The organism is Arthrobacter sp. 01N444, assembly GCF_056399305.1.
In genome coordinates this window covers 55914-111577 of sequence record NZ_JBFTRB010000004.1, presented here as the reverse complement: position 1 = coordinate 111577, position 55664 = coordinate 55914, and the positions used below count along the sequence as shown (strand labels likewise).

The 55664-nt window shown below is 66.7% G+C and carries 53 protein-coding genes (2 of these 53 cut by a window edge); 26 read left to right on the top strand and 27 right to left on the bottom strand.

Annotated elements, in window-relative coordinates; translation table 11 throughout:
* From AC1DKN_RS06810 to AC1DKN_RS06790, 5 genes are all read right to left on the bottom strand, one after another.
* Window positions 1-1181 carry the 5' portion of a Y-family DNA polymerase gene (locus AC1DKN_RS06810; RefSeq protein ID WP_476870831.1) on the bottom strand. 118 nt of this gene lie to the left of the window's left edge, so 1181 of the gene's 1299 nt are visible here — the first part of the coding sequence; it begins with the start codon at window positions 1179-1181; the stop codon falls past the left edge of the window.
* Between the two features lie 8 nt (window positions 1182-1189).
* Window positions 1190-1621, bottom strand: coding sequence for a LexA family protein (locus tag AC1DKN_RS06805; RefSeq protein ID WP_230010920.1), 432 nt, complete (start codon window positions 1619-1621; stop codon window positions 1190-1192).
* Between the two features lie 259 nt (window positions 1622-1880).
* Window positions 1881-2648, bottom strand: a complete 768-nt coding sequence (locus tag AC1DKN_RS06800) for an SCO1664 family protein (protein WP_476870830.1) — start codon at window positions 2646-2648, stop codon at window positions 1881-1883.
* Window positions 2648-3202 (bottom strand): DUF3090 domain-containing protein, encoded by a 555-nt coding sequence (locus tag AC1DKN_RS06795; protein WP_476870829.1) that lies wholly within the window; start codon window positions 3200-3202, stop codon window positions 2648-2650. The genes AC1DKN_RS06800 and AC1DKN_RS06795 overlap by 1 nt, the downstream gene beginning before the upstream one ends.
* A gap of 24 nt (window positions 3203-3226) precedes the next feature.
* Window positions 3227-3919, bottom strand: a complete 693-nt coding sequence (locus tag AC1DKN_RS06790; RefSeq protein ID WP_243177522.1) for a histidine phosphatase family protein — start codon at window positions 3917-3919, stop codon at window positions 3227-3229.
* Between the two features lie 204 nt (window positions 3920-4123).
* Here AC1DKN_RS06790 and AC1DKN_RS06785 point away from each other — a divergent pair, with 204 nt between their 5' ends.
* A complete protein-coding gene (locus tag AC1DKN_RS06785) occupies window positions 4124-4228 on the top strand; it encodes a dihydrofolate reductase family protein (protein ID WP_476870931.1) in 105 nt (34 codons plus the stop codon).
* Between the two features lie 86 nt (window positions 4229-4314).
* Here the strand turns inward: AC1DKN_RS06785 and AC1DKN_RS06780 are convergent, their stop codons facing one another.
* The 3 genes from AC1DKN_RS06780 to AC1DKN_RS06770 all read right to left on the bottom strand — a co-directional run bounded on the left by AC1DKN_RS06780 (window position 4315) and on the right by AC1DKN_RS06770 (window position 7395).
* Window positions 4315-4905: a dihydrofolate reductase family protein gene (locus tag AC1DKN_RS06780; protein ID WP_476870828.1), complete on the bottom strand. Its 591-nt coding sequence runs from the start codon at window positions 4903-4905 to the stop codon at window positions 4315-4317.
* A 442-nt stretch (window positions 4906-5347) separates the two neighbouring features.
* On the bottom strand, window positions 5348-6313 hold the full coding sequence (locus AC1DKN_RS06775; protein ID WP_476870827.1) for an amidohydrolase family protein: 966 nt from the start codon (window positions 6311-6313) through the stop codon (window positions 5348-5350).
* A gap of 638 nt (window positions 6314-6951) precedes the next feature.
* A complete protein-coding gene (locus AC1DKN_RS06770; RefSeq protein WP_476858528.1) occupies window positions 6952-7395 on the bottom strand; it encodes a VOC family protein in 444 nt (147 codons plus the stop codon).
* Window positions 7396-7734: 339 nt separating this feature from the next.
* On the opposite strand from AC1DKN_RS06770, the gene AC1DKN_RS06765 reads away from it, so the two are divergent.
* Both AC1DKN_RS06765 and AC1DKN_RS06760 read left to right on the top strand, forming a co-directional pair.
* Window positions 7735-9669 carry a glycoside hydrolase family 15 protein gene (locus tag AC1DKN_RS06765; RefSeq protein ID WP_476870826.1) on the top strand — a complete coding sequence of 645 codons (1935 nt, stop codon included), beginning with the start codon at window positions 7735-7737 and terminating at the stop codon, window positions 9667-9669.
* Between the two features lie 146 nt (window positions 9670-9815).
* The gene (locus AC1DKN_RS06760) at window positions 9816-10253 is read left to right on the top strand and encodes a DUF5956 family protein (protein ID WP_476870825.1); all 438 of its coding nucleotides are present in this window, start codon (window positions 9816-9818) and stop codon (window positions 10251-10253) included.
* A 198-nt stretch (window positions 10254-10451) separates the two neighbouring features.
* Here AC1DKN_RS06760 and AC1DKN_RS06755 read toward each other — a convergent pair whose 3' ends face one another.
* Window positions 10452-11021: a hypothetical protein gene (locus AC1DKN_RS06755; protein WP_476870824.1), complete on the bottom strand. Its 570-nt coding sequence runs from the start codon at window positions 11019-11021 to the stop codon at window positions 10452-10454.
* Between the two features lie 329 nt (window positions 11022-11350).
* On the opposite strand from AC1DKN_RS06755, the gene AC1DKN_RS06750 reads away from it, so the two are divergent.
* From AC1DKN_RS06750 to AC1DKN_RS06735, 4 genes are all read left to right on the top strand, one after another.
* Window positions 11351-11809 (top strand): T6SS immunity protein Tdi1 domain-containing protein, encoded by a 459-nt coding sequence (locus AC1DKN_RS06750; RefSeq protein ID WP_476870823.1) that lies wholly within the window; start codon window positions 11351-11353, stop codon window positions 11807-11809.
* 261 nt (window positions 11810-12070) lie between these two features.
* The gene (locus tag AC1DKN_RS06745; protein WP_476870822.1) at window positions 12071-12403 is read left to right on the top strand and encodes a hypothetical protein; all 333 of its coding nucleotides are present in this window, start codon (window positions 12071-12073) and stop codon (window positions 12401-12403) included.
* A 164-nt stretch (window positions 12404-12567) separates the two neighbouring features.
* Window positions 12568-12693 carry a hypothetical protein gene (locus AC1DKN_RS06740; RefSeq protein WP_476870821.1) on the top strand — a complete coding sequence of 42 codons (126 nt, stop codon included), beginning with the start codon at window positions 12568-12570 and terminating at the stop codon, window positions 12691-12693.
* A 479-nt stretch (window positions 12694-13172) separates the two neighbouring features.
* Window positions 13173-14270 (top strand): ATP-binding protein, encoded by a 1098-nt coding sequence (locus tag AC1DKN_RS06735; RefSeq protein WP_459384726.1) that lies wholly within the window; start codon window positions 13173-13175, stop codon window positions 14268-14270.
* Window positions 14271-14523: 253 nt separating this feature from the next.
* On the opposite strand, the gene AC1DKN_RS06730 is transcribed toward AC1DKN_RS06735, so the two are convergent.
* Window positions 14524-15810 (bottom strand): FAD-dependent oxidoreductase, encoded by a 1287-nt coding sequence (locus AC1DKN_RS06730; protein WP_476855847.1) that lies wholly within the window; start codon window positions 15808-15810, stop codon window positions 14524-14526.
* Window positions 15803-17128, bottom strand: a complete 1326-nt coding sequence (locus tag AC1DKN_RS06725) for an MFS transporter (protein WP_476870820.1) — start codon at window positions 17126-17128, stop codon at window positions 15803-15805. Before AC1DKN_RS06725 ends, AC1DKN_RS06730 begins: the two co-directional genes overlap by 8 nt.
* A gap of 49 nt (window positions 17129-17177) precedes the next feature.
* Here AC1DKN_RS06725 and AC1DKN_RS06720 point away from each other — a divergent pair, with 49 nt between their 5' ends.
* From AC1DKN_RS06720 to AC1DKN_RS06705, 4 genes are all read left to right on the top strand, one after another.
* Window positions 17178-17999 carry an IclR family transcriptional regulator gene (locus AC1DKN_RS06720; protein ID WP_476870819.1) on the top strand — a complete coding sequence of 274 codons (822 nt, stop codon included), beginning with the start codon at window positions 17178-17180 and terminating at the stop codon, window positions 17997-17999.
* A 119-nt stretch (window positions 18000-18118) separates the two neighbouring features.
* Window positions 18119-19249 (top strand): cupin domain-containing protein, encoded by a 1131-nt coding sequence (locus AC1DKN_RS06715; protein ID WP_476870818.1) that lies wholly within the window; start codon window positions 18119-18121, stop codon window positions 19247-19249.
* Window positions 19249-20085 (top strand): fumarylacetoacetate hydrolase family protein, encoded by an 837-nt coding sequence (locus AC1DKN_RS06710; protein WP_476858537.1) that lies wholly within the window; start codon window positions 19249-19251, stop codon window positions 20083-20085. The genes AC1DKN_RS06715 and AC1DKN_RS06710 overlap by 1 nt, the downstream gene beginning before the upstream one ends.
* Window positions 20085-20843, top strand: coding sequence for a maleylpyruvate isomerase family mycothiol-dependent enzyme (locus AC1DKN_RS06705; protein WP_476870817.1), 759 nt, complete (start codon window positions 20085-20087; stop codon window positions 20841-20843). Before AC1DKN_RS06710 ends, AC1DKN_RS06705 begins: the two co-directional genes overlap by 1 nt.
* 74 nt (window positions 20844-20917) lie before the next feature.
* On the opposite strand, the gene AC1DKN_RS06700 is transcribed toward AC1DKN_RS06705, so the two are convergent.
* The 7 genes from AC1DKN_RS06700 to AC1DKN_RS06670 all read right to left on the bottom strand — a co-directional run bounded on the left by AC1DKN_RS06700 (window position 20918) and on the right by AC1DKN_RS06670 (window position 27997).
* On the bottom strand, window positions 20918-22381 hold the full coding sequence (locus AC1DKN_RS06700; RefSeq protein WP_476870816.1) for an MFS transporter: 1464 nt from the start codon (window positions 22379-22381) through the stop codon (window positions 20918-20920).
* Between the two features lie 84 nt (window positions 22382-22465).
* Window positions 22466-22939, bottom strand: a complete 474-nt coding sequence (locus AC1DKN_RS06695; protein ID WP_476870815.1) for a MarR family winged helix-turn-helix transcriptional regulator — start codon at window positions 22937-22939, stop codon at window positions 22466-22468.
* Between the two features lie 35 nt (window positions 22940-22974).
* On the bottom strand, window positions 22975-23589 hold the full coding sequence (locus tag AC1DKN_RS06690; RefSeq protein ID WP_223916318.1) for a TetR/AcrR family transcriptional regulator: 615 nt from the start codon (window positions 23587-23589) through the stop codon (window positions 22975-22977).
* A 9-nt stretch (window positions 23590-23598) separates the two neighbouring features.
* On the bottom strand, window positions 23599-24861 hold the full coding sequence (locus AC1DKN_RS06685; RefSeq protein WP_476870814.1) for an NAD(P)/FAD-dependent oxidoreductase: 1263 nt from the start codon (window positions 24859-24861) through the stop codon (window positions 23599-23601).
* Window positions 24858-25052 carry a ferredoxin gene (locus tag AC1DKN_RS06680; protein WP_476870813.1) on the bottom strand — a complete coding sequence of 65 codons (195 nt, stop codon included), beginning with the start codon at window positions 25050-25052 and terminating at the stop codon, window positions 24858-24860. The genes AC1DKN_RS06685 and AC1DKN_RS06680 overlap by 4 nt, the downstream gene beginning before the upstream one ends.
* A complete protein-coding gene (locus AC1DKN_RS06675) occupies window positions 25049-26221 on the bottom strand; it encodes a cytochrome P450 (RefSeq protein WP_476870812.1) in 1173 nt (390 codons plus the stop codon). The genes AC1DKN_RS06680 and AC1DKN_RS06675 overlap by 4 nt, the downstream gene beginning before the upstream one ends.
* A 54-nt stretch (window positions 26222-26275) precedes the next feature.
* Complete coding sequence (locus AC1DKN_RS06670) at window positions 26276-27997, bottom strand: MFS transporter (RefSeq protein ID WP_476870811.1); 1722 nt, start codon at window positions 27995-27997, stop codon at window positions 26276-26278.
* A 317-nt stretch (window positions 27998-28314) separates the two neighbouring features.
* On the opposite strand from AC1DKN_RS06670, the gene AC1DKN_RS06665 reads away from it, so the two are divergent.
* The 6 genes from AC1DKN_RS06665 to AC1DKN_RS06640 all read left to right on the top strand — a co-directional run bounded on the left by AC1DKN_RS06665 (window position 28315) and on the right by AC1DKN_RS06640 (window position 35199).
* Window positions 28315-29325: a phosphotriesterase family protein gene (locus AC1DKN_RS06665; RefSeq protein WP_476870810.1), complete on the top strand. Its 1011-nt coding sequence runs from the start codon at window positions 28315-28317 to the stop codon at window positions 29323-29325.
* Window positions 29326-29375: 50 nt separating this feature from the next.
* Window positions 29376-30329, top strand: coding sequence for a phosphotriesterase family protein (locus AC1DKN_RS06660; protein WP_476850895.1), 954 nt, complete (start codon window positions 29376-29378; stop codon window positions 30327-30329).
* Window positions 30330-30408: 79 nt separating this feature from the next.
* Window positions 30409-31551 carry an FAD-dependent monooxygenase gene (locus tag AC1DKN_RS06655; RefSeq protein ID WP_476870809.1) on the top strand — a complete coding sequence of 381 codons (1143 nt, stop codon included), beginning with the start codon at window positions 30409-30411 and terminating at the stop codon, window positions 31549-31551.
* Between the two features lie 3 nt (window positions 31552-31554).
* Window positions 31555-32487, top strand: coding sequence for an alpha/beta hydrolase (locus tag AC1DKN_RS06650; protein ID WP_476870808.1), 933 nt, complete (start codon window positions 31555-31557; stop codon window positions 32485-32487).
* Window positions 32484-33452, top strand: coding sequence for an MBL fold metallo-hydrolase (locus AC1DKN_RS06645; protein WP_476870807.1), 969 nt, complete (start codon window positions 32484-32486; stop codon window positions 33450-33452). Before AC1DKN_RS06650 ends, AC1DKN_RS06645 begins: the two co-directional genes overlap by 4 nt.
* Window positions 33445-35199, top strand: a complete 1755-nt coding sequence (locus AC1DKN_RS06640) for a CocE/NonD family hydrolase (protein WP_476870806.1) — start codon at window positions 33445-33447, stop codon at window positions 35197-35199. Before AC1DKN_RS06645 ends, AC1DKN_RS06640 begins: the two co-directional genes overlap by 8 nt.
* A gap of 62 nt (window positions 35200-35261) precedes the next feature.
* On the opposite strand, the gene AC1DKN_RS06635 is transcribed toward AC1DKN_RS06640, so the two are convergent.
* From AC1DKN_RS06635 to AC1DKN_RS06620, 4 genes are all read right to left on the bottom strand, one after another.
* Window positions 35262-35849: a TetR/AcrR family transcriptional regulator gene (locus AC1DKN_RS06635; RefSeq protein ID WP_476858548.1), complete on the bottom strand. Its 588-nt coding sequence runs from the start codon at window positions 35847-35849 to the stop codon at window positions 35262-35264.
* A gap of 35 nt (window positions 35850-35884) precedes the next feature.
* A complete protein-coding gene (locus tag AC1DKN_RS06630; protein WP_476858549.1) occupies window positions 35885-38299 on the bottom strand; it encodes an ATP-binding cassette domain-containing protein in 2415 nt (804 codons plus the stop codon).
* Between the two features lie 104 nt (window positions 38300-38403).
* The gene (locus tag AC1DKN_RS06625; RefSeq protein ID WP_223916337.1) at window positions 38404-38823 is read right to left on the bottom strand and encodes a VOC family protein; all 420 of its coding nucleotides are present in this window, start codon (window positions 38821-38823) and stop codon (window positions 38404-38406) included.
* Entirely contained in the window at window positions 38820-39269 is a 450-nt protein-coding gene (locus AC1DKN_RS06620) for a helix-turn-helix transcriptional regulator (RefSeq protein ID WP_223916339.1), read from the bottom strand. Before AC1DKN_RS06620 ends, AC1DKN_RS06625 begins: the two co-directional genes overlap by 4 nt.
* A 104-nt stretch (window positions 39270-39373) precedes the next feature.
* On the opposite strand from AC1DKN_RS06620, the gene AC1DKN_RS06615 reads away from it, so the two are divergent.
* The 5 genes from AC1DKN_RS06615 (at window position 39374) to AC1DKN_RS06595 (ending at window position 44224) form a co-directional block, all read left to right on the top strand.
* Entirely contained in the window at window positions 39374-40603 is a 1230-nt protein-coding gene (locus AC1DKN_RS06615) for a type III polyketide synthase (protein ID WP_476858551.1), read from the top strand.
* A gap of 62 nt (window positions 40604-40665) precedes the next feature.
* The gene (locus AC1DKN_RS06610) at window positions 40666-41376 is read left to right on the top strand and encodes a class I SAM-dependent methyltransferase (RefSeq protein WP_476870930.1); all 711 of its coding nucleotides are present in this window, start codon (window positions 40666-40668) and stop codon (window positions 41374-41376) included.
* On the top strand, window positions 41369-42547 hold the full coding sequence (locus AC1DKN_RS06605; protein ID WP_476870805.1) for an FAD-dependent oxidoreductase: 1179 nt from the start codon (window positions 41369-41371) through the stop codon (window positions 42545-42547). The genes AC1DKN_RS06610 and AC1DKN_RS06605 overlap by 8 nt, the downstream gene beginning before the upstream one ends.
* Window positions 42548-42589: 42 nt before the next feature.
* Entirely contained in the window at window positions 42590-43543 is a 954-nt protein-coding gene (locus AC1DKN_RS06600; protein WP_476870804.1) for a hypothetical protein, read from the top strand.
* Between the two features lie 9 nt (window positions 43544-43552).
* Entirely contained in the window at window positions 43553-44224 is a 672-nt protein-coding gene (locus tag AC1DKN_RS06595) for a peptide deformylase (protein WP_476850906.1), read from the top strand.
* Window positions 44225-44239: 15 nt separating this feature from the next.
* Here the strand turns inward: AC1DKN_RS06595 and AC1DKN_RS06590 are convergent, their stop codons facing one another.
* Window positions 44240-46309, bottom strand: coding sequence for a S9 family peptidase (locus tag AC1DKN_RS06590; RefSeq protein ID WP_476870803.1), 2070 nt, complete (start codon window positions 46307-46309; stop codon window positions 44240-44242).
* A gap of 153 nt (window positions 46310-46462) precedes the next feature.
* Between AC1DKN_RS06590 and AC1DKN_RS06585 the strand changes: the two genes are divergently transcribed.
* The 4 genes from AC1DKN_RS06585 (at window position 46463) to AC1DKN_RS06570 (ending at window position 49809) form a co-directional block, all read left to right on the top strand.
* Complete coding sequence (locus AC1DKN_RS06585) at window positions 46463-47326, top strand: methyltransferase domain-containing protein (RefSeq protein ID WP_476870802.1); 864 nt, start codon at window positions 46463-46465, stop codon at window positions 47324-47326.
* A gap of 231 nt (window positions 47327-47557) precedes the next feature.
* On the top strand, window positions 47558-48019 hold the full coding sequence (locus AC1DKN_RS06580) for an NfeD family protein (protein ID WP_028276336.1): 462 nt from the start codon (window positions 47558-47560) through the stop codon (window positions 48017-48019).
* 88 nt (window positions 48020-48107) lie between these two features.
* A complete protein-coding gene (locus AC1DKN_RS06575; protein WP_028276337.1) occupies window positions 48108-49064 on the top strand; it encodes an SPFH domain-containing protein in 957 nt (318 codons plus the stop codon).
* Between the two features lie 397 nt (window positions 49065-49461).
* On the top strand, window positions 49462-49809 hold the full coding sequence (locus tag AC1DKN_RS06570; protein WP_026266329.1) for an RNA polymerase-binding protein RbpA: 348 nt from the start codon (window positions 49462-49464) through the stop codon (window positions 49807-49809).
* 151 nt (window positions 49810-49960) lie between these two features.
* Here the strand turns inward: AC1DKN_RS06570 and AC1DKN_RS06565 are convergent, their stop codons facing one another.
* From AC1DKN_RS06565 to AC1DKN_RS06550, 4 genes are all read right to left on the bottom strand, one after another.
* A complete protein-coding gene (locus AC1DKN_RS06565) occupies window positions 49961-50698 on the bottom strand; it encodes a VOC family protein (protein ID WP_476870801.1) in 738 nt (245 codons plus the stop codon).
* A gap of 47 nt (window positions 50699-50745) precedes the next feature.
* Entirely contained in the window at window positions 50746-51492 is a 747-nt protein-coding gene (locus AC1DKN_RS06560; protein WP_476870800.1) for a polyprenol monophosphomannose synthase, read from the bottom strand.
* A 465-nt stretch (window positions 51493-51957) separates the two neighbouring features.
* Window positions 51958-53637, bottom strand: coding sequence for an amidohydrolase (locus AC1DKN_RS06555; RefSeq protein WP_476870799.1), 1680 nt, complete (start codon window positions 53635-53637; stop codon window positions 51958-51960).
* A gap of 116 nt (window positions 53638-53753) precedes the next feature.
* A protein-coding gene (locus AC1DKN_RS06550; RefSeq protein WP_476870798.1) for a DEAD/DEAH box helicase crosses the window boundary here: on the bottom strand, window positions 53754-55664 show its 3' portion. Its footprint extends 1065 nt past the window's final position; 1911 of the gene's 2976 nt are visible here — the last part of the coding sequence; the start codon falls outside the window, past its right edge; it ends in the stop codon at window positions 53754-53756.

Genomic DNA, 55664 nt, shown 5'->3' with positions numbered 1-55664 from the left:
GAGCCGCGCCCGTATCGGCGGGTCACATCTTCCAGGAGGGTTCCGATGTGGCGTTCCTCGTGCGGATTCTGGAACAGGGCCAGCGGTGCCTGGTTGCCGGTGGGCCGCAGGTCGGTGACCATGATGCCGGCCCGGGCGTATTTGATGCCTTCCTGGATGTGGGGCAGGAGGGCGTGGGCGGCCCGGGTGAGCAGGACGGGATCGGCGGTGGGCATCGGCAGCGGCACGCACACCGAGGGGTAGGAGGTGTCGTTCGGGTTGAAGTGCGAGGTGCCGGCGAAGGCGGTGAGGACCTTGGCCTGGAGGCTGTATTTGGCCAGCCGTGCCGATGCCTGCTGGCCGTAGACGGACAGGACCTGCCGCATGCCGGCGGCGGTGGTGATGGGGGTGGCGAAGGAGCGCGAGAAGATGAGCTGGTCCCGGCCGATCCGTTCTTCCTCCATCGGGATGCACGGCGTGCCCTGCAGCTCCAGGACGGTGCGCATCATGACCACGGAGAAGCGGTCCCGGATCATCACCGGGTCGGCCCGGGACAGGTCAAGGATGCACTGAAGCCCTAAGGCGTTGAGGCGTTTGGTCAGGCGCGTCGCGACGCCCCAGATTTCGATCACAGACAGCCGGCCCATCAGCGCTTCCCTGGTGGCGGCGGGCACGGAGTCCCAGTGGCAGACCCCGTCGAAGGCCGGGTTGTGCTTTGCCCATTTGTTGGCCAGTTTCGCGAGGGTCTTGGTCCCGGCGATCCCGACGCAGACCGGAACCCCCACGTTGCGCCGCACGGCTGCCTTCATGGTCTGGCCCAGGACCAGCAGGTCCTCCGGCGCGCCTTTGACGCCCAGGAAGGCCTCGTCGATGCTGTAAACCTCCAACCAAGCGCTGTAGCGGCCCAGCAGTTCCATCACCCGGGCGCTGATGTCCCCGTAAAGCTCGTAGTTGCTCGAGAGGGCAACAAGTCCCCACTCCTTCGCCCGCGGGGCGAGTTTGAACCATGGTTCACCGAGGCCGATGCCGAGAGCCTTGGCTTCCGGGGACCGGGTGACGGCGCACCCGTCGTTGTTGGACAGTACGACGACGGGCCGGCCTTCGAGGGACGGGTCGAATGCCCGCTCGGCCGAGGCGTAGAAGCAGTTCACATCCACGTGCGCGATCTGCGGCATCCGCCGCATCGGGGAGGGCTTAGACATGGTGTGCCTCAAACATGGTGCAGGCAGCGGGTCGCGACGCCCCAGATGACCAGATCCGACACGGACGGAACGCGGATGTCCGGGTAGGACGGATTCTCCGCCTGCAGCACGACGCCGGCGGCCGTGATCCGCAGCCGCTTGATGGTCAATTCTCCGTCCAGGACGGCTATGACTACGGACCCGTCCTTGGGTTCCAGGGCCCGGTTGACGATCAGTTCATCCCCGTCGCTGATGCCGGCGCGTTCCATCGAGTCTCCGGAGACCCGCACGACGTACGTGCTGGTGATGTCCTTGATCAGATGCTCGTTCAGGTCAATCCGCCCATCAAAGTAGTCCTGCGCCGGCGATGGATACCCGGCCGCGACGGGGACCGGAGAGATCAGCACCGACAGCAACGACATGCCCGCGTCTATCACGCGGGGACCGACAACAACGCCCACAACACACCCTTATTCGAATATATGTTCGATACATTCAGTGTAGCCGGATGGGCCGACAAAAGTTGGACTCTGCCCATATCCCTCGGCTGCGTGGGCAGCGCGGTTTCTCCTCAACATCGCAACACCTGACTGAAGGGGTGCTGTATATGGGACGCTCGGCGCGTCGTCTGCGGAAGGTGGGGCCCGCGGGCTTGGTTGAGCGTAGGCGCTGTTATCGGCGTTTGGGCAGCCAAATTCTGACAGTTGAGCCGTGATTCCCTTAGAACAACGGCCAGGGCACCGCCGACATCTCACCGCTCGGAGCCGGAAACCGCCCGGCCAAGCGCAACCGTGCGCAGCGCGCGGCGAGCGATGCGATTTCTTCGGCGCTGAGCAAGTCCGCCAGGTTTCGGCCCAGCCCACCGCGCAGTCCTTCGCTGACACGATCGATGCCGTCGCGTTCCTCGGCGGTCAGAGCGTCTCCCAGCCATCCCCACAGCACCGTGCGCAGCTTGTGGTCACGGTGAAAGGTGAGCCCATGGTCCACGCCGTGCCGGTGTCCGTCCGTCATGGCAAGAATGTGGTCGCCTTTGCGGTCGGCGTTGTTGACGACCATGTCGAACACCGCCATGCGTCTGAGCGCCGGCGAGTCTTCGTGCACGAGGGCGACCATCCTTCCGTTCTCATCCCGTCCCTCGAGAACGTGTTTCCAGCCCGTCTCCGGAACCTGGTCCGTCGCGACCAGGTTCACGGCGCTTTGGGCGGGGTCTTGCTCCTGCCAGAGCTGCACCATTCCTTCGCCCATCGGACCATCGCGCAGCCAGGTGTGCGGCACGACGTCCCAGCCTAAGACCTGCGAGACCAGGTAGGCCGCCACCTCCCGGTGAGCCAGGGTGCCGTGGGGAAAATCCCACAGCGGACTTTCGCCTGCTATCGGCTTATAGACGACCACCATGTCGCCGATGCTGCCCAGAAATGTAGCGTTTGAAGCCGTCGTGATGCGGCCGGTGAGCGTCAGCTCGGCGGTCGCTAGGTCCGGCGCTGGCATCAGACCTCGGGAAGGGTGCAGATGTGCCCGTCGGCGTCTATGGGGTAACCGCAGAGCGAGCACGTCGGACGCCCGGCGCCCACGATCTCACGGGTGCGCTTGGCGAATGCGCGGGCGGTGCCAACCGGCATTCGCACCAGCAGCATCTCGGGCTCGTTAGCGCCGTCCTCATCAAGCGGTTCCTCGTTGTCATCAGCATCGACATCGGCGATGGGGTAGGCCTCTATTACGACCTGGGCCGTGGTTGGGTCCCAACCTAAGCTCATGGCGCCGGTGCGAAACTGCTCCTGAACGGCCTCGAGCTGGTCATTGTCGACAAGTTCAATGGGAGTGCTCGCGGGAACGCTGAAGGGGTTGCCCTCGACGGTGATGAGCTGGTCGAGAATTTCGTCGATCTTCTCCGCGAGCAGAGCCGACTGCTGCTTCTCCAGGGCAATACTCACGATCTGCGACCCTGCGCGCACCTGCAGGTAGAACGTGCGCGCCCCTGGAAGGCCAATGGTGCCGACGACGATTCGATCAGGCCAGGCAAACTCGTGAACACGTGTAGGCATGTCAGTATTTTAGGCACATGAGGTTCATGGCGCTTTCTGCCCTGCACCGCCGCCCACCGGCGCATCGCCAGAGTGGATGCCGTTCGACAGCCACGACAGGTCACCCGCGTCGGTGTTGGTCGCGTAGACGCTCGGCCGACTAGCGCCGTAGCGCACGATCGATACGGAGGCGGGGCCCACGTTAATACGCTGGAACAGGTCAAGGTGCATGCCGAGCGCGTCGGCGAGGATTGACTTGATGATGTCACCGTGACTCACCGCCACCCACACGGCCCCTGGCCCGTACTCGGCTTCGAAGGCTGCATCGTGGCGTCGAATCGCTGCCACCGACCGAGCCTGCATCGCGGCCATGGATTCACCGCCGGGAAAGACGACGGCGGACGGTTGCGACTGCACAACCGGCCACAAATCCTCGGTCGCGAGATCACTGAGCGTGCGGCCCTGCCACTGGCCGTAATCGCACTCGGTGAGATCGAGATCGACCGGCGCGTACGGCGTGCCAGCCTGGCGATCGAGGATGAGCTGGGCGGTCTGCTGACAACGCTCAAGAGGGCTCGACACCACCCCGACTACGGGCACGGCCGCGAGCCGGTCTCCGGTCAGAGCCGCCTGGTCGCGCCCGATCTGGTCCAGGCTGACGCCGACGGCCCGACCGGCCAGCAGTCCAGTGGCATTGGCTGTGGTGCGGCCGTGCCGCACGAGAATAACTGTCGCCATCCACCCAGCCTAACCACCCGATCGACGGCGGTGTGCACCGTACCGGGTCGCGCCTTATCAGTTCGTCTTTTCGCGGACCCTCACGCAGGCGGGCTGGAATACCACGGTGATTCACGACGTCGTTCCTGAACAGATCGCGAAACTGAAGGTGCGGCCCGGGGGGGCGAGATCGCCCGTGGCGGCGCCGATTTGGCCTCCACACTCATGCGGCATGGGGTGGTCGACGAGTTTCGAATTCTCGTCCATCCCGTGGTCCTGGGGCAGGGGAGGCCGCTGTTTGAGGCCCCCGGATGTCCGGATGAACCTTAGGCCCGAGGGCACGCGGACGTCGGGCAACGGCGTGGTCTTGCTCCGCTCCTCGGGGGACGGCTTCTAAGGGCATACCCTTTGGCCTGTCAGCGGATTACCCGATAGCGCACGTGGGTAACGAGGCGGGAACCGCTGACGTCCGTCGGCTCAAGCTTGAGGTCCGTCACGCCGTCCAGCAGCCGCTCACCCGCTCCCAGGACTATGGGCGCAATGTGGAGCCGCAGCTCGTCGATCAGCCCCGCCGAAAGGAATTGTCGGGCGGTCTGTGCTCCTCCGGCTATGGCCACGTCCTTGCCGCCAGCGGCCTTCCGCGCCTGGGCCAACGCCGATTCGATCCCATCGGCCACGAAGTTGAACGTTGTGCCGCCCTCCATCTCCAAGGGCTCACGGGGGTGATGGGTGAGAACGAACACAGGTGCGTGATAGGGCGGTTCCTCACCCCACCATCCCCGCCACTGCTCATCCCATGCCCCGGGACCGGCGTACATGTTCCGGCCCATGATGTAGGCGCCGGCGGCGAGGATGCCGTCGAGCTCGGCTGCGTTGGACTCGGCTTCTTCGAACATCCACCTGTGGAGGAGTTCTCCGCCCCGCCCCAGGGGTTCCGTCATGCTTTGGTTTGGGCCCGCAACGAATCCGTCGAGGGAAATAGTCAGATCGCATGTGACACTGCTCATGCGCCCATCATGCCAGCACTCGGCGGTTCGGGTCAGGCGGTGTGCCCAGTGGCTGTCATTGTCCTGCCGCCCATACGTGAGGAACACTGACGCCGGCGACTCGGCGAGCTCCAGCAGCGCTCGCCGTTGCGTATCAGCGACGGGCGTCTCTTACGCCGGAGGTGCGCGAAACCTTGTGAATGTCGCATGCTGGGGCGCTGGCTCCGACATCGTCAATTCATGCGGCCTCTCCGTCGATTCACTCCCGCTCGCTACGCCGATGGCCTTGAGTCCTGGACGTTCCTCGATCTCGCCGGCAACGGACAGCGGCATGCTGCGCCAGGCCGCTGGGGAGAGCGCCAGACGAGCACGGTCCCGCTGCGAAAAACGGCGTCGAGCCATAGAGACAGGAAGGTCTCCACCGAACCCCGCCTGCCAGGGAGCGCAACGCGCACAATATGAACTAAGTCTGCTCAGGCCTCAGCCGGGGAAAAAGCGCCTCGGCATTGCCGCGGTCTATCGCCGCGCGCACCGATGGGTCCAGCGGATAATTCTCATACTCCATATTCAGGAAATCGATCGCCGCAGAGGGTGCGAACGGGAAGTCAGTTCCGTATGTGATGGTGCCCGGGTCAGCTACCTCAAGCAGGCTGGGCAGGGCCGCCGGGCTGGCGGATAGGGCCACGTCGTAATAGAACCGCCGCAAGATGGACTGCTTCTTATCTCCCAGCGCCGCCAGTGCGCTGAGGGCCAGGCCCTTATCGTTGAGCATCGTCAGCAGGATCCTGTAGGCGATGTAAGGCACGAAGCCGCCCGCGTGGGCCAGGATGAACCTGATTCCCGAGAACTTTTCCATCGCACCGGACAGGATCAGGCTGATAGCGGTGCGGGTCGTGTCGAGCATGAAATCTGCGGCAAAGGCGGGTATGCCCGGCACCGCCGGACCGGGCAGTTCAGCGGGGTGGACGAACACTACGGCCCGCCGGTGGTGCAGGAACTCCAGCAGAGGCTCAAAGCCAGGATCGCCCAGATAGCGGCCGGCGTTGTTGGCCAGCAATACGACCCCGTCCGCGAGCAGGGTGTCCAGGGCGTACTGGGCCTCCGCCAGGGCGCCTTGCACGTCCGGCAGCGTGAGCGTCGCGAAGAACCCGAACCGCTCAGGCCGGGCCGCGACCACCTCTGCACAGTATTCGTTGATCTCCCGCGCCCGCCGACGTGCCTCCGCAGCGTCCCCGAAGTACACGCCGGGAGTGGACAGGGACAGGATGCCGGTCTGCACGTCGTGCCTGTCCATGAACTTCAACGCTGAGCGCTCGGACCACGACGGCAGGCCAATGCCGCCGGGGCGGATGCCCTTTTCAAGCATCCAGCGCGCATACCCGGGCGGAACGATGTGCTGATGAGTGTCAATGCGGTACGGCCGGCCCATCCGGATCCTTGTCCACGTCGTTTCGCCGATATGCGGGCCCTCAGCGGATGTGAACAATCTACTCGCAAATCCGACCGCTGAGCAGACCGCCGAACGGTGCCTGGGACTGAGCTAGACCGTCACTGGGTGCTCAGCGAACTCCTGTGTACCAAGGCCGCGGGCGCTGGGATCCGTTCTCTTAGCCGCCCTGCTGGTTGTCCGTGGTCAGCGCGCGTCCGGGGGCGCGGTGACAGGTGACGGCAGAGGCTAGAGCGCATAAATGAACGTGCCGGAGACGGACAGGTCCTGGTCGCGAAAGTAAGCGGCATAGCCGAGTTCCGCCGGATCGGCCACAATAGGCCGGCCTATCCGCTTGCCTCTACTGGCAGCAACGGCATGGTGGGGGAGAAGGGACACCGGAACAGATGCCGCCCAGCCCACGTGAAAGGAACAAGCGATATTGTTCCTTCGGAAAACCAATTAGAGGTCTGCCATCTCAAGACCTATTCGCTAGGCATCGAAGCGTCTGTGGGACAGCGCTGGGCAGCGACACTGGCTATACCAAAGGCGTAGCTATGGATCAGCCGTTGTGGGCCACCACGAGCCATCAAGGCCATGTGCCGCTGGCGTGTCGGAGCCCGGCCGATAGGGACGGCGAATCAGCCGATCCGCTCGGCCAGGGACACGATAATCCCCTCCGGGCCGCGCACATAGGCCATGCGCCAGAGGTGCTCGTACTGGCCGATGTCGCCGACCAGCCCGAAGCCGTCCGCGGCCAGACGGTCGACGACCGCCTGGAGGTCGTCGACCTCGAAGGCCACGTTGCGCAGCCCCAACTCATTGGCCATCGCCGCGGGCGATCCAGGCTGGTGGTCGGGCCGGACAAAGCTCGAAAGCTCCAGCCGGGTACCTCCGTCGGGCGGCCGCAGCATGACAATCTCCGTACGTGAGTCGGGGATGCCGATCACCGTGTCGAGGAACTCGCCCTCGACGAACATCGGCGCGCCCTCGACCTCGAGGCCCAGCCCGACGAAGAACGCCGTCACCTCTTTGAGATCGGCAACGGTGATACCAACATGATCGAAACGCCGTACCTGTGACATGAGATCAATCCTCCGTTGTTCATCTTGTCGATCCATCGGAATTGCTGAGCCGACGGGGATTCTTAGCACAATCATCGTCGAAATCCTTCAGCGCCCCGATTGAACAATCCCAAGGGTTGGCAGAGCGGGTCAACGTTGTCCCGGGTCGAGGAGGCCATCGACCATGTAGGGAATTCAGGTCCAGCGCCTCTTTGGCCGGCGGCCGTACGATATTTTCGCCGCCGCATCGCCGTCGTCCTCTGCGATGAAGCACTGACCGTTGATGAAGCACTGACCGTTGGGGAGGAAGCCGTCCAGGTAGCCGGGGTCCCGTTTCCACCCTGAGGGGAACATACTGGGGTGGTGAGCATCGACGCCCGGTCAGGGGCGGAGGGGAGGCGGCGGCCCGGGGCCGGCACGAGCCCGTATCCGCCGATCGCCGACTATGGGTTTTTGTCTGACTGTGAGGCCAACTGCTTGATTGCATCGAGCGGGCAGGTCGAGTGGATGTGCGTGCCGCGTCACGACTCACCGAGTGTGTTCTCCACTATCCTCGACCGCGCCGCGGGTGGCTTCAAGGTGGCGCCGTACGGCGTCCGTGAGCCCACTGCGCGCCGCTATCTCCCCGGCAGCTTGATCCTGGAGACCACGTGGCAGACCAGGACGGGCTGGCTGATCGTGAGGGATGCTCTGGTGATGGGTCCGTGGCACCACACCGACGAGAGGGCCGGCCGGTACCGCCGCCCGCCGACGAACTACGAGGCCGAGCATTGCCTGCTGCGCACCGTCCGGTGCGTCAACGGTGCGGTTGAGCTGTCCGTGCTGTGCGAGCCGGTCTTCGGCTACGGCCAGCGCCGGGCACGGTGGGAGTTCTCCAGCCCCGGATTCGGAGAGGCCGTGACCGTCAGCGGCAATGAGGGGGATCCGGTGCTGCATCTGACTACCGACCGCCGGCTGGGCATTGAGGACTCCATCGCGGTCATCCGCAGCCGGATGACCGAGGGCGAGCAGGCCTTTGTCGCGCTCTCCTGGGGGTCGCTGCCCCCGCCGCGGACCTGGGAAGAAGCCACGCGCAAGCAGTGGCAGACCACTGAGTTCTGGAGGCAATGGATCACCGGGGGCGAGTTCCCCGACCACCCGTGGAGGGAGCAGCTGCAGCGCAGCGCGCTGACGTTGAAGGGCCTCACCTACGCGCCGACTGGAGCTCTGGTCGCGGCGCCTACCACCTCGCTGCCCGAGACGCCCGGGGGAGAGCGGAACTGGGACTACCGGTACACATGGGTGCGCGATTCCACGTTCGCGCTCTGGGCCCTCTACACCCTCGGCCTGGACCGGGAAGCCGACGACTTCTTCGCTTTCATCCGCGACGTCGCCGCCGAGGACGACCTGCAGATCATGTACGGCATCGACGGCGAAAGGGACCTTCCCGAGGTTACTGTCGAGGGACTCGGCGGCTACGACGGCGCCCGCCCCGTCCGGATCGGCAACGCTGCCGCCCACCAGCGCCAGCTCGACGTCTGGGGCATGATGCTGGACTCCGTCTACCTCCACGCCAAATCCCGTGACCAGCTTCCCGAGCCGCTCTGGCCCGTCCTGCTCCGCCAGGTCGAGCAAGCCGCCGCCCACTGGCGGGACGCCGACCACGGCATCTGGGAGGTCCGTGGCGAACCGAAGCACTTCACATCCTCAAAGCTCATGTGCTGGGTCGCCCTGGATCGTGGTGCCCGGCTGGCGCGCCTGCACGGTCAGGCTGATTACGCCCGAAAGTGGGACGCCGTCGCCACGGAGATTCATGAGGACATCTGCCGCAATGGTGTCGACGACCGAGGCGTGTTCGTCCAGTCCTACGGCACAAGGAACCTCGATGCCTCGCTTCTCCTTGTTCCGCTCGTCCGATTCCTGCCCATCAACGATCCTCGCGTGCGCGCCACGGTCTTGACCATCGCCGATGAACTCACCCGGGACGGACTGGTCCTGCGCTACCGTCCCGAGCAGACCGACGACGGTCTCACCGGCGACGAAGGGACCTTCACGACCTGCTCGTTCTGGCTCGTCTCGGCCCTGGTCGAGATCGGAGAGGTGGTACGCGCCAAGGCACTGTGCGAACGTCTGCTGTCCCTTGCCAGTCCCTTGGGCCTCTACGCTGAGGAGCTGGATCCGGTGAGCGGCCGTCACCTCGGCAACTTCCCACAGGCATTCACCCATCTGGCCCTCATCAACGCGCTCGTGCACCTCATCCGCGCCGAAGAAACCAACCGCGCGGCGCAGTTCGCCCCGGCCCACCGCACGCCTTGATACGCACACGAAGGTCAGGTAAGGATTGCAACGACGGGCTCAAGCTTCCACGGGAAGCCGCCCTGACGCGGGTCCCGGAACCGGATGTTCTGCCCCGCCGCAGCCGTGCGGAGACGTGACCCATTCGGAGAGGCAAGGAGCAGCCCATGTGGAGTGACGTGCAGGAATCCGAGCCCTCAGCTTCCTGGCTGGACCTGCCCGAGAATGGCTGGGGGGCGCTCATCGGCTGGGCAGCCGGCCTGGACAACTTACGCCGCCGCCCGTCCTCGGACGCCGGCAGGACAATCACCGGTTACACCGAGCGCGGGGGTAAGCAACAACCCTTCGAGGAACCGTTCACAGCTGCCGACCGGCTGGGAATCGACGATGACATCGACCGGTACCTCCGGGATGCCGGCCTCCCGCCGCGGTCGAGGGGCTACGTCTGGATGATCCGTGTCCCGGAAGGGCACGCATCATCCGAGGCCTTCCTGGCTGAGGTGGACACCGCAATCATTCGAACCGCCGAAGGCACTGTCAATCCGAAGCAGCTGCGGCCGATCTTCGCGGCTAGTCTCCGCGATTTCTATGCGAAGGACATTTGATCAACCAATACGGAGACCTGAGAACGGGCGGTGGGGGAGCTGGGCTGACAGGACCTGGAGCGATCTAGGGGAGTCCGCTCGGTCGTGGCCCGGCAGTCCAATGGCAGCCGTGCAGGGAGCCTCCCGTGGATTCGGCGCCTATCCGGCAGCTCATTTGTCGCCGTCGGGGCCGGGCAAGGAAGCGGACTCAAACCGTGGTTACTCGGCTTTGAAGCTGAGCGTGTCTGTCCCGTTCGTCCAGGTCAAAGTGTCTTGTATATAGGTCATTGCAATGGGACGTTTCAGGAATTCATGAATCCATGCTTGATGGTCGCCGGCGGTACCGATGCAGCCGCTGGCGCCAGTGGCGATCTTCCCGAGGGTCATGATGTTTCCAGCAATTGTGACTGGGCCGCCAATGGGGGAGCAGTCCGTTTTCATGGCCAGCTGCAGGGTACCTTCGACGGAGCTCAGTCGCACCTTGATGGTCCCGGCGGCCGCCCAGGGTAGAGCCATACCGTTTGATGTTGCGGCGACGCTGCTGTAGGTCGAGCAAGGCGCGGTAGGCAGGAAAGCTGCACACGTTTCCTGCGGCGGGCCGGAGGTGGCCGGGACGGGGCTGTTACCCACGGAGCTGGTCAGGGCACCCGGTGATGTTGCTGCGATTCCGGAAGTGGTGGGCGTGGAGGCTGCTGATCCCGGCACCCCTGATGGGGTGGCTGCGCATGATGTCATGAGCAATGCCGCCAGAACCGAAATTCCTATTCGAAGGCGCCAGGCGCGATCCATTGTTCCCCCTTGAGAATGAACGCTGAACCCGAGCATAGGCTTCCAAACCTAGGTTGTCTTTGGCTTCTGCTGATGAATTTGACGGCCAAGATTCACGCCCATACCCCAGTCAAGGGACAAGAAATTGACATGGCGTTTCCCGAGGCGGCCCAGACGCCCGAAACGGAGGCTGACGGGGAGGCCATTTTCTTGCCATGAACCCTGGTTCGTCCTTACATACCGCCTACTGGCATCTCTGCGATCAAGTTCGGGCGTATTTGATATGGAATAGCGCCCAACTTCTGGGAATTTCGCACGTGGGCCGCGAGTGTCTCCGCTAATGTCACGTTATGCAACCTCTTCGTCGATTCCCGCCGGCTCTCTATGCCGAGGCTCTCGAGTCCTGGACGTTCCTCGATCTTGCCGACAAGCGTCCGCTTTTCACTTCGCCGTTCGGAGACGTGTTCTTGCAGACGGAGAGCGGATTCTGGTTCCTCGACGTCATTGCCGGTGAACTTACTCGGCTGTGGTCGAGCGAGGGTGACCTGATCGCGGTACTGAACTCTCGCGAGGGGCAAGCCGAGTACCTCATGGTCGGTTTGGCCGACCAGGCAGAGAACGCGGGCCTCCAACCGGGCGAGGCCGAAATCTACGGTTTTCGCATACCACCAGTTCTCGGAGGTCCAACCGAACTTAGCAACGTCGAGTTAGGCGATTTTGTCGTGACCCTGAACATTGCTGGCCAGATTCACGATCAGGTCCGAACTCTTCCCCCCGGAACACCGATCAGCGGAATATCCCTGGCCTAAAGGCGATGTACGAAGACGCATTGGCTGCGTGGTCCGAATGGTCGGGGGAGAGGGGGCTGCCTGATGCATCTGATGAGATGCAGACTACAAGCGGGAAAGTGACTTACCGGTCTGAGTCCAGTTCGTCGGAGTTGGGTGGCTAGATCAGTCGGATGTTAGCGGCGAGAGGTCATGGGAATCCCATGCGGGCTGTTTCATGCCTTCCCCTGCCTAGCAGCGACAGGTACGCTCACGGTGAGAAACACTGGGGGAAAATTCCGCATGGACGTTGAGGGCACCGGCAAGGCTAGGTCCAGCAAGGCGACGTGGCAGTCCGTCTACTCCATGCTCGGGCCCTTGAAAATCGCCAATCTCACGATGCTGGTAGCCATCATCTTGGCCGTCGTGTTCCAACCCAAAGCTAATGATCCGAGCACCTACTGGGCAGCAGCTATGGTGGCCTTCGTTATGCTTGTGGCCGGCTTTTTCCTGGTTCGGGGAGGGCTCCGGTTGAAGCGCGTCCGGACATCGGCCGCGGAGGACCGGCGGCGTATCGCGGCGGGTCTTCCCCTGGACCCAGAAGACCCCGAAGACCAAATAGGCAGGGGCAGATAAGCCGCCCCCGGGGGAGAATCATATTCGTCGAACTCTGCCCCCGGTTCCGCCGATCGATTGCCCCTACGTCCCGAGGCCAGGACCCGTTCAACTTCGAGGTCGGCCAGATCGAAGACGCCTTGCTGCTCTGCCCGGGTGAACGCCAGATTCAGGATCGAGCGCTCATGGGCGAAGAACCCGTCGGCATCATCGACGGTCCAGTTCTAGCTGCACGGTACCTCGAACCAGTTGACCTTTACACGCCCGGGCTGTTGCCCGGCGCGGCGCCGGACGGGCCCGGATGCCTGTAACGGCGAGGACTTCGGCGTCCCGTCAGGCGAAACCGGGGAGTGCGTATCACCGGGTCCTAATCTGCAGATTGTGCACTTGGATTGATTCAACTTGACATAATGTTGATTATCGGCACTTAAAGGAGGGTCGGAAAGTGGGGGTCATCTGGTTAGCCAGCGAAGGTGTCTGGGTCGTCCACAGTGGATAGGTCCGGCCGCGGATGAGCGCCCCGGCCAGTACCCAGACTGTGGACACATAGCGCTGGGCGAACCGAACGTCGTATCTGTCAGCTTGCCTGGCCGCAGCCTGTGTACGGCAGTCTCAGGTGGTCAGAACCGAGACTGCATAGGACGCATGGTCGACTTGTTTTTCGTACAGGGATGGCCTACATATTCGCCCTGCAGGAGCTCCTGAGACTTTGCGGGATGTGGCGCCTGATAGTGTGATATCAGTTTCACCACTTTCACCACTTTCACCTACTTTCACCCTGGAGGTCCCGGTGCGGAACCCGTTCAAGCCCACCGCAGGAGCCACACCGCCGGACTTGATTGGGCGGGCCGGGCTCTTGGATGAATTCGAGTACGGCCTGCAGCAAGGCTCGGGAGCACCCGGGCTTTTGACCATCATCACCGGATCCAGAGGCATCGGCAAGACAGTCATGCTGAGCGCCGCGGAACGGATCGCGGGAACTCACGGCTGGGCGGTAATCTCCCGAACAGCAAACCCCGGTTTCCTCGCCGGAATCGGCGACGACATGCTCCGGCTTGTCGAGGAACTCGGAGACGGGCCCCCAACACGGAAAATCACAGCATTCTCGGCGGCAGGGTTCGGACTAACAACGCAACTCCCCCAGGAACGGAGTGCCGACTGGCGACGGACCGGGAACGAACTTCTGCGGCTGTTGGACGCAAAAGGTACAGGACTCGTTATCACCATCGACGAGATACATGCGGTCGACCGCACAGAAATTTCCCAACTGGCCGCTGAAGTGCAGCATTTCATCCGCGACGGACTGCCCATCGGCCTCATCTTCGCCGGCCTGCCATCCGCCGTCTCCGACCTCCTAAATGAAGGAGTGGCGACCTTCCTGCGACGCGCCGACAGGATCAATCTCCACGAGGCAGCCATCGCCGAAGTCACCGCATCCTACAGCGAGCTCTTCAGTGAGGGAGGGATAGACGTCTCCCCCGGCCTCGTCAGTGAAGCCGCGGAGGCTACCGAGGGCTACCCCTTCCTTATTCAGCTTGTGGGCTACTACCTCTGGCTGGAGGCGGGGAAGGCCAACTGGAAACTGGATGAGAGCGGCGTGCACAGAGCCATCAGCGCCGCTCAAAGACGAAACACATTAGTAGTCGTCGAGTCAGCGCTTTCGGATATCTCGGACAAGGACCGCGAGTTCCTCGACGCCATGGCCCTTCAGGATGGATCATCGGCAGCGGGCCTGATCGGAAACATCATGACGGCCAAGCCCAACGTGGTGTCCAAGTACCGAAAGAGACTCATCGCCGCGGGCCTGATCGAGTCAGCCGGCTACGGCAGGGTGGACTTCGCAATCCCCGGACTCCGCCAATACCTCCGCGAAACAGCGTCGGCCTGATGCAGTGACGGAACGTCAGCGGAGCTCCTCGACCAGCCCGATGATGATTCCGGCGGGGCCGCGGAAGTAGCACAGCCTAGGGGGGGCCGGGAATTCTTGCCGTTGACGAACACCGTGCGTCGACAACATTCAGGAATCGGCGGAAAGTCCGCCCTGGATCATGACCGAAGAAGCTCCGGGCCGGCTCCTTGAAGAAGCCGGCCCGGAGCTCGTAACGGGTCACCCAATGACGCCGCCCGGCCCGGAGCCCGGATCAGGCGGAAATCTTGTCCGCCATGCCGGAGTGTGCCGCGCGGGCCGCCGGCACGCCGTCGCCGTCCTGGCCGTACAGCCAGTCGTTGTACCGGAAATCGTTGTCCATCCGGCTCTTGAAGAGCAGGTTGCGCAGCGTCCGGGCCAGCCCGGAGACGTGCCAGGATTCGCCCCAGACGCGGGCGGTGCGCTGGACCCTGGCGGTGCGGCCGGCGCGGAGGTTGTTGAATTCCTTGATCGCGCCGTCCCAGGCTTCGGGGTGGACGCCGTCGGCGGTGAACACGGTGCCGGTGGTGACGTCCTGCAGCACTGCCGCGTCCTCGAGCGCCTGGCAGGCGCCCTGGGCCAGGTACTGCAGCATCGGGTGCGCGGCGTCGCCCATCAGCACCATCCGTCCGGCCACCCAGTTTTCGATCGGATCGCGGTCGTACATGGGCCAGCGCATGCTGGTGCCCAGGTTTTTCAGCGCAGCCTGGACGGCGGGGACGCAGTCCTTGTACGCGGCCTCGAGCTCGTCGACTCCCCCGTACTGCTCCTCGCCGCGCTCAAAGGAGGCGGACTTGAAGACGGCCACGGTGTTCAGCAGCTCGCCCTTGCGCAGCGGGTACTGCACGAGGTGGCAGTCCGGTCCGAGGTAGACAATGACGTCCTCGAGGTCCGCCTTGGGTGTGTGTTCGGTAATCGGCACGGTGCCGCGGTAGGCGACGTAGGCCGAGGGGACCGGCTCGTCGCCGGCAACGAGCGGGCGCAGGGTGGACTTGAGCCCGTCGGCGCCGATGACGACGTCGGCCTCGTAGTCCACACCGGCGGCCGTGTGGGCCACTCCCCTGCCGTTCACGGTCTCCACGCTCTCGACCATGACATCGTTGACCAGTTTCACGCCCGCCGCTTCGCAGCCCTCGAGCAGGACCCGGTGCAGGTCGCTGCGGTGGATCACCACGTAGGGCGCACCGTAGCGTTCCTCGAATTCCCCGCCGAGGCTCTGGCGCGTGAGCTCCTCGCCGGTGACGGCGTCGCGGAAGACCAGGTGCTTGGGCTGGACGCCAATCTCCAGGGCCTTGTCCAGCAGGCCCCAGCGCTTCAGGACGCGGGAGGCGTTGGGCGCCATCTGCAGCCCGGCGCCGACCTCGCCGAATTCGGGCGCCCGCTCCACGAGGGTGACGTCGGCGCCGCTTTCCCGCAGCGCGAGGGCTCCGGCCAATCCGGCCATTCCCCCTCCGATGACGAGGACATCGGTGGACCGGCCGTCGGTGGACAGGAAACTGGTGGACGGGACGTGCTCAGACATTGCTTGCTCCTGTTAGTGAAGGGGAAGTTGAGAGTTTTGATTTGAGTTTGAGCCCGACGGCGACCAGCAGGACCGCTGCTATCGCGGCTGCACCGGCGAAGGCCAGGAAATTGGAATTGACGCCCAGTCCGGCAGCCAGCAGGAGGCCACCGATCTGGGGTGCGGCGACGGCGCCGATGCGGCCGGTCCCGAGTGCCCAGCCCAGCGCGGTCCCGCGCAGGTGCCCGGGATAGTGGCTCGCGACGGCGGCGATGATGAGGCACTGCGTGCCGTGGGTGCCGACGCCGGCGAGGACCAGCATGAGGTACACGACGGTGACCGGCGGTCCCGCAACCAGGACCACGAGAGCGCCGGCGGCGACGGCGGCCGCGGCGATCGCCGTCGGAATCGGACCGAAGCGGGTCCCGGCCCAGGCCGTGATCACCGAGCCGGCCACCGCACCCAGGTTGAGGGCCAGGGCGAAAGTCAGGGCGGAGCCCAGGTTGTAGCCGGCCAGCTGCATGAGGTTGGGCAGCCAGGTTCCCAGCCCGTACCAGGCGAACAGGGTAGCGATCGTCGCGAGGGCGAACAGCAGGCTCACCCCCAGGTAAGGGGTGCGGAGCAGGGACTTGAAGCCGATCGGCTCTTTGAGGTTGCGAATTCCCCGGTCCGCGGCACTGACCGGGGCCAGCGTCTCGGGCAGGTATTTCAGTCCGAGAGGCACCACGATCATCAGTGCGAGCACGGCCACGAGGAACATGGACTCCCAGCCGAAGGCAGGGATCAGCTGGATGCCGACGAGGGCGGCGATGGACCCGCCGATCGGGACGCCGGACATCATCAGGGTGGCGATGGTGGACCGCCACTTAGCGGGGACCAGTTCGGCAACGAGGGCGTTCGCCGAGGGCACCAGGCCACCGAGCCCGATGCCCGCCAAGAGCCGCAGCCCCCCGAAGGCGGCCGCATTGGGGGCGAAGGCGCAGAGGATGGTGAAAATCGAAAAGACGATGGCGCAACCCAGAATGGTGCGGCGGCGGCCCCACGAGTCGGCCATCCGGCCGGCGAAGATCGCCCCGATCATCATGCCGACGAAAGCCATGGAACCAATGGTCCCGGCGGTGGCCTTGGTCAGCCCCCATCCGGTCTCGGAGATCAGGGAGGACTGGACCGTGCCGTAGACGATCAGGTCGTAGCCATCGAAGACCACCAACAGCCAGCAGACCAGGACGGCGGCTGCCGAGCCTTTGGAGAACCGTGATGCGGGCCCACCAACGGTTGAGGGGGCAGGGGCCCCCGGCGAAGACCGTTGCGGCACTGCAACAGATTGTGTGTGATTCATGCCACTCACTGTCCTAGCCGCCGCAGGTGAACCACAATACAATTCTGATGTGCAGAACAACCCATCCACCAGAGCGGCCCGCAAGCCCGTCCAGAAACGGCCCACCTATTCCATCGAGGCGGTGGACAACGCGCTGCAGCTCCTCCAGCTGCTCCGCGACGGCGGAGCACTCCGGCTCAAGGACGCCGCCGAGGAGCTGGGCGTGGCGCCGTCCACCGCCCACCGCCTGCTGGCGATGTTGGTCTACCGGGGATTCGCCGTGCAGGATGAAACCCGCCGCTATGTCCCCGGCCCGGCAATGGGCGTCGGGCCGGCCGGCCTGAGCTGGACCCGGCTGCTCCGATCCCTGGCCCACCCGCACATGGAGCTTCTCTCTGCACGGCTCAACGAGACGGTGAACCTCATGGTGCGGGTGGGGACGAAAGTGCGCTTCCTGGCGACGGTGGAAGGGAACAATGTGCTGCGGGTTGGTGACCGGCAGGGGACGGTGATGGCCGCCAACAAAACATCCGGAGGCAAGGCCATGCTCGCCGAACTGGAACCGCCGATGATCGACCAGCTCTTTCGCAGCAACAATGCCGAGATTGGCGGGGACACCATTGCGGCCGCGGAGTACCCGGCGTTCCTGCGTGAGCTTGAATCCGTCCGCAGTAACGGATTCGCGGCCAATTTTGAAGGCACGGAAGAGGGCGTGAGCGCGCTCGGGATGGCCCTGCACAACCGGCACGGGCACGTGGTCGGCGCACTCAGCGTCGCCACCCCCGCGACCCGCTTCCGCCGCGTGTTTGACGCCGGACTGGTTCCCGCCCTGCGGGAAACGTGCCGGCAGCTGGAGATCGACATCGCGGCCAACCCGGCCGAGCCGGACTGAGCGCCGCGGGAGCCCGGTTCCGGGAATTCTGACCAGCAGAATATGTTGGGGGTCACACACCGGCATCCGTAGAGTCGAACTACGCCAACGAACTGTTCTGACCTACCGAGGAGGCCCACGTGTCCATCAGCGCCGAGAACACGACTCACGAATCAGTGGCCGCGGGGCACACTGCTCCGGAGCCGACGCCCGAAGAAGCGGCCCAGCTCAAAGAGCTGTACCGGGATTTTGACCGCGAAAACCTGATCCCGCTGTGGACCGAGATCGCAGACCTCATGCCGATGGTCCCGACCCCCAGGGCGGTCCCCCACGTCTGGCGGTGGAGCGACCTGTACCCGCTGGCTGCCCGTGCCGGCGATCTGGTCCCGGTGGGCCGGGGCGGGGAACGCCGGGCCATCGCCCTGGCCAATCCCGGCCTGGCCGGGACGCCGTACGCCACACCCACGCTGTGGGCAGCCATCCAGTACCTCGGCGCCCGCGAAACGGCGCCCGAGCACCGTCACTCGCAGAACGCCTTCCGCTTCGTCGTCGAGGGCGAAGGGGTCTGGACTGTGGTGAACGGGGACCCGGTGCGGATGTCCCGCGGCGACTTCCTGCTGACGCCGGGCTGGAACTTCCACGGGCACCACAACGACACCGATGAGCCGATGGCCTGGATCGACGGCCTGGACATCCCGTTCGTGCACTACGCTGACGCCGGCTTCTTCGAATTCGGCACCGAGCGCGTCACCGACGAGGCCACCCCGGACATCTCCCGCTCCGAGCGGCTCTGGGCGCACCCGGGCTTGCGCCCGCTGTCGGGCCTGGATGACACCACGAGCTCCCCCATCGCGGCCTACCGCTGGGAACACACGGACCGTGCCCTGTCCGAGCAGCTGCTGCTCGAGGACGAGGGCCATCCGGCCACTGTGTCCCAGGGCCACGCCGCCGTCCGCTACACCAACCCCACCACCGGTGGGGACGTGATGCCGACCATCCGCGCCGAATTCCACCGGCTCCGCGCCGGGGCCAGCGCCGAAGCGGTCCGCGAGGTGGGCTCCAGCGTCTGGCAGGTCTTTGAAGGCTCCGGCTCGGTGGTCCTCAACGGCGAAACCCGGACCCTGGCCAAGGGCGACCTCTTCGTGGTCCCGTCCTGGCAGGAATGGTCGCTGCAGGCCGGAACCCAGTTTGATCTGTTCCGCTTCAGTGACGCCCCCATTTTTGAACGGCTGAACTTCAACCGCACCTACATCGAAGGACGCAACAAGTAATGAGACTTCTCACCCTCCGCACCTCTGTTGGAGACAAAACAGTTAATAAGGCTGTCCGCCAGGACGGCGACACCCTGACCGAGATCGACGGCTTTGCCGACGTCGGAGAACTGCTCCGCACCCAGGACTGGGAAGCGACGGCGAAGGCGGCGGCCGGCGCCACGCACCCTCTCGAGGGCGCCGACCTGGACGCCGTCGTGCCCTCCCCCGGCAAGATCATCTGCGTGGGCCACAACTACCGCAACCACATCAAGGAAATGGGCCGGGAAGTCCCCGAGTTCCCCACCCTGTTCGCCAAGTACCAGGAATCCCTGATCGGCCCCAACGATGACCTGGCGCTGCCGCAGGAATCCGACGCCGTCGACTGGGAAGCCGAACTCGCCGTCGTGATCGGCAAAAAGGGCCGTCGGATCAGCGAAGCTGACGCCGCGGACCACATCGCCGGCTACGCCGTCCTGAACGACGTGTCCATGCGCGACTACCAGTTCCGCACCATCCAGTGGCTGCAGGGCAAGACCTGGGAAAAGTCCACCCCGTTCGGGCCGGCCCTGGTCACCAAGGATGAGTTCACCGCCGGGCCGCTGATGACATCCGCGGTCGACGGCGAAGTCCAGCAGAGCACCCCGACCGGTGACCTCGTGTTCACCCCGGAGTTCCTGGTGTCCTACATTTCCACGATCATCACGCTGAACCCGGGCGACGTGATCGCGACCGGCACCCCGGGCGGCGTGGGCCACGCCCAGGACCCGAAGCGCTACCTGCAGGAGGGCCAGATCCTGGTCACCACCATCGAGGGACTGGGCCAGCTGAAGAACCGCGTCATCAAGGAAGCCTGATGGTTGCCCGCCAGGACCAGACGACGAACCCGGAACTGCTCGCGGCGCTGCTGCAGGCACGGCGCGGCACGGCGTTCTTCGCCCGCAAGCTCAACGAGCTCACCGACGCGGAACTCGACGGCGACTCGCTGCTGCCGGGCTGGACCCGCCGCCACATCACGGCGCACATCGGCTACAACGCCCGGGCGATCGCCCGGCTCATCGAGTGGGCGGCCACCGGGGTGGAGACCCCGATGTACCCGTCCACGGAGGTCCGGGACCACGAGATCGACTTCGGCGCCACGCTGAGCCCGATCGCGCTCCGGCACCTCTTCGACCACTCCGCCGTGCACCTGAACGTCGAATGGCGCGATCTGCCGGGGGAAGCCTGGCACCACAAAGTCCGCACCATCCAGGGCCGGGAAGTGCCCGCCACGGAAACGGTGTGGATGCGCAGCCGCGAAGTCTGGATGCACGCCGTCGACCTCGCCAACGGCGCGAGCTTCGCCGACATCCCGGCACCGGTGCTGGAACGGCTCCTGACGGACATTACCGGCGCCTGGCATACCCGCGGCACCGACAAAGGCCTCGTCGTCACGGTCACCGACCGCGACCTGACGTTCGGGGACACGGCGACGGCGACCCCCACCGTGGTCTCCGGACCGCTGGCCGCCGTCGTCGAATGGGCCGCCGGCCGCGGCAATGGCGGCGTCACCGCCACCGGGCCCGGCACTGAAGCGAACGACGGGACGGTTCCAGCCGCCCCGAAGTGGATTTGAGCACTGGCTGAACGGTCGTAAGAGCGGAAGGCCCCCTCGGCGAGGGGGCCTTCCGCTTTTCGTGCCTGGTTGGCTCAGCCCAGGTGCACGACTGGAGTGTTGCCAGCTGATCCGGTGAAGGTCTCGCGGTCGATGTTGATGAGCAGCAGGGCTACCGGGGCAATCAGGATCGCGACGCCTGCGGCCCAGAGGAACACCATGGCATAGCCTGCAGAGAGGGCCGCCAGCGTCGCGCCACCGGCCGTGGCTGCTGCGGCGATGGTGCTGAACAGGGCGATGCCGAGGGAGCCGCCGATCTGCTGCGAGGCGTTGACCAACGCGCTGGCCACACCGGAGTCATCTTTGTCCACGCCGAACAGGGCAAGGTTCTGCATGGGCACGAACACCATGCCCAGCCCGATGCCAAGGAGAAGCAGGGCGGGAAGCATGTTGACGAAGTAGCTGCCCTCGGCGCTGACCCGGGTGAGCCACAGCATCGCAGCCGCCATGAAGACCGGCCCCGCGGCCGTCGGGATTTTGGCCCCCAGTTTCGGCAGGTTCGTCGCGACGAGCGCTGCCGTGATGATTACCGCAACGGTCATCGGCAGCGAAGCCAGCCCGGCGAGGAACGGCGCGAAGCCCAGCACGATTTGGATGTAGAAGTTGATGAACAGGATGCCGCCAATGAGGACAGCGCCGGAAAGGAACGACGCCAGGAAGGCGGCCGCGCGGTTTCGTTCGGTGGCCACGCGCAGCGGCAGGAGCGGATGCCTGACTTTGGTCTCGACCAGGACGAAGAGTGCCAGGAGAACTGCGCCGGCGGCAATGAAGCCCCAGGCTTCGGGGGCATCCCAGCCGTGCTCGGCGTTGGTGAAGCCGTAGACAAGGGATCCAAGGCCGAGGGCTGCCAGAATGACCCCGGGCCAGTCGTACTTGGTGGACCCCTGGGCCTTGCTTTCACTGACCAGGGACCATACGCCGAAGAGGGCGATGGCGGCAATCGGCACATTCACGAAGAAGCACCAGCGCCAGCTCACGTGTTCGGTCAAAAACCCGCCCAGCAGGACACCGGCGGCCGCGCCGACGCCGGTAATGGAACCGAAAATCGCGAACGCCGTGCCGCGGTCCCTTCCGCCAGGGAAGGCGACGGTCAGGAGCGCCAAGGCTGCCGGGGCCAGCAGCGCAGCGAACACGCCCTGCAGCGCGCGGGCGCCGATCAGCTCCCAGGGCTGCTGCGCGATGCCGCCGACCAGGGACGCGGCGGCGAAGCCGACGGCGGCCACAAGGAACGTCCGCTTGCGGCCCCAGAAGTCTGCGATGCGTCCGCCGAGCAGCAGGAAGGCGCCGAAGGCCAGCGCGTAGGCCGTGACCACCCAGGAGCGGGTCGAGTCGCTGATCCCCATCTCGAGCTGGAGGCGCGGCAGCGCCAGATTCACGATCGTGCCGTCCAGCACCACCATGAACTGCGCGAGGGCGAGGAACACCAGCGCCCACCAGCGGTTCCCTGGCCTGCTCCCGCGCCGGACGACTGCCTCTTCCAACTGCGTTGCCATACCCATGTCTCATCCTCCAAAGTAGTAATACTTATAAAAGTATAACTATTAGGGGCGACGGGTCATGACCGTGGCAGGGGGTGATGTGGGTTACTCGGGTTCGGAGAGTATCGAGGCGAGGCGCTGCAGGGCCGGGAGGCTGGCGGCAATTTGCTCGCGCTCTTCAGGCAGCAGCCGGGAACTGGCCGACTCCAGCGCCTCCGCCCAGGCACCCTCGAGGAGCTCCTTGATCCGCTGGGATTCGGCCGTGGGGTGGAGGGCGACGTAGCGCTTGTCCGCGGCGTCGCGGATCCGGGTGACGAGGCCGGCGGCGACCAGCTCACGCAGCTGGACGCTGACGTTGCTGAACTGCCGGCCCAGACGGGAAGCGACTTCCGCGACGGTGATGCCGGGGTGGCTTTCGATGACGCGGAGGATTTCCAGGACGCCGTTGGACAGCGGCCGGAAGCCGGTGTCATTGTGCGACTTCCGCCGGACGTCGGCGGAGATGTCGATCACGGCGACGGCCAGGGCCCGGTGGTCGACTGCCTCGTCCAGCACTTCGCCTGCGCCAATACTTTCCATTCAATAAGCATAGGCGTCCGTCTGCGAGGGCAGGCTTAGCCCTCGTCGCAGAGCAGGTGATACCAGTTATCGGCGAGCACCTCGAGGGCATGTTCCCGGTTTGGTTCAAACTTCCGTCGGGTCCAGAGCGTGGCCACGTAGTCGAGCGAGGTGAAGGCAAGGGTGCCGCGAATGTGGTGCGTCTCCTCCGGGAAGCGCCCTGCCAGCTCCATTCCGCGCACGAGGTCCGAGATGACCTCCTCATGCCATCCCTCGACCAAGGCGCGCACTTCGCGATCGATGGCGGCTGCCTCCTCGAGCACGTCGAGGTACGGGCGGAAGACCGGCCAGAGCGCCGCCCGCGACTCCAGCCAGGCCAGGATGCCCGCCAGTTCGCCCGCACGCACGACGTCGACGAGCTCGGCCGCGGTCGATCCCCGTTCGGGGCCGGCCGCGCGGTCCAGTACGGCGTTGACGCGGGCCATGAAGTCCCGCATCAGGTCGCTGCGCGTGGGGTAGTAGGCGTAAAAAGTCACCCGGGTGGTACCGGCCGCAGCGGCGATCTCATCGATCGTCGTCGCGGCGTAGCCCTTCTCGGTGAAGAGCTCCAGCGCCCGTTCGACGATCACGTCGCGGGTCAGCTGCTTCTGGGCTTCTCGCAACGACGACATGGATCAATCCTAACGGTGTTGTGCGGCGTCAGGTTCGAGCGGGCGCGCCGCACGCAGCGCGGCCGGACCGGCGTCGGCGAACCGGCGCAGCTTGGGGACGGGGATCCGGTAGTTGAGCGCGGCGGCGGTGCCGGAACCGTCCGTGTTGTCCCAGCGAAGCAGCATCGAGTCCGCGCCCCCGCCGGGCTCGCAGTAGTCGGGAGGCCCGACAGCCGGCGCGAAGCCCGCCGACTTGAGCGAGAGGCCGAAGCCCTCCGTCCAGAAGTAGGGCTGGAAGTCGAACTCGGGCGCCGCGTCACCCTTCAGGAGGCCGACGCCGGCGACCCTGGCCTGGTCGATGGCGCTGGTCCACAAGGGCACCCGTTCCACCCCGCGGCGGGTCGGGAAGGACGCCACATCGCCGGCGGCGACGATGTCCGACCGGAGCCTGCCGCGCGAATCGACCCGCAGCTCTCCGTCGACGAGAAGGTTCGAGCCGGCGAGCCAGCCGATGTTCGGCTCATCGCCGATGGCGGTGACCACCAAGTCAGCCTCCAGCACGGTGCCGTCGGCCAGGACGACCTTTGCCCCGGCGCCGTGATCGACAAGCCGGGCCTTCCCGCCGCCAACCACGCGCAGTCCGCGCCGGATGGCGGCGGCGGTGAAGATGTCCGCCAGATGGTCGCCGAGCTGACGCGCCAGGGGCTTGCCGTCGGAGACGAGGGTGACCTCGCAGCCCACGTGCACGCAACCGGACGCGACCTCCATGCCCAGCGCTCCGCCGCCGATCACGATAACCGACGGGCGCGATGCGACGCGTTCCTTGAGGAGGATCGCATCCTCGATGGTGCGCAGGGTGAGTTCCCGGTGGGAGCCGTCCCGTTGCGGTCCGGCTGTTCCCTTCTTCTGCGTCTCTTGCGCACCCGCCCCGAGTCGCTTTGCCCGGGAACCCGAAGCGATGACGAGGCCGTCATACGGCAGCTCCCCTCCCCCGTCCAGGCGCACCAGCCGGGCCGCGACGTCCAGGCCCGTGGCGCTGACTCCGAGCAGCTCCGTTGCTTCGTGGGTCGGCTCGGGGAGCACATGGGGTTGGAGTCCGCCGTCGCTGTTCCCGTCGCTTTGCCCGTCGACAGCGTGCAGCAGCGCCTTGGAGAGGGCCGGCCGGCTGTAGGGCTGGTGGCGCTCCGCGCCCACAACGGTGAGCTCGCCGTCGAAGCCGGCCGAGCGCAGCGAGTCGCAGGCCGTGAGCCCGGCGATGCCGTTGCCGACCACCACGATCTTTCGCATCGTCATGCCGCGGCCAATCGCAGTGCGGCAACCGGGCAGACCCTTACCGCCGCCTTCGCGGCGTCCAGGTCAGCGCCTTGGACGTCCGGGACGTCGAGTACCAGCTCGCCGTCATCGTCGAGGTGCATCAGCCGGGGCGCGGCTTCTTCACAGAGGCCGTGGCCCTCGCAGCGCGGCCGGTCAAGTTCGATCCTCATGATGCCACCACCTTGGCGACCTGGAGCGACTCGAGGCTCCGCGTGATGTTGCTCGGCTCCCGGACCTCGTCGGAGATCGTCAGCGTTTTCACCCTGCGGGCAAGCGCCTCAATGATCGCATGCGCTTCCAGTTTCGCCAGTCCCTGGCCGGCGCAGCCGTGCGGTCCGTAGCCGAAGGACAGGTGGTCCACGGCGTTCCGCATCACGTCGAAGGTGTCGGGATCCCCGTAGTGCCGCGGGTCGCGGTTGCCGGCCCCAAAGAGGATGCCCACCTGCGCACCTGCGGGAATCGTGACGCCCTCGATCGCCACGTCGCGCATTGCCTTGCGGCCCCAGATGTGGACCGGGGCCCAGTAGCGCAGCACTTCGGCGAACGCTGCGGGGACCAGGTCCGGGTTCTTCCGGACCAGTTCGAACTGCTCCGGGTGGCGGCCGAACAGCGCAATGATGTTCCCGATTGACGCGATTGTCGTGTCAACGCCGGCTCCCAGGTACTGGTGGATGATGTGCCCCGCAGAACCCTGGGGAATGTCGCCGCGTGTCTCGGCATCGAAAATACCTCGGCCGATTGAGCCGGGTGTGAGGTCTTCTGCGGTGACCGACGAGCACCAGCCGTAGAGCTCGCCGGCGATCGGGAAGCTCTCCTGGGTGCGCTGGTTCAGCGGGCCGATGACCTGCATCGCGGCCTGGCCCCAGCGCAGCATGTTGTCCTTGACGTGTCCCTGGAAGCCAATGAGGTCGGCAACGATTTCGATCGGGAAGGCGCGGGCCAGGGAATCGATGGCCTCGAAGCTGCCGCTGGCGGCGAGTTCGGCGACGAGCTTGTCAGCCTTTTCGTCGATGACGACTTTCAGGCCGCGGAGCGCCCGGGGGGTGAGGTTTTGGGACAGCGTGGCGCGGAGCTGGGTGTGGACGGGCGGGTCGGAGGCGAGGGAGGTGCCCTGAAGGGCCTCGTTCACCATGGGGTTGAAGCCGATGCTGGTGGACGAGAAGGTCTCCGGATCGCCGAGCGCGTCGCGGATGACGTCGTAGCGCGTCAGGACGTAGAGGTCGTTCTTGGGGAGGTGGACCACTGCGGCCTGCTCGCGGAGCGCGGCGTAGGTAGGGTAAGGGTCGACCAGGATGTCGTCGTCCCAGATGTCGATGCCGGATTCGGTGGGTGCAGTCACGGTGTTCTCCTTGCGGAAGGTAGGTGGTCAGGTCAGTGCCGGAGGCCGTCAGGCTTAGACGGCGGCCTCGGCGTTTACTTCGGTGGTCTCGGCGATGGCCTCGGGCGCGGGCGCCGAGGACCGTGCAGAGATGAAGAGGGTGAGAGTGGCGGAGAGGATCGCCGCGATGCCCGCGGTGAGGTATACAGCCTGGAACCCCTGGCCCAGTGAGGTCCCTGCCACACCCTGGATTTGCGGCTGTGCGGCGTTGAGGGCCTGGACCATACCGTCGACCGCCGGGGTGGGCGCGCCGCCTGCCAGCGCCTGGCCGGAGAACTGGGCGATGACCCCGTCCCAGCCGGCGAGGAAGCCCAGCGGCGGCACGTTCGCCAGCCCGCTGACGGCCTCTGCGGGCAGTCCCGCCCCGCCGAGGATCCCGGCAAGGGGACCCGCGAAGGCCGTGGCTCCGATGCCGAAGGCGATGGCTGAGCCGACAGCGGGGCCGAGGGCGAAGCCGAGGTCGCGCAGGAGGTTCGTCGTCGCCGAAGCCATGCCGATCTGCTGGGGCGGGACGGTGTTGATGGCAACAGCGGTGACGGAACCGACGGTGAGCGCGAATCCGATACCCAACAGCAGGAGCGGCGGAATGAAGGCCGTCCAAGGGGTGCCGCCGAAGGCCTCCGGAGTGCCGAGGGCGAATGTCGAGAGCCAGAAACCGGAGACTGCCATGAGGACGAAGCCCGCGGTGAGCACCCAGCGCGGTGCTACGTGGTGGATGAGCCACCCCACCACCGGGATGAAGGCGAATGCCGGGCCCTGGATGAAGACGAACAGCACACCGACCTTCCAGGTCTCGGCCAGCGCGAGTCCACTGACGGCGACGCTGGTGCTGAAGCAGATCGCGAGGAAGGCGAACATGCCGGTGACCGCCACAATGCCGGTGATCGAGTAGGCGCTGTTCTTGAACAGCGACAGGTGAATCAGGGGCTGCGCGGTGCGTGATTCGATGACGACGAAGGAGACCAGGAGGATTCCGCCCGCGACGTAGCTTGCAATCACCTGGGCGCTGCCGAAGCCGGCATCAACCGCTGTCACCGTGGCGTAGAGGACGGCGATAAGTCCGAGCGCGAGCGTAATCTGGCCGGGGAAGTCCAACTTGCGCCCCTCGGCTGCCGCGGAGTCCTTCGCCCGGAGCGCGACGAGGAGTACGAGCACGGCAATTGCGGCCGCAACCAGGTAGGCCGCCCGCCAGCCGCTGAACTCGTTCGGCGCACCCGGCGCAGCACCCGGCACGGTGAAGAACTGCGCGGTGAAGCCAGCGAGCACTGGGGAGATCACCGCGCCGAGGGACAGGAACCCGGCCCACGTGGCGATGACCTTCGCCCGTGCGCGGTGATCCGGGGTGATCGCGGCGATCATGGACAGCGAGATGGGGAACAGGATGCCCGCCCCAATGCCGCCGACGGCCTGGGCGGCGATCATCATCTCGGTTGTCGGCGCCAGCGCAGCCATGACGGAGCCGACGATGCTGACCCCGGCTCCGATGTACAGAAGCTTCTTGCGTCCGAACACGTCGCCCAGGAGGCCCCAGCTGAGTTCGAACACGACAATACCCATCAAGAACATGCCCGCGATCCAGGTCAGGCCCGCGCCTGAAGTATGGAATTCCGCGGCGAACGTGCCGCTGAGGGCGCCCGGCAGCGCGTTGGTGATCTGGGCCAGTGTGACCGCGCTGTAGGCGGCTATGAAAGTGGCTCGTACCGAGCCGCGGCTCGGTACCGAAATGGTCTGACTCATCGATGAAACTCCTTTGTTCCGGGTCGATCCTCCGGTGACGCGCCATGACTGGTGCCCTGCCGGAGCAAGAGCCGGCAGGCGGAGGTGGATGTGGCGCTCACCACAGTCTGATATCAATCTTTACGAGATGTCAAGAAAACATACTCAACGTTTGCTTCATGAACGCATCGACACCCAAAGGACGTGTACGGCTCGTCTGTTTTCTTGACACACTGTAAAGAAAGATGTGATGCTGGCTACACCGCAACGGGGCTACGGCACGGTCAGGCACCCCGGCGCCCCTGTATTCAGCACCCGATCTTCAAGGGAGAAGCCAAGTGAGTCACACCACACCCGTCGATAGCGGGGACGCGTTCCACGCCCCCACCGGGCAAACCGTCAATACGGTATTGGGTCCCGTCCCTGCCTCGGAACTGGGCGTAGTCGCGCTCCATGAGGCCCTATTGTCAGTGGTCCCGGGCGCCCAGTACGCACCAGAGATCTCCATGGACAGGGCACAGATCTTCGAGGCCCTGGCGGCCAAGCTCGCGGACTTCCGCGAGCACGGCGGGCGGACGATCGTCGACAGCACGGGCATGTTCCACGGCCGCGACCTCAAGCTCTACGAGGCGTTGTCCCGCACCACCGGCGTCCACATCGTCGCCTCCACGGGCCTAGGCCCGGAGGAAGAACTCGGCGGATACTTCCTGACGCCGCAGACCAACCCGCCCACCCCGTGGCTGGCCGAAAAGTTCGCCGATCTCTTCGGCAAGGAGGTCACTGAGGGGATGGTGGTTCCCCGGGTCGAGCGCCGCGCCGCCGCCGGCATCGTCGCGACCATTGCCGACCGCGCCGGCATGACCCCGACCGAGGAAAGCCTGTTCCGCGGCTCCGCCCGCGCCGCCAGGAACACCGGCGTCCCGGTCTCTATCCGCTTTGGCGCCGATGTCCTGCACGATCTGGACATCGTCCTGGACGAGCAGCTCGGAGCCGACCGGGTGCTCGTCGGCGACCTCGACCGCAAGCACGCCGCCGGCTCCGCCAGCGAGGTGGCCGGCCGGGGAGCCTTCGTCGGCATCGACCATGTGGGCCTGAACGACCACGCGGACTACCTCACCGACCATGACCGCGCCGAACTGGTGCTCGGGCTCGTCAAGGCAGGCCATGCCGACAGGATCATCCTGTCGGGCAACTCGATCGGCGTTGCCAAAGGTCTGCCGGAGTACAACCTGCCCTACAGCCACGTCCTGACGACGTTCGTGCCGTTCCTCAAGGCCCACGGCCTGAGCGACGAAGACGCCCGGCGCATCCTCGTGGATAACCCGCGCAACCTGCTGACCGTGCGCTAAGCACGCCTCGGCACACACACAACAAGCTTTCGAAACCCTGAGGTGAACGAATGACCAAGGTCAACACCGTGCTGGGAACCATCCCGGCCGAAGAACTGGAAATCGTGGCGGTCCACGAACACATCGGCTACGGCATGCCCGGGTCCGAACTGGATACCAGGTGGTGGAAGTCGCCGGAGCAGGCTTACGAGGAAACCGTGCCGAAGCTGCGGAAGTTCCGCGAATACGGCGGCGGTACCTTCGTGGACGCCACGGGCATCTGCAACGGCCGCGACGTCGACTACTACAAGTCCCTGTCCCGGAAGACGGGCGTGCACATCGTTGCCTGCACCGGCTTCGTCGGCGGAGACACCGCCCTGCCGCACTTCTCCCGCGCGAGCGTGGACTACCTCACGAAGGTCTTCATCCACGAGATCACCGTCGGCATCGGCAACACGGGCGCCAAGGCCGGCGTCATCAAGGTCGGCGTGAGCCGCGGCGGACGCATGACGGATCTGGACAAGCGCATTTACCGGGCCGCGGCCCGCGCCGCCGTCGTCACCGGCGCTCCGGTCCTGACCCACCTGGCCATCGACCCGGAACCGGCAGTGAACATCTTCAACGAAGAAGGCCTCCCGCTGGACCGCGTGCTCTTCGGCCACGCCGACGACGGCCTGAACGCTCCGGTCACCCCGCACGATTGGATCTACGAGCAGGGCGGCCGCATCGGCTTCGACACTTTCGGCTACGACCTCGAGCTGCCTGATCCGCCGTTCTGGGGCCGCAAACGTGCCGAACGCATGGAGCACTTCGTCAACCTCGTGAACAAGGGCTATGCGGACAAGCTCCTCGTCTCGGCGGACGCAAACTGCAGCCCGCTGGGCTGGCCGGGCGTGAAGGGCCACACCATCAACTACATCTTCGAGGACATGATCCCCGACATGCGCGCGGCCGGTATCGACGACGCCACCCTCAAACTCCTGCTTGAGGACAACCCGGCCGACTTCCTGTCCCTTCACGCCTGACCCCGGACAGACCACCACAACTTGCCCGTTCCGCCAGACATGGCCCGGGCCCAGAAAGAGTCAAGAAAGAGATGAAACCATGAAGGCTGAAGACATCAAGAACCTCAAGATCGTCATCGTCGGCGCGGGGTACGGCGGCGCCGCGGCGGCCAAGGCCCTGAGCCTGCTCGGTGCCGACGTCAGCGTGTACGAACAGGCATCCCAGATGCGGGAGGTCGGCGCCGGCATCGGGCTGCGTCCTGCCACCATGCACCGGTTCAGCCAGTGGGGCATCTTCGACACGATCGCGAAGGTAAGCTCCCCGAGCGACTACTTCGAAATCCTCACCGCCACGGGTGAGCCGATCATGAAGGACACCTGGCCGGAGTTCGGCGGGCAGAGCCAGACCCACCTCATCCACCGCGGCGACTTCATCGATGCCCTCCTGAGCGTGCTGCCGCAGGGCATGGTGCACCTTGGCCACAAGCTGGAGACCATCGAGGACAAGGGCGGCCGCCCCGTCCTGACCTTCACCAACGGCACGACGGTCGAGGCGGACCTGGTGGTCGGCGCCGACGGCATCAAGTCAGTGGTGCGCGAGCAGCTCTTCAGCGACAAAGGCCCGGTGTTCTCCGGCGAACACGCCTACCGCGCTGTGATCTCCGCCGGCGACGCCCACGGCATGGTGGTGGACGACAACCTGCGGATGTACATGGGCAGGGGCACGAAGGTCTACCTGCTGCCGCTGCGCCACCGCAACCAGATGTCCTTCGATATCACCGCACTGTGCCCGGACAGCACCTGGGCCCCCACCATCACGAAGGATGACCTCGTGGCGACGGTGGAGGGCTTCGACGAGCGGATCGTCAACATCGCCCGCGGCCTCGACATGGACACCGTCAACATCCGCGCCGTCTACGACATCGACCCGGTTGACACGTGGCACACGGACTCCGTCGTGCTCATGGGCGATGCGGCCCACTCGATGCTGCACCACCAGGGCCAGGGCGCCAACTCGGCCATCGAGGATGCCGGTGCGCTCGCCGATGCCTTGGCGGAGGCCGGCTCTGTCAAGGATGCACTGGCCCTGTTCCAGGCAACCCGCAAGCCGGTAACGGACGAGCTGCAGCGCATCTCGCGTCAGGGGTGGACCGAGGACGAGGTCAATGACGTCTTCCCGGGGCAAAAGCCCACGTCCCAGAAGCCCGCCGCCGTCAACGCACCAGCAGAGTCGAAGGCCTGACCCATGACCATCCATCCCGAAATTGCCAAGATCCTCAGCACCCTGCCGGCGCCCGACGGCTCGCCGCTGAACCCGGGGGTCATGCGCGCCGGCGAGGCCGCGCAGGTTCCCGCATTGGAGGACCGTCTGCCGCTGCACTGCGTCGAGGACGCCACCGCAGTGACGCCATCGGGCGAGGTGCCCGTGCGGATCTACACGCCGGCCGGGTCCGACGCTCATGGGCTTCTGGTGTACCTCCACGGCGGGGCGTTCTTCCTCGGCAGCCTGGACACGCACGACCACGTTGCCCGGGCCCTGGCCAAGGAGACAGGTCATAAGGTCATCTCTGTCGGCTACCGCCTGGCGCCCGAGGCTGCTTTCCCTGCCGGCCTCGACGACTGCTACGGGGTGGTCCGGTGGGCCGCCGAGCAGGGTACGAGCCTGGGCTGGGACGGCAGGAACCTTGCCGTCGCCGGCGACAGTTCGGGCGGCAACTTCGTCGCCGCCGTCGCAGCGATGGCCCACGACGACGGGTTTGACAGGATCACGCATCAGGTCCTCTTCTATCCGTCCCTGGACCTGGACTTCGACGTCGACCGCTACGCCTCGCTGCGGGAGAACGCCGAAGGATTCGGGCTGGAGACGGCGGGCCTCAAGCCGTTCAACTCCTTTTACCTGGAGAGCGGGGCGGACCCGGCGGACCCGCTCGTCTCCCCCATCAAGCGCGATGACCTCACAGGCCTGCCGGCGGCGCTCATCATCACCGCCGAGCACGACCCCCTGCGCGATGAGGGCGAACTTTACGGCCAGCGACTGGCGGAGGCCGGCGTCGTGGCGGCCGTCAGCCGCTACGCGGGGGCCAACCACGGCTTCGTCCAGAACTTTTCCTGGATCCCGGAGTTCTACCGGGCCTTCGAGGAAGCACGCGACTTCCTGAACTCGGGGGCCGGGCAATGACGGGGCCAGTCGCTGTTCATCCCCTGGTCTCGCCGTGGGGCCGGTTCGGGCTCTACAGCTTCTTCATCGACGCTCCCGAGCCCGCCATCGTCGACACCGGGATCGCGTCCTCGCCTGCCGAAGGCATGGTCCCGGCACTGGAGGCGATCGGCCGCCGGATCGAGGACGTGCGCTGGATCCTGCTGACCCACGGCCACATCGACCACCTCGGCGGTGCGCACGCCCTATGGGAGCTCACCGGACGGCGCGCGAAGGTCGTGATCCACGAGGCCGACGCGCCTCTGCTGCGCTCCCGGCGCGCGCACGTCGACCAGTACGTGGACGTGCGCCAGCAGTACATCGACAATCCGACTGCCATCGAGGAGCAGACGAAAGCCGCGAACCACGTCATCTCCGGCGAGATGGAGCCGACCATGCTGGTTAGGGGCGGCGAGACCCTCGCCCTGGGCGGGGACGTCACCGTCTCGGTCCACCACATCCCCGGCCACACGGCCGGGTCCGTCGCCTACGTCGTGGACGGGCAGCAGTCGGTCTTCGTCGGCGACGCCGTGCAGATCCACGGAGCGGCCAACGGCTTCCCCGGCTACGAGGATCCGGCCGCCTACCGCTCAAGCCTGCGGTACCTGCGCGACGACGTCCGCCCGCAACACCTGTACCTGGGCCACCCGTACCGGGGCGCTGACGGCGTGCCGTACGGCGTTGAACTGGACCGTGAGGCGGCCCGGAATGCCCTGCAGGGAAGCCTGGACCTCGAGACCCGAATCGACGACGCCGCCCGCCGGTACCTTCGCGACGGCCTCCAGGAGACGGACTCGCCATACTCGCCCTTCACCCGCGTCGCTGCAGAACTCGGCTACGCGGGCGACCCCAGCCTCGAGCCGTCCCCGTTCTTCACGACGCTCCACGGCTACCGCACGGCCTTTGACCGCCTGACCAAAGATGAGGAGCTTCGCACCCATGGATGACCTGAAGATGTTGGATGCCGGAAGCGAGAAGATTGCCGTCCGCAAGGACCTCCGGGTCCCGATGCGGGACGGCGTCGAGCTCGCCGCGGACGCCTATCACGGTACCGGGGACAAACCGCGCCCCGCCCTCGTAGCCCTGAGCCCCTACGGCAAAGAATTGCAGGCGCTGGCCCTCACAACCCCGCCACAGCGGCGCCCCAGCCCGATGTGGGACGGCTGCATCGAGGCCGGCGACATCGCCCGCATCGTCAAGGAGGACTACGTCCACGTCATTGGCGACCTGCGCGGCTCGGGCCACTCCGGCGGCGAACATATCGGCAATTACAACGCCGGTGGCGTGTCGCTTGGCCAGGACGCCTACGACTTCATCGAGTGGGTCGCCGCGCAGCCGTGGTGCGACGGCAACGTCGGCATGGTCGGCATCTCCTATTTCGGCTCCATGCAGGTGCTGGCAGCGGCCGAGCGGCCGCCGCACCTGAAGGCGATCTTTGTCTCCGGCGGCCACTACGACTTCTACGAGACCACCTACCATGGCGGCATCATGTGGTTCATGCCGCGTGCTGCACGCGAGGGCCGCGGCGGCGACTCCGGCTGGGCGTTCACGGACAACGTCAAGTCCCGCATGATCGAGAAGTACTCCCCCGGTGAATTGAAGAAGCTGGTTGCCACGCGTCTTGCGGACCCGGACGTGGCCGCCTGGCCGAACCTGGTCCATGTCCTGAACTACCCGAAGAACCACGAGGCCTGGTTCGACATTGTGATGAACGGGCTCGACGGGGACTGGTACGAGGAGCGCAACCCCATCACGCTGGCGCCGAACATCGACATCCCGGTCTACCTGCAGATCGACCAGGGCCGCGGCTGGACGATGGACGGCACGATTGAGCTGTTCAAGGAGCTGAAGGGCCCCAAGAAGCTGGACATCGGCCCGTACCCGCCGATGCAGTCGCGTCCCTTCATCGAAGAACACGACAAGATGTTCCGGTGGTACGACTACTGGATCAAGGGCATCGACAACGGCGTCATGGACGAGCCGGCCGTGAGCGTCTTCGTGGAGGGCTCGCGTGAGCTGGTGACTGCGGAGGTGTGGCCGCCGAAGGACGTCGAGTACAAGTCTCTCTATCTGCGCCCGCGGCACAAACTGTCGACCGAGCCCGAGCTGATGGGCTCGGAGTACGCCGCCCCGGACGGCTTCTACCAGGCGCCGCTGACAGTGACCGACAAGGTGGAGATCATCAGCTGGTCCACCCCTGCCTTCGAGGAGGACACGGAGATGATCGGCACCGGTGCCGCGCACATCTTCGCCGAGATCGACCAGCCGGACACCAACTTCATCCTCCGCCTGTGGGATTACGCGCCCACCGGCGCGCGCCAGCTGATCACCAGCGGATACCTGAAGGCCTCGCACCGCGAACTTGACGACCGCAGCACCGAGGGCAATCCGCTCCACCCGCACACCCGCAGTGTGCCGGTGGAGCCGGGGACGATCGAGGAGTACGTCCTGCGCCTCTATCCGTTCGCGAACACCTTCAAGCCGGGCCACAAGCTCATCGCAGAGCTCTCGAACGGCGAGCCGCTGGCCGACGAGCACAACGCGCTGCTGCCGCCGGATGCCTTCCATCTGCCGGTGGGCCGGCCCGTCACCCACAAGATCTACCGCGACGCCGCCCACCAGTCCAGGCTGGTCCTGCCGTTCACCTCCCGCCAACCGGCGGAGGGCCAGCCGGCGGTCGTCCAGGCGCGCTGATGCCGTGCGGCAGCTGACAACACCAGGGCGCAGCCAACAGGCTGCGCCCTGGTGTTGCCTGCTCACTCAGCCAGCAGGAAGCACCAGTTCTCGACCATCAGATCCAGTGAAGTATCGCGGTCCACGGTCCAGCCGAGCCGCATCCAGCGCCGGGAAAAGAACTCCAGCTCGCCGAAGGCCAGCGCGCAGCGGACCCGGCGGCTGGCCGGGGCAAAACGCCCGGCGCTGTCGAGGCCCGCCTGCATGTCGTCGATCGCCGTGTCGAACCACTGGTCCAAAGCCGCCTGGATGTCCGGTTCGCTGGCCGCGGCCTGGTGAGCCGCCACAACATAGGGGCGGATGTCGGCCCACTGGTCAAATTTCCGGGCCAGCCAGACCCTGATCAGCTCGCGGTCCCCGGACTCGACCACCGAATGCAGCGGCGGGACATCGGCCTCCGTCAGCATCTCGTTGGACCGCTCGACGAGCGAGCGCATGAGCTGGGCTTTGGACGGAAAATGCGAATAGAAGGTTGCCCTGGTGGTGCCTACGGCAGCGGAGATGTCATCCACCGTGGTGGCGGCGAACCCTTTCTCCTCGAAAAGCTCCAGCCCCTTGTCGAGGAAAAGCCGGCGGGTCATCTGCTTTTGAGCGTCTCGAATGCTTGCCACGCCCCCAGATTAGTCCCCCGATTCACCGCATTCGTTCACTTGATGCTGTTTTCAGCCACTGAACCGACGTAAGCCGCGAGGTGCTCGCCGGTGAGGGTGGAGCGGGCGGCCACAAGGCTGCCGGGCGTGCCCTCGAAAACGATCCGGCCGCCGTCGTGACCGGCGCCGGGACCAAGGTCGATGATCCAGTCGGCGTGCGCCATGACCGCCTGGTGGTGCTCGATGACGATGACCGATTTGCCGGAGTCGACGAGCCGGTCCAGGAGTCCCAACAGGTTCTGGACGTCGGCGAGATGCAGGCCGGTGGTGGGCTCGTCGAGGACGTAGACATCACCCTTCTCCGCCATCTGGGTGGCGAGCTTGACGCGCTGCCGCTCGCCACCGGACAGCGTGGTGAGCGGCTGGCCCAGGGTGAGGTAGCCCAGGCCGACGTCGACCAGCCGGTCGAGGATCTTGTGGGCCGCCGGGGTGCGGGCCTCCCCTTCGCTGAAGAACACCGCGGCTTCGGTCATCGACATGGCCAGCACCTCGGCAATATTCCGGCCACCCAACGTGTACTCCAGAACTGCCGCCTGGAACCGGCGGCCCTCGCAGTCCTCACAGGTGGATTCGACCGTGGCCATGACACCGAGCTCGGTGAAGATGACACCCGCGCCGTTACAGGTGGGGCAGGCACCCTCCGAATTGGAGCTGAACAGCGCCGGCTTCACGCCGTTGGCCTTCGCGAACGCCTTGCGGATCGGCTCGAGGAGGCCCGTGTACGTCGCAGGGTTGCTGCGCCGCGAACCCTTGATGGCGCCCTGGTCAATCACCACCACACCGGCCCGGCCGTCCACCGAGCCGTCGATCAGCGAGCTCTTGCCCGAACCTGCAACACCCGTGACGACGCAGAGCACGCCGAGCGGGACGTCGACGTCCACGTCCTTGAGGTTGTGCGTCGAGGCGCCCCGGACCTCGAGCGTGCCGGACGGGGTACGCACGGAGTCCTTCAACCTGGCCCGGTCGTCGAGGTGCCGCCCGGTGATGGTGTCGCTCGCCCGCAGGCCCTCCACGGTTCCCTCGAAGCACACGCTGCCGCCCGCCGTACCCGCGCCGGGGCCAAGGTCAATGACGTGGTCGGCGATGGCGATGGTCTCCGGTTTGTGCTCGACGACGAGCACGGTGTTGCCCTTGTCCCGCAGCTGCAGTAGCAGCTGGTTCATCCGTTCGATGTCATGCGGGTGCAGGCCGATCGTCGGCTCGTCAAAGACGTAGGTGATGTCGGTAAGGGACGAGCCCAGGTGCCGGATCATTTTGGTGCGCTGGGCCTCGCCGCCGGACAGGGTGCCCGCCGGCCGGTCCAGCGAGAGGTAACCCAGCCCGATTTCGGCGAACGAGTCGAGCAGGTGCTGCAGGCCTTTCAGCAGGGGTGCGACGGAAGGGGCGTCAAGCTCGCGGATCCATGCGGCGAGGTCGCTGATCTGCATCTCGCAGAGGTCCGCGATGTTCTTGCCCTGGATCTTCGCGGACCTGGCCTCCGGGCTCAGCCGGGTGCCGTCGCACTCGGGGCAGGCCTGGAACGTGATGGCGCGTTCCACGAAGGCCCGGATGTGCGGCTGCATGGCGTCGACGTCCTTGGAGAGCATCGACTTCTGGATCTTCGGGATCACGCCCTCGTAGGTCAGATTGATGCCCTCGACCTTGATCTTGGTGGGCTCCTTGTAGAGGAGGTCGTGCATTTCCTTCTTGGTGAACTTCGCGATCGGCTTGTCCATGTCGAAGCCGGCGCCGCTGAAGATCCGGCCGTACCAGCCGTCCATGCTGTAGCCGGGGATCGTCAGGGCACCCTCGCTGAGCGATTTGCTGTCGTCGTACAACGCAGTGAGGTCGAAGTCCGAAACCGAGCCCATCCCCTCGCAGCGTGCGCACATGCCGCCCAGGTAGACCACATCGCGCACCACGCTCCGCTCGACCCGGCCGCCGGCTTTCTCGGTACTCATCACCCCGCTCGCCTTGCGCGTCGGGACGTTGAAGGAGAAGGCAGTGGGTGGCCCGATGCGGGGCATGCCCAGGCGGCTGAAGAGGATCCGGAGCATGGCGTTCGCGTCGGTGGCGGTGCCGACGGTGGATCGGGGGTTGGCGCCCATCCGCTCCTGGTCAACGATGATCGCCGTCGTCAGCCCCTCCAGGTGGTCCACCTCGGGCCGCGCCAGGTTGGGCATGAAGCCCTGCACAAACGCGCTATAGGTCTCGTTGATCATCCGCTGCGACTCGGCGGCGATGGTGGCGAAAACCAGCGAGCTCTTGCCCGAGCCGGACACGCCGGTGAACACCGTCAAGCGGCGCTTCGGGATCTCGACGCTGATGTCCTTGAGGTTGTTCTCCCGTGCGCCCTGCACGCGGATCAGGTCGTGGCTGTCCGCTTCATGCAGCGCGGGCGGCTGCGTGTCCGTGCTCGTGGCAATGCTCATCGTGTCTCCATCTGTTGGGCGGGGCAGCCCCAAGCGTCCCCGTCGTCGTCGACTGGCTCTATCTAACCAGCTGGCGGCTGGTCCGGCGGTGGCCGGCGGGCACCTTAGATCGGCTGCTGGATGCGGATCAGGTTGCCCGCGGGATCGCGGAAGGCGCAGTCGCGCACCCCGTAGGCCTGCTCTGTCGGTTCCTGGACCACCTCGGCGCCGCTGGCCTGCAGCCGTTCGAAGGTGGCGTCGACGTCCTTGGTGGCCAGGAGGATGCGCGCATAGGTGCCCTTGGCCATCATCTCGTCGATGGTGCCGCGCTCTTCGTCGGTGACGCCGGGATCGGCGGCGGGCGGTTCCAGGACGATGGATGTGTCCGGCTGGCCGGCCGGGCCGACCGTGATCCAGCGCATCCCGCCGTAGCCGACGTCGTTGCGGACCTCGAAGCCGAGGGTGTCCCGGTAGAAGGCCAGGGCGGCGTCGGGATCGTTGTGTGGGAGGAAACTCGCGTGAATGTTGATGTCCATGGACTTCATGCTAGTTGCGGTTCGGGGGCCGGGACTTCTCGATTCCTGACCGGTCTGGTGACCTGTTTCGCGACGCATGAGGGCATCCCTGCGGTTGCCCTGGCTGCCTCGCGCCGGTAGACGCTGGGCGGCACGCCAACCAGTTCGGTGAAGCGGGTGCTGAAGGTGCCCAGCGACGAGCAGCCGACCGTAAAGCAGACCTCGGTGACGCTCAGGTCGCCGCGGCGCAGCAGGGCCATCGCGCGTTCTATGCGCCGTGTCATGAGATAGCTGTACGGCGACTCGCCGTACGCCAGGCGGAACTCGCGGCTGAGGTGCCCGGCGGACATGTGGGCGCCGCGGGCGAGGGCCTCGACATCCAGCGGCTGTGCGTATTCCCGGTCCATTCGGTCGCGGACGCGGCGTAACAGCGCGAGGTCGCGCAAGCGCTGCGCCCGGTCGGGTTTGCTGGTCACAAGTGCGATCGTGCTACGTCGTGCCGGAGTTGTCCAGCCCGGAGGTGTTCCTGAATCTCCGGCCGTTCCATTGTCTTTGGCGGCAGGCTCGCTGAGAATGAACCATGACGGTCTACCTGAGGTCTCTGGAAACTGCAGTCCCGCCAACCATCCTGGTCCAGCCCGAGGCCAGGGCCGTGTTCGCCGCCCAGCCGGGCCTCACCCGGCTCGGATCCCGGCTCGTCAACACGTGCTTTGACTCTGCAGCCATCGACACGCGGCACACGGCGGTGGAGGAACTCACCGCGGACAGCAAGGCGGAAAACCCCCAGTTCTTCGACCCCGCCACCGGCCTGGTGCTCAGCCCCAGCACCAAGACCCGGAACGGCATTTTCGCCACGGAAGCGACCAAGCTCTTCATTGAAGCAGCCCAAAAAGCCCTCGATGCCTGCCCGGGCGTCGAGGAGCGGGACATCACCCACCTGATCACGGTTTCCTGCACCGGATTCTTCAATCCCGGCCCGGACTACAAGATTGTCCGGGCCCTCGGCCTGAATCCGGCTGTCCAGCGGTACCACCTCGGCTTTATGGGCTGCTATGCAGCCTTCCCGGCGATGCGGGCGGCGAAGTCCTTTTGCGAGGCGGATCCGGAGGCGACGGTGCTGGTGGTCTGCGCCGAACTCTGTTCCCTTCACGTCCGGACCTCCAATGATCCGGACACCATCATGGGGTCGGCGTTGTTCGCCGACGGCGCTGCCGCGGCCATCATCACAGCGCGGGACATCCCCGTGGAAACGCCCATGCTGCGGCTGGACCACTTCGAAACCGTCCTGACGCCCGTCGGGGAGGACTCGATGGCCTGGAACATCGGTGACGAGGGCTTCGAGATGGTGCTGGGCAACTATGTCCCGCACATCATCGATGATCACATCATTGGCGCGCTGGAACCGCTCCTGTCCCGCGACGGCTCGCTGAAGGGGCTCCCCTACCGGGAGATCGAGCACTGGGGCATCCACCCGGGCGGCCGGAGCATTCTGGACAAGGTCCAGTCCAGGCTGGAGCTCAGCGACGAGCAGCTGGTCCCGGCCCGCGAAACCCTCCGGAACTTCGGCAACATGAGCAGCGCCACCGTCCTGTTCGTCCTCAAGCACATCCTCGAACTGCCGGCAGCGGACGATGCAGCAGACGACGCCGGGGCCGGCCCGGGCGCGGAACGGATCTGCTCCATGGCCTTCGGTCCGGGCCTGACGGTCGAGACGGCGCTCTTCACCCGGGTGGCGGCCACGCGGCCCGCCGCAGCTCCGCGGCAGGAGCCAACGGCGGAACCAGCACAGTCCGTAGCGGTGCGGGTCTGAAAGCGGCCACGCTGAAACCGTTCAGCGCGAAGCGGGGCACGGAACACCTTCGGCCGGCCCTCCTGCTGGACCGCGCATCCGACGCCGTCGAGGAAATGGACCTGCCGGGCTGCGACCCCGGCCGCCTGGAGCGCACGTATGCCCAGTTTGCGCTCGTCAACCGTGCCGTCGCCGGCTGGCGCGGCATCTACCGGTCCCGTATCAGGCCCCGGCTGTCCACCGCTTCCGCCACGTCCCTGCTGGATATCGGGTGCGGCGGGGGCGACGTTTCCGTGCTGTTGGCCACGTGGGCGGCCCGGGACGGACTGCGTCTCGAGGTCACCGCCATTGACCCGGATCCGCGGGCGATCCTGTTCGCCCGCGCCCGCCACGCGACGGCGGACGTGACGTTCCGCCAGGCGGCCAGCGCGGAGCTGCTCGAAGAGGGCCACCGGTACGACCTCGTGGTATCCAACCATGTCCTGCACCACCTTGACGGGCTGGAAGCGTTTCTCGCCGAGTCGGCCCGGTTGTCCCGCGGCACAGTGGTCCACAACGACATCCGCCGCAGCCCCGCCGCCTACGCGCTGTTCTCTGCCGGCTCCTGGGTGCTCACCGGCTCCTACATCCGGCAGGACGGGCTGACCTCGATCCGCCGAAGCTACACCGCCGCGGAGCTGGCCGCCGCCGCTCCCCCGGGCTGGACCGTCGCCCGCCACGCCCCCTTCCGGAACCTGCTGCTGCACGGCACTCCGGGCGGCGCCTACCAGTCAGGGCCCGGCGCCAGTGGCTGAGGTTCTGATCATCGGTGCCGGTCCGGTGGGGCTGTTCATGGCCGCGCTGCTGCTGCAGGACGGCGTGGATGTGCAGGTGCTGGAACAGCGGGGCGCACCGGAGCCGCAGTCGCGCGCCATCGGCATCCATCCGCCGGCGCTGGCCGCGCTCGCGGGAACCGGAGTTGCCGAGGCCATGATTGCCGAGGGGGTCCAGATCCGCCGAGGTATGGCACTGGCCGGCGGAAAATGCCTCGCCCGGATGTCTTTTGCCGGCGTCTCGGACCGCTTTCCGTTCGTCCTGTCCCTGCCCCAGGCCCGCACTGAGGCGCACCTGGAACGGCGGGTCAACGAGCTCGGCGACGGCGCCCTGCACCGCGGCGTCCGCCTCACCGGGCTGTCCGACGACGGCGGCCGGGTCAGCGTGGAAGCGGACTCCGGGAGTGGCGCCCTGCGCTATTCGGCGCCGCTGGTCATTGCTGCCGACGGCGTGCGTTCCACGGTGCGGGCGCTGCAGGGCGTCGACGTGCGCGTGAAAGAGTACCCGGACAGTTACCTGATGGGTGACTTCGCGGACGGCACCGGGTTCGGTCCGGACGCGGCACTGTTCCTCTCCGGCGCCGGCATCGTGGAGTCGTTCCCCTTGCCCGGCCAGCTCCGCCGCTGGGTGGTCCGGCTGGGTACCGGCGACTCCGCGGCCGGCGGACCAGCAGCCGGCGGACCAGCAGCCGGCGCTCCCGGCGTCGACGCCCGGTGGCTCATGGGCTGCGTGCGCGAACGGACGGGGCTCGCCATCGACGCCGGGACCAACAGCATGCTCAGCCGCTTCGGCGTCCGCACGCGCCTGGCCCCCCGGATGGTGGCCGGCCGGGTGGTGATGATCGGGGATGCGGCCCACGAGGTGAGCCCCATCGGCGGGCAGGGCATGAACCTCGGCTGGCTGGACGCGGCGGCGCTGGCACCGATCGTCTCGGCGGCCGTGCGCGGCCAGGATGTCGCGGATCGCCTCCGGACCTTTGAGCGGACCCGGTTGCGGGCGGCGGCGAGAGCCGCACGCCAGGCGGAAATCAACATGGCCCTGGGCCGGCCCCTCACGGACCGTCTCCTGGCGCTGCGGAACCGTGGCATCGCAGGCGTCGCCGCAGTTCCGCCGGTGAATTCCCTGATCGCCCGCCGTTTCACGATGCACTAGGCAGCGCATTGGCACGGGTTTGCCCCGGAATAGACTGTGCGCATGGACGGACTTCCCGTGATGCGCGGCGCCGCATCGTATTGGGTGTTGCGGGCAGCGGCCGCCACGGTGCTGCTTGGCGCGGCGGCGTCATGCAGCTCCGGAACGGCCGGCGGCACCGCCTCCCCGGCAAGCGCGACGGCGTCGGCGACCCCGATCCCCATAGGAACCGTGACCGCGGAAATCAGCCAGTTCCGCGACAACTACAGCAAGCAGATCATCGAAATCCAGCTCACGAACACCACCGGCCATGCCCTGACGGTCCTCGGCGCGGAACTGACCAGCCCTCTCTTCGCCGCCCCGATCATCTGGTCCGCCCGCACCGGCGGGATCGAGCTTCCGCCCGGACAGCCCAAGAGCCTGCCGGCGCCGCTGCCCGCCCCGGATTGCGGCAGCCCGGCCGGGCCGGGAGCCACCTCCGGGGCTGCGGGCGACGCTCGTGTATCCCTGCGGCTGGCCACGCCGGAAGGTGCCGTGCCGGTCCCGGCCATGGCCCCGGCATCAGACCCGTTCGGCGTCCTGGCGCGGAACAATTCGGAGCTGTGCCTGGCCCGGGAAGCCTCGGCCGTCGCCACGATCGCGCTGGATCCCGAGCTTGAGGTGGGCGCGGACGGTCGGACCGCCGTCGTGCGTCTGCTGCTGCAACCGCGCGCCGCCGCCGGCGCCGGTGAACTGGTGATAGACCGGATCGAGGAAACCACGCTGCTGGCGGAGGCCTCACAAGCCCCGTGGCCCCGGTCGGTGACTGTCCGCGCCGGCGGTGCCCCGGCCCAAGTGCGCCTCGGCATCAGGCCCTCCCGCTGCGATCCCCATGCAGTGGCCGAAGACAAGGTGGGCACACTCCTGCCCCTGCAGGTCAGGGTGGCGGGCCGCGAGGGAATTGTGAAGATCGACGCCGGCAGCCAACTTCGCGCCCGCATCTACGACTTTGTTACAAAGGCGTGCGGGCGCCAGTAGTGTGGGGGCATGCCCTATGACGCCAGGCCCACTGACTACAGCGCCGCCCGGATAAGCGAGACCGTCCAGGAGATCCTGAGCGCCGGCATCCTCCCGCCGATTGTCCAGGCCGGACACCCGGTGCTCCGGCACGTGGCGGCGCCGTACGATGGCCAGTTGACTGATGCCGACCTCGGCCACCTCATAGACCTCATGCGCAGCGTGATGCACAAGGCCCCAGGCGTGGGCCTGGCGGCCCCGCAGCTGGGGATTCCGCTGCAGATCGCTGTCCTGGAGGACCAGTTCGACGTCGATCCCGACGTCGCTGCCGTCCGCGGGCGGGAAGCGCTGCCGTTCTTTGCCATGCTGAACCCGGGCTATCGTCCCCTGGGCGCGAAGTCCGCGGCGTTCTACGAAGGCTGCCTCTCCATTGGCGGCCTGCAGGCGGCGGTCGTGCGGCCGGAATCAGTCCAGCTCGATTTCACGGCGCCGGACGGCACGAAACTCCAGCAGACTTTCTCCGGCTGGCAGGCCCGGATTGTCCAGCATGAAACCGACCACCTCCAAGGGATCCTCTTCCTGGACCGGGCCGAGCTGCGCTCCATCAGCAACAATGCCGAATACTCCGCCCGCTGGGCCCAGCCGGACATCAGCCGCGCCCGGCAGGAACTCGGGTTCCTGCCGGACCCGGCCGCGGACTAAGCCTGCGAGCCAGGGCTAGGGCTGCGGCGCCGGATTCGATGCGGACGGCAGGTAGCGGGCCCACCACTTCAGGATTTCATCGAACCGCTGCTTCCGGTGGTGCGGGGTGCCGGAGCGGGACAGCTCATGGTTCTCGCCGGGGAAGACCAGGAATCCGGTCTCGACCCCCTGTTGCTTGAGGGCGGTGAAGTACCGCTGGCCCTGCTCCACGGGACACCGGAGGTCCTCCTCGCTGTGGATCACCAGCGACGGCGTCCTTACGTGCTGCACGCGGGCCATGGGACTCTGGGCCGCCATTTGCTCCGCCGCCGGGCCGGTGTATTCGCCACCGAAGAACCAGCCGATGTCGGAAGAACCGGTGAAGCTCACGGGGTCCAGGAAACCACGCTCGACTATGGCGGCCCGGAAACGGTGGTCGTGGCTGATGGTCCACGCCGTCAGGTAGCCGCCGTAGGATCCGCCCATGATGCCGACATTGGCGGAGTCCAGATCCTCGAACTTCCCCACTGCCCCGTCCAGGAACGCCAGGACGTCCTGCATGTCCACGGTTCCCATCCGCTCCTTGATGGACCGGCCATGTGCCTGGCCGTAACCGGCAGAACCCCGCGGATTGCACATGAGCACGGCGTAACCGGCCCCGGCATAGACTTGCGCTTCGTCGAACAACGCCACTCCGAACTGGGCAAACGGGCCGCCATGGATGTTCAGCAGCACCGGGTGCGGGCCAGGGCCCGCCGGCTTCACGAGCCAGCCATGGACCGGGTACCCGTCCGCCGAGGGCAAAGTCAGTTCCTGCGGCTCGCTGATCCCCGCCACGCTCCGCAGCTGGGCGGAAAAGTCCGTCAGGCGGCGCACCTGCCCGCCGTCGAGCACGGCAACATCACCGGCCGTCGTCGAATCGCTGAAACTCACCACGAGCGTTCCGCCACCCTCCGCGGCGCCGGTCACCACCCGATTGCCTTCCAGGAGGATGGTGTGGCCGCCCGTCGCAACGAATTCGTGCAGCTCCACGGTTCCCCGCGCATTGTTCAGCACCAGGGCGCCGGCGCCGCCGCGCAGCTCCAGCCGGCCGCCGCCGGACAGGTCCAGCGCCTCGGCATCGCTGAGCGCCGTGGCGTGTCCGCCGGCGGCAGGCATCGCATAGAGGACGGTGTTCCTGGCCACGAAGTCCAGACCGGATGCGCCCAGATCCTGGGCCAGGAAGAAGAGCCACAGCCCATCGGCGGATTGGCGCACGGCGCTGATGCTCTGCCGTCCGGCGTTGGCCGGCACCACAGCCTGCGGCTGCCCTCCGGTAACAGGCAGCGCGTAGATTCCACTGACGAGGTCAGTGTCCCGCCCATCGTGCAGGGCGGCGGTGAAGAAGATGGTGCCGCCGTCGGCGCTGAAGCCGGCGCCGTTGTGGTCCGCTGGTGCGGTGGTGAGTTGTTTGGCGGCCGGCAGCAGCCCGGCAGCATTCTCCGCGGGATCGGCCGCGGTGCCGAGGGCCTTCAGGGCGCGTCCGGCCGGCGCCACTTTCGGTTCGGCGTCAAGCTGCGGCACCTCGAGGATGAACAGCTGAAGCGGCTTGTCAGCGGTGTAGCCAACACCGTTCATCCGGTACTGGAAATCCGTGATCAGCCGGGCGTCCTCGCTGCCCGCACTCACGCCGTCGACGCTGCCATACCGGCCCTCGTCAGGCGTCCTGGCGCTGAAGAGAATGCTGCGGGAATCAGGCGACCACGTGAAGGAGCTGACCCCCAGTGGGGCCGCCGTCAACAGCTGGGGTTCGCCGCCGGCGGCTTCCACCACGAACAGCTGCGGCTTTCCGTCCGCTGCCGCACGCAGGAACCCAAGGGCACGGCCGTCAGGTGAAAAGTCCGGTGCTGTGTCACGGAAGCCCCGGGTCAGCCTGCGTGGCCTCTGGTCAGGGTCGTTGAAGTCCGGGTGGGTCAGGTCCTGGCCCAGGGGCACGGTCCACAGCTGGCCCACGTAGGCATCGGCATCGAAGTCCGGGCGGAGCACGGAGACCACGGCGCGGGAACCGTCGGGGTGCACGGCAGGGGCGGACACGGAATTGAGCAGCGGAAGATGTTCAGATTTCACGATTGCGAGCCTAGCCCGTGGCGTGCCCGCTGTGAAACACCTCACGTTGCGCCGGTGCGGCGAGGCACGCCGCGGCGTGCCCGGTGCCCGGCGCCCCTGTAGCCAATGTCCCGTCCGCGCGGCGGGCCGGGGTCCGCGCATAGGATGAAAGCTATGCCCGCCGCCGATCTCCCCCTCCTGTGCCCGGTGTGCCGCCAGGGCCTCCGTTTCACTGGCTGCGCCCGCACCCTGGTGTGCGGGGCCGGCCACAGCTTTGACGCGGCCAGACAGGGCTACTTCAACTTCCTGGTGGGCAAGGGGACGGTTTTTGAAGCCGACAGCGCAGAAATGGTGGCGGCCCGCTTCGACTTCCTCTCCGCGGGGCATTACCAGCCGCTGGCCGATGCCGTGGCCGGGCTCGCCACACCGGCGCTCCGGGAGGCCCCCGCCGGCCGGCCCCTCGTGCTCGACGCCGGAACGGGCACCGGCCACTACCTCAGGGCCGTGCTGGACCGGGCCGCGGACAGTGGTCCGGCCGCGGCAATCGGCCTGGACATTTCCAAGTTCGCCCTGCGTCGCGCAGCCAGGCTGAACCCCGAGGCTTTGAACGTCGTCGGGGACGTCTGGCAGCCGTTGCCGGTCGCGGAGAACGCCGTCGACGTCGTCACCGTGGTCTTTGCGCCGCGCAACGCGCCCGAGTTCGCCCGGGTCCTCCGCCCCGGCGGCCGCCTTGTCGTGGTCACACCGCGGCCCGGCCACCTGGCGGAGGTTGCCGGGCCGGCCGGGATGCTGGGGATCGAGCCGGCCAAAGACGAGCGGCTCGCCGCGTCCCTGGGCCAGCACTTCGCGCCCGTCGCAGCATCTGATCTGGACCTGGCATTGACCCTTGGCCCGCGCGACGTCGCCAACCTGGCCTACATGGGACCGGCCGGCCACCACCTGGACCGAGCCGCACTGGTAGCCCTCGAGGCCGCGCTTCCGGAGCGGACCTCCGTCTCGGCCCGCTTCCGGATCAGCGTCTTTCAACCCATCCGCTGACCATTCCCGCTCCCGCCGCTTCGCGGGTGCCGTCAGGTACGCCCTGAAACCAGCCCCGGGAGGGGGCGGGGGCGGAAGGCCAGGCCGGGGAATCGACCCGCGAAATAACGACTTGGCCACTTTGGCCATCAATTCCCTACCGCCGGTCCCAGCTATTGCCTTTCCGCTTAGGATGGAATCACAGTTACTGGGGACCTGTGCCTGCAGCTCCCGGAACTCTAGGGGGAATTGATGTCTGAATGGCTGATCGAGAATTGGTGGGCGTTGTGGCTCACGCTCTTTCTCCTGTTTGCCGTGGTCGAGATGATCACACTCGATCTGTTCTTCATCATGCTCGGCGGCGGCGCCCTCGCCGGGCTTGTGGCGGACTTCGCCGGCGCCGATCCGTGGCTGCAGATCATCGCCTTCTGCGTCGTGTCCCTGCTCATGATCGGCTTCGTCCGGCCGGTGGCCCTCAAGCATCTCCACCGGGGACCGGCGGATCAGCGCACCAACATTGAACGCCTCATCGGCGAATCCGCCGTCGTCATGGAGGCTGTGAGCGAAAACGGCGGGCTCGTCAAGATTGGCGGGGACGTCTGGAGTGCGCGGTCCGAATCGGGAGTGCTGGCGCCCGGACAGCAGGCTGTGGTCAGTGCCATCGAAGGGGCCACCGCGATCGTGGCTCCGCAACCGGAATCCGCCGTCCAATAAAGGGCGCTGTCCGGCGGGCACTGCTGTCCGGCCGGTGCGGCGCTGCCGGCGCGAGACTAAAACAAAACAACTGGGGAATAGGTGATGTATGAATATCGCAGTCGCAATTGTGCTGCTGGTACTAATTGTGTTTGTAATTATTGTGCTGGTCCGGTCGGTCCGGATCATTCCACAGGCCCGTGCCGGCGTCGTTGAACGGCTGGGTAAATACCAACGCACCCTGAATCCCGGACTTACCCTGCTGATCCCGTTTGTGGACCGCCTGCTGCCATTGCTCGACCTGCGGGAGCAGGTGGTGTCCTTCCCGCCGCAGCCGGTCATCACCGAGGACAACCTGGTGGTCTCGATCGACACTGTGGTCTATTTCCAGGTCACGGACGCCCGGGCCGCCACCTACGAAATCGCCAACTACATCCAGGCAGTGGAACAGCTGACCACCACCACTCTGCGCAACGTGGTTGGCGGCCTCAACCTGGAGGAAGCGCTGACCTCGCGCGACCAGATCAACGGCCAGCTCCGCGGCGTCCTGGACGAGGCGACCGGTCGCTGGGGCATCCGGGTCTCCCGGGTCGAGCTCAAGGCGATCGATCCGCCCCACTCGATCCAGGACTCGATGGAAAAGCAGATGCGGGCCGAACGTGACCGCCGCGCCGCCATCCTGACGGCCGAGGGCACCAAGCAGTCCGCGATCCTCACCGCGGAAGGCCAGCGCCAGTCCTCCATCCTGAAGGCCGAAGGCGACGCGAAGGCGGCCATCCTGCGGGCCGACGGCGAGGCGCAGGCCATCCAGAAGGTCTTCGACGCGATCCACAAGGGCAACCCGGACCAGAAACTGCTGGCTTACCAGTACCTCCAGACCCTCCCGAAGATTGCCGAGGGATCCTCGAACAAGCTGTGGATCATTCCCAGCGAGGTTGGCGAGGCGCTCAAGGGGATCGGCAGCGTACTGGGTGCGGGCGCGGTGCAGGAGCAGACGGCCTCAACGCCGGACGTGGCACCGTACTCACCGCCCGCCGCAGCCGACGGCCAAGGGAACCGGCCCTGATCCTGCTCCCGCACTGGGTCTCTCGGATCGGATAGTTCCGTCCTGGCCCCCGCAGACCGGCCGTTTCGGCCCGGCTGCGGGGGCCAGCCAGCTTAAGGCCGGCCCGGGCGGGTACAGGATACGCAGTTCACGCCGCGGGGCTACTCGCTTTACCGCGCCCGCAACACTCCCGTATACTTGAATATTTGTCCGGTCAGTTCAGCCGTCCGGAACAAAAACGCTCCGCACAGCGTTGATTCCAATGACGTTCCAAAGAGTTTTGTCCACTGGTGACTGTCATCTGGCCGGGCCACACCGGGCCAGGTACGGTACAGCGCGGTGCAACCAGAAGTCCGGCGCCTGACGGTCCCCGGACAACGCAGGGCTTGACCCTGCGAACCGAATAGAGGGAGAAAAGATGAGCGATCGCAGCCTGCGGGGTATGCGCCTTGGCGCACAGAGCATGGAGACCGAATCCGGCGTCGAACCGGCTCCGCGCCAGCGGGTTGAATACCGTTGCGAGGATGGCGAGCAGGTGTTCGTGACATTCTCCTCGGAAGCCGAGATCCCCCCGGTTTGGGTTTCGAAAACGGGCAAGGAGGCGTTGCTGGTGGACGGCGAACGCCCCGTCAACAGCAACGAGAAGGCAGTGCGCACGCACTGGGACATGCTGCTGGAGCGCCGCTCGCTTCCCGAACTTGAGCAGATCCTCGAAGATCGCCTCACCATCCTGCGCGAACGCCGCGGCGAACGCCGCTCGGCCTAGTCCCCCAGCGCACCGGCTACGGCAAGGGCCGGGCCCGCATCGAATGATGCGGGCCCGGCCCTTTTTTCTGTTCCTGCGTCCATGCTCTGCGCCTCCCCTGCGCCTCCTGCGGCTGCACCGTCTGGACGCGCACAGGAGCCGGGATTCTGCGTCAGCCGGGGGTGAGGACGCAGAACTCGTTGCCCTCAGAATCGGCGAGGCAGACCCAGGGCACATCGCCTTGGCCGACGTCGGCGTCAGTGGCGCCCAGAGCCCGCAGCCGGGCAACCTCCGCCGCTTGATCATCACCCGGGTATGGCATCAGGTCGAGATGGACACGGCCCCACACGGTCTGCACGCCGGGCGTGCGAAGGAACTCAAGGTACGGCCCGACACCCTGGGCCGAACGCAGCCTCGCGTAATCATCGCCCAGCTCGTGCAGGGTCCAGTCCGTCGCCCCGCCCCAAAACCCGGCCATGGCCCGCGGGTCTGCACAGCTGACCACCACCGCGGCGATCGGCCCGGTGTCCTGGTAGATCGGGCGGGGCTCCAGCACGCGGAACAGGTTGCCCTCCGGGTCGGCCAGAACCGTCCAGGGCTCAGCACCCTGGCCGACGTCGGCGGGCGTCGCACCGAGCCCCAAGAGATGAGCGACCAGCTCCGCCTGGTGGGCCGCAGAGGTGGTGGCGAGATCGAGGCGTGTCCGGTAGATCACCGTCTCGGGGTCCGGGACGGTGACGACATCGATGCAGACGGCGGCGGGGTCCGGCCAGACGAAACCCGGGGGTTCAACATTGGTCACACCGGGTCCCTCGCTGGACACGCCCCAGCCGAGTGCCTCCGCCCAAAACCGGCCGAGCGTTGAGTCATCCCGAGCCTTGAAATTCACCTGAACAAGTCGCAGCGCCATACCGGCCGACCCTATACCCAGGCGATGCCCGGACCGGGAGACACGCCTCAGGCGTCCTGCCTGCTGTCCTGCTTGCCCCGGAGCTTGTTCCAGCGGGCCGTGAGTCCCCATTTGGTGACGTTGATCATGGCTTCGACGACGATGTTGCCGCTCATCTTCGAAGCGCCGAGCTCGCGCTCCACGAAGGTAATGGGCCGTTCCACGATGGTCAGGCCGAGCTTGGCCACGCGCCAGGCCAGATCCACCTGGAAGCCATAGCCTACCGAGTCGACCGCATCCAGGTTCAGCTTCTCCAGGGTGGTGCGCCGGAAGGCGCGGAAGCCGCCGGTGACGTCCTTGATCTTCACTCCGAGCATGATCCGCGCGTACGTGCTGCCGACGCGGCTGATGGCCTGGCGGTAGAGCGGCCAGTTGACCACACGGCCGCCGGGAACCCAGCGGGAGCCCATGGCGAGGTCCGCGCCCTGCTCCACGGCCTCAATCAGCTGCGGCAGCTGCTCGGGCTGGTGCGAGCCGTCAGCGTCCATCTCCACGAGGATGTCGTAGCCGGCGTCCAGGCCCCACTTGAAGCCCGCGATGTACGCCGCTCCCAGGCCGGCCTTTCCGGCGCGGTGCAGGACGTGGACCTGTCGGTCTTCTGCGGCCATGCGGTCCGCCAGCTGCCCCGTGCCGTCAGGGCTGTTGTCGTCGACAACCAGCACGTCGGAGGCGGGCACGGCTGTGCGCAGGCGACCGAGGGTCTTGGGCAACGATTCCAGCTCGTTATAGGTCGGGATGATGGTGAGGACACGCACAGCGAGGCCTTTCCTTGAAGGGAGCGGTCGGTGCGCCGAAAGTCAATGGTTCCGGATATTCAGGCGCAACTTCCCATTATAGGGAGTTGCGCGCCCGTGGGGCGCCCGCGAGGCGGCCGTGCGGCCGCCCGGGCAGGTCCACCCGCTTCGGGCCAGTTCCGGCAGGCCACGAATTGCGGCGCCGGAACCGTTTTCTGCTGCGAAGTAGACCCGCCCCCTGGGGGTGCCCGTGGTCATGACCAAGTAAAGCTCCCGCGGGTGCGGCAACCTGGGAAGGACCGGGGACTGCCGGAGTCTGCGCGGTACGCAACCCTCCGTTGCCCCTCAATGCTACGGGGGCGGGCCGATCTGTCAACCGAGCCGTGACCTGCCGTTTCGTCTGTCGGTGCAGGTCAGGGCGGGGTCGCGGGTGGAAATGTTTCCGCTCCGTGCGCTGGATGACGGGACGGATCAGGCGCCAGGTGGTCAGGCGTGGAGGGCGCCGCTGGCATAGAGTTCCTGGCCGTCCCGTACCGTCAGGAGGCAGGCAGGATCGCTGCCGGTGTCCAGCGCCGGCAGCAGCGGGGTGCGGGCGCGCGGGTCGGTGCTCCACGACTGCACGCGCCCGTCGGCCACCTGGACCATGAGCTCCTCAACCTCCCAGACCGCAAAGCTGGCCGGAGCGCCCGGCACCAGTTGCCCGGCCATGGGGTTGGGGTAGCGGGCTGCCCGCCAGCCGGCCCGCGTGTGGCCGAGGAACGCGGCGCGGGCGGAGATCTGTTCGGCGGGATTGGTGTGCTGCAGGCACGCTCGCACGCTGGACCACGGCCGGAGCGGCGTCACTGGGCTGTCGCTGCCGAAGCAGATCGGCACACCGGCCGCGTAGAGGCTGCCAAAGGCATTCATTCCCAGCCGGCGGGAGCCGAGGCGCTGCTGGTACAGGCGGTCCCCGCCCCCCCACAGGGCGTCGAAGACCGGCTGCGCGCTGACGCTGACCGAATAGCGGGCCAGCCGGCTGATGGCCGCGGCATCCGCGAGTTCGACGTGCTCGAACCGGTGCCCCGCGGCACGGACGCGCTGCTCCCCCACCTCAGCCGCGGCGAGGTCGAGGGCGTCGAGGGCCGCGTCCAGGCCGGCGTCGCCTATCACGTGGAAACCCGCCTGGATCCCCAGGAGGGAGCACGCCGCGAGGTGGGCGGCTGCCTCGGCCACGGAGAGGTACAGGTTGCCGCGCTCTCCGGGCGCGTCAGTGTAATCCTCCCGCAGGGCGGCGGTCCGTGAGCCGATCGAGCCGTCGATGTTCAGGTCACCGGCCAGGCCCAGTACAGGCAGGCCCAATTCGTCCAGGATGGACTGGGCATGTTCGGCGGATCCGGCGAGCTCGCCCCAGTACGGCAGGATCTCCGGCGCTGCCACGCCTTCCACCCCGGTCGGTCCACCGCCGGAGGTGCTGTTCCAGGCCACCGCGAGCCGCAGGTCCTCGATGCTTCCGATATGCGGCGCGGCCATCTCGGCGAGGGCCACGTAGCCGTTGGCCGCAGCCTCGGCGAGGGCGCGCTGCTGGTACGCGCGCAGGGCGTCCGCCGGCAGCCGGCGGGCCGCCAGGCGGGCCGCTGTGTGGGCGTCGCGTTTGACCTGGCTTCCGGCGCCGCCGCCGTCGAGCCCGTCCAGTCCGGCCGATGCGGCCAGGGAGTTCGATACCAGCGCCGAGTGGACATCCACGCGGGACAGGTAGACCTGGCGGCCGCCGGCCGCGCGTTCGATTTCGTCCCGGGAGGGCAGGGCGGGATCGGCCCAGGTGGTCTCGTCCCAGCCGTGGCCGAGGACGGGACCGTCCGCGCTGGAGGCGGAGGCGGCGGCGACGGCGTCGAGCAGTTCAGCGGAGGAGCGCACCCCGGCCAGCTGGAGGCCCTCCAGCGCGATTCCGGTTTCCGTCAGGTGGATGTGGGAGTCGACGAAGCCGGGTGCCAGGAGCGCGCCCTGCAGATCGATCACCTCCATGGAGGAATCGGCGATGGACGTGGCGGCCTGCTCGGAACCGACCCAGGCGACGGTGTCGCCGTCAACCAGCATCGCAGTCGCAAAGGGATCGGCAGCTGTGTAGACCGAGCCGTTGCGGTACAGCGTGACGTTGCGGGGGGCTGGGGCGGCCGGCGAATCGGTCATGGGGCGGGAACTCCTTGTTGCTGGGGCCGGCCGAGCGCCGACGGGTTCGAAAATCTGGGAGGCCGCGGCAGCGGCCCAGCGAGTGGTGCAGGGAGCGGGCCGGTCCGGCCCGCGCCCTAGGCCACGGAGGAATAGGCGACGACGCCGCGTTTGACGAGTTTGATGGCCTCCGCGCACAGCCGCGCAATCCGGGGGTCGAGGTTCGGGATGTCGGCGAGCTGGTCCAGGAGGTCGATCACCTGTTTGACCCAGCGGACAAAGTCGCCCGCGGCCAGGTCGGTGCCGCTCAGCACGTCCTGGAGGTGCCGGCCCTTGGCCCATTTGAAGATCGGCCAGACGAGGCCGAGCTCGGGCTCGCCAGTGAGGGGCAGCTTGTTGGCTTCCTCGACGTCCTCCAGCGCGGACCATTCGCGGACCACGGTGTCTACCGCGGATTCCAGGGACACGCTCGGCATCTTGGGCCGCAGGCCGCGGTCCTCACGCTTGGCCTGGTAGACGAGCACACTGGCTAGCGCGGCGATCTCGGCGGCGTCGAGGTCGTTGAAGGCCCCCATCCGCAGCGACTGCGAAATCAGCAGGTCCTTTTCGCCGTAGATCCGCCGCAGGCGTTGCCCGTCCGGGCTGATGGACAGCGCGCCGGTGTCCGAGGTTTCCAGGTAGCCGTAGCCCGTCAGGACGCCGCACACACGGTCGAACGTCTTGGCGATGGTGTTGGTCCGGCCCTGGATCTGGCGGATGAGCCCGTCCGTTTCCTGGCGGAGTTTCCACCAGCGTTCGGACCACCGGGCATGGTCCTCGCGTTCGCTGCAGCCGTGGCAGGGGTGGGCGCGCAGTTCCCGGCGCAGCTCGGCGATCCGCTTCTCCTGGTTGGGCGCAGCGGAGGCCCGGCCGAAGTCGTCGTCGCGGCGCGGCGGCGCCGGCGGCCGGTGCTCGCGGATGGCGTTGCGCACCGAGGAGGCCAAGTCGCGGCGGGATTTGGGAACCTTGGCGTTGAAGGTCTTGGGAATCCTGATCCGCGTGATCGGCGACAACGGACCCTCGACGTCGTGCAGGCCAATCCGGCGGAGCTGGTTGTCCAGCGTCATGACGGCGGGGCGGGGCTCGCGGGATTCGTGGTCGGAGCTGAGCACCACCGCGAGCCCGGGCGACTTCCCGGCCGGAACATCCACCACGTCGCCCGGAAGCAGCCTGCTCAGGGAGTCCTCGGTCAAGGACTTCCTGGCCCGGGACGTGCTCCGGGAAGCCATGGTTTCGGCATCGCCCAGGGCCCGCCGCAGCCTCGCGTATTCGGTGAAGTCGCCCAGGTGGCAGGTCATGGCCTTGCTGAACCCGGCAATGGATTCTTCCCGGCTCCTGACCTGCCGGGCCAGTCCCACCACGGATCGGTCCGCCTGGAACTGGGCAAAGGATGATTCGAGGATCTCCCGGGCGCGCGGCCGGCCGAACTGCGCCAAAAGGTTGATCGACATGTTGTACGTGGGCCGGAAGCTGGAGTTCAGCGGGTAGGTCCGGCGTGAGGCCAGGCCGGCGACGGCGGCCGGATCCGTTCCGGGCTGCCACAGCACGACGGCGTGGCCCTCGACGTCGATGCCGCGGCGGCCGGCGCGGCCCGTCAGCTGGGTGTACTCCCCCGCCGTGATGTTGACATGGGCCTCGCCATTGAACTTGTCCAGCTTTTCGAGCACGACGCAGCGGGCCGGCATATTCACGCCCAGGGCCAGTGTTTCGGTGGCGAAGACGGCCTTGACCAGCCCGTCGACGAACAGCTTCTCCACAACCTCCTTGAAGGTCGGCAGCATGCCGGCGTGGTGCGCGGCGAGCCCGCGGAGCAGGCCGTCCCGCCAGCTCCAGAAGCCGAGCACATCGAGGTCATCCGAGGGGATGTCCTGGGCCGCCTCGTCGACGCGCCGGGCGATGATCTGCTGTTCGGCTTCGCTGGTCAGCCAGAGTCCGGCCGCGACGCACTGGGCCACGGCGGCATCGCAGCCGGCGCGCGAGAAGATGAAGGTGATGGCAGGCAGGAGGTC

Excerpts from the sequence above, each read along its gene's own strand:
- AC1DKN_RS06800 (WP_476870830.1), bottom strand. The coding sequence starts at position 2,648 with ATGCCAGCGCCGGACCTAGCGACCGCCGAGCTGACGCTCACCGGCCGC.
- AC1DKN_RS06795 (WP_476870829.1), bottom strand. The coding sequence starts at position 3,202 with ATGCCTACACGTGTTCACGAGTTTGCCTGGCCTGATCGAATCGTCGTC.
- AC1DKN_RS06790 (WP_243177522.1), bottom strand. The coding sequence starts at position 3,919 with ATGGCGACAGTTATTCTCGTGCGGCACGGCCGCACCACAGCCAATGCC.
- AC1DKN_RS06785 (WP_476870931.1), top strand. The coding sequence starts at position 4,124 with ATGCGGCATGGGGTGGTCGACGAGTTTCGAATTCTCGTCCATCCCGTG.
- AC1DKN_RS06780 (WP_476870828.1), bottom strand. The coding sequence starts at position 4,905 with ATGAGCAGTGTCACATGCGATCTGACTATTTCCCTCGACGGATTCGTT.
- AC1DKN_RS06775 (WP_476870827.1), bottom strand. The coding sequence starts at position 6,313 with ATGGGCCGGCCGTACCGCATTGACACTCATCAGCACATCGTTCCGCCC.
- AC1DKN_RS06770 (WP_476858528.1), bottom strand. The coding sequence starts at position 7,395 with ATGTCACAGGTACGGCGTTTCGATCATGTTGGTATCACCGTTGCCGAT.
- AC1DKN_RS06760 (WP_476870825.1), top strand. The coding sequence starts at position 9,816 with ATGTGGAGTGACGTGCAGGAATCCGAGCCCTCAGCTTCCTGGCTGGAC.
- AC1DKN_RS06755 (WP_476870824.1), bottom strand. The coding sequence starts at position 11,021 with ATGGATCGCGCCTGGCGCCTTCGAATAGGAATTTCGGTTCTGGCGGCA.
- AC1DKN_RS06750 (WP_476870823.1), top strand. The coding sequence starts at position 11,351 with ATGCAACCTCTTCGTCGATTCCCGCCGGCTCTCTATGCCGAGGCTCTC.
- AC1DKN_RS06745 (WP_476870822.1), top strand. The coding sequence starts at position 12,071 with ATGGACGTTGAGGGCACCGGCAAGGCTAGGTCCAGCAAGGCGACGTGG.
- AC1DKN_RS06740 (WP_476870821.1), top strand. The coding sequence starts at position 12,568 with ATGGGCGAAGAACCCGTCGGCATCATCGACGGTCCAGTTCTAGCTGCA.
- AC1DKN_RS06730 (WP_476855847.1), bottom strand. The coding sequence starts at position 15,810 with ATGTCTGAGCACGTCCCGTCCACCAGTTTCCTGTCCACCGACGGCCGG.
- AC1DKN_RS06725 (WP_476870820.1), bottom strand. The coding sequence starts at position 17,128 with ATGAATCACACACAATCTGTTGCAGTGCCGCAACGGTCTTCGCCGGGG.
- AC1DKN_RS06710 (WP_476858537.1), top strand. The coding sequence starts at position 19,249 with ATGAGACTTCTCACCCTCCGCACCTCTGTTGGAGACAAAACAGTTAAT.
- AC1DKN_RS06705 (WP_476870817.1), top strand. The coding sequence starts at position 20,085 with ATGGTTGCCCGCCAGGACCAGACGACGAACCCGGAACTGCTCGCGGCG.
- AC1DKN_RS06700 (WP_476870816.1), bottom strand. The coding sequence starts at position 22,381 with ATGGGTATGGCAACGCAGTTGGAAGAGGCAGTCGTCCGGCGCGGGAGC.
- AC1DKN_RS06695 (WP_476870815.1), bottom strand. The coding sequence starts at position 22,939 with ATGGAAAGTATTGGCGCAGGCGAAGTGCTGGACGAGGCAGTCGACCAC.
- AC1DKN_RS06690 (WP_223916318.1), bottom strand. The coding sequence starts at position 23,589 with ATGTCGTCGTTGCGAGAAGCCCAGAAGCAGCTGACCCGCGACGTGATC.
- AC1DKN_RS06685 (WP_476870814.1), bottom strand. The coding sequence starts at position 24,861 with ATGACGATGCGAAAGATCGTGGTGGTCGGCAACGGCATCGCCGGGCTC.
- AC1DKN_RS06680 (WP_476870813.1), bottom strand. The coding sequence starts at position 25,052 with ATGAGGATCGAACTTGACCGGCCGCGCTGCGAGGGCCACGGCCTCTGT.
- AC1DKN_RS06670 (WP_476870811.1), bottom strand. The coding sequence starts at position 27,997 with ATGAGTCAGACCATTTCGGTACCGAGCCGCGGCTCGGTACGAGCCACT.
- AC1DKN_RS06660 (WP_476850895.1), top strand. The coding sequence starts at position 29,376 with ATGACCAAGGTCAACACCGTGCTGGGAACCATCCCGGCCGAAGAACTG.
- AC1DKN_RS06655 (WP_476870809.1), top strand. The coding sequence starts at position 30,409 with ATGAAGGCTGAAGACATCAAGAACCTCAAGATCGTCATCGTCGGCGCG.
- AC1DKN_RS06650 (WP_476870808.1), top strand. The coding sequence starts at position 31,555 with ATGACCATCCATCCCGAAATTGCCAAGATCCTCAGCACCCTGCCGGCG.
- AC1DKN_RS06645 (WP_476870807.1), top strand. The coding sequence starts at position 32,484 with ATGACGGGGCCAGTCGCTGTTCATCCCCTGGTCTCGCCGTGGGGCCGG.
- AC1DKN_RS06640 (WP_476870806.1), top strand. The coding sequence starts at position 33,445 with ATGGATGACCTGAAGATGTTGGATGCCGGAAGCGAGAAGATTGCCGTC.
- AC1DKN_RS06630 (WP_476858549.1), bottom strand. The coding sequence starts at position 38,299 with ATGAGCATTGCCACGAGCACGGACACGCAGCCGCCCGCGCTGCATGAA.
- AC1DKN_RS06625 (WP_223916337.1), bottom strand. The coding sequence starts at position 38,823 with ATGAAGTCCATGGACATCAACATTCACGCGAGTTTCCTCCCACACAAC.
- AC1DKN_RS06615 (WP_476858551.1), top strand. The coding sequence starts at position 39,374 with ATGACGGTCTACCTGAGGTCTCTGGAAACTGCAGTCCCGCCAACCATC.
- AC1DKN_RS06600 (WP_476870804.1), top strand. The coding sequence starts at position 42,590 with ATGGACGGACTTCCCGTGATGCGCGGCGCCGCATCGTATTGGGTGTTG.
- AC1DKN_RS06595 (WP_476850906.1), top strand. The coding sequence starts at position 43,553 with ATGCCCTATGACGCCAGGCCCACTGACTACAGCGCCGCCCGGATAAGC.
- AC1DKN_RS06585 (WP_476870802.1), top strand. The coding sequence starts at position 46,463 with ATGCCCGCCGCCGATCTCCCCCTCCTGTGCCCGGTGTGCCGCCAGGGC.
- AC1DKN_RS06580 (WP_028276336.1), top strand. The coding sequence starts at position 47,558 with ATGTCTGAATGGCTGATCGAGAATTGGTGGGCGTTGTGGCTCACGCTC.
- AC1DKN_RS06575 (WP_028276337.1), top strand. The coding sequence starts at position 48,108 with ATGAATATCGCAGTCGCAATTGTGCTGCTGGTACTAATTGTGTTTGTA.
- AC1DKN_RS06570 (WP_026266329.1), top strand. The coding sequence starts at position 49,462 with ATGAGCGATCGCAGCCTGCGGGGTATGCGCCTTGGCGCACAGAGCATG.
- AC1DKN_RS06565 (WP_476870801.1), bottom strand. The coding sequence starts at position 50,698 with ATGGCGCTGCGACTTGTTCAGGTGAATTTCAAGGCTCGGGATGACTCA.
- AC1DKN_RS06555 (WP_476870799.1), bottom strand. The coding sequence starts at position 53,637 with ATGACCGATTCGCCGGCCGCCCCAGCCCCCCGCAACGTCACGCTGTAC.